The organism is Bacteroides sp. HMSC067B03, from assembly GCF_001811315.1.
Classification (GTDB): domain Bacteria; phylum Bacteroidota; class Bacteroidia; order Bacteroidales; family Bacteroidaceae; genus Bacteroides; species Bacteroides faecis.
In genome coordinates, this window is record NZ_KV804297.1 from 57,672 (window position 1) to 100,928 (window position 43,257).

Here is a 43,257-nt window from a genome sequence, read left to right on the forward strand (position 1 = left end):
GAATCTCCTGAAGAGGCTGTACTGAATTTGCAGGAAACAATGAATGAAATGATTGATGAGATGTATATGGTGGAAGAGTTTATTTAATGAAGAACTAAAAATGAAGAATGAAGAATCAGCTGCGCTATGCTGCTTGAAATTTCTTCATTCTTCATTTTTAGTTCTTCATTTATTCAATGCTCAGTTCATCAATAATGTGAGAAGCTCCTGCATATTTATCGATGATAAATAAGATATAGCGGATATCTACACAGGCTGCGCGCTGCGATGAAGGGCGGAAAGCTATGTCACCGGTCAGACCTTCATAATTGCGGTCGAAAGCAGTTCCTACCAGTTGTCCTTTGCCATTGAATACAGGGCTACCGGAATTTCCTCCTGTGTTATCGGTATTGACGATAAAGCATACGGGCATTTCACCATCTTTACCATAGCGTCCATAATCTTTGGCTTTATAGAGTTCCTTCAACTTCTGGGGGACTACAAATTCCCAATTTCCCGGATCTTCTTTCTCCATCACTCCTTTGAGGGTAGTATGTGCGTCATAAATTACTCCATCAGCAGGTTCGTATGATAGTACCTGCCCGTAAGTGAGCCGTAAGGTTGAATTCGCATCCGGATAGATCGGTGTTCCTTTTTCCTGTCTCATATCCATCATTCCTTTTACCCATACTTTATGAGCTGCGTCATAATTTTGATTGGCTTCTTTCATGGCAATTGCTGTTTTCAAAATTCCGTCCGTTATGGAATATTTGAATAATATCATCCAATCATGTCCGATCTTATACAAGCTTGGCTTTTTGATAAACTTATCAAAGTTTTTGGGATTACCAAAGATTGAATACTCGAAACAAGCATCTACAAAAGCATCAATGTTTCCTTTGAAACGTGAATTTATAATCTCGAAGATATTGATTCGTTGTTCCGCCGGAATATAGTTGGCATACGTTTGTAGCATAGCTTTGGCAACCATTCGTTCTACTTCCGGAAAAGGGACTGATGCGAAGTATTTTTCACCGGCTTGTTTCAGATTTTGAGTAGCAACTTTTATTTGTTCTTTGTCTTTTGACTTGAGAGCAGTGACCATCTCTGTAGTAGAGGGAAGACGCATAAAATCAAGTGCTGTGACAAGTGCTTCATTTAAGGCTTGCTGATGATACAGTGCATCACGGCGATGAGCTACGATAGAACGTATCTCGTCAAAGGCTTTCTGATAAGAATCATCGCCTTTTTCACGGCCACGAGCCAAAAGTTCTTCTTGTTGTTTACGTTTGGTATCCAACACTTTGAGACGTACCAATCCTTCGTTCATGCCAATCGCATTTTTCCAGTAGTTGGCTGAAGATGCATACTTACTTGCGTAATGAATCCGTATGGCGGGATTTTTAAGCATCTGTTCCATTAAGACTTTTTGACGGGCTCCACGTACATGTTGGCGCATGAAGTTAGTGGTCTGCATTCTTTCTTCGACTTCATCGGAAATCATGTATCTCCAGTTACGTCCCGGGAATCCCATGACAAAGGTGAAATCACCTTCTTGTACTCCGGCAATACTGATTTTCAAATGTTTCTTTACCTGCAAAGGAACATTGTCTTTTGAATATGCTGCAGGTTTTCCATTTTTATCTGCGTAGATACGGAAGAGCGAGAAGTCTCCAGTATGCCGGGGCCACATCCAGTTATCGGTGTCAGCTCCAAATTTACCGATAGAAGAGGGAGGAGCACCTACCATGCGAATATCGCTATATACGGTTTTTATAAACATATAATATTTATTTCCTCCGTAAAAGGCTTTGAGTTCCAGTTTTGTAGCAGGGGTGACTTCTATGTTTTCGTCTTTGGCAAATCGTTCTGCTACTTTATTCAGGTAGGTAGGCGACAGATAATTTGTTCCGTTCGGATCTTCATCCTTTTTCAGTTGATCATTTACATAGCTGGTCACGTCGAGGATACGATCTATGAAAGTAACGGTTAGACCCGGTGTGGGAAGTTCCGCGTCACGGTTCATCGCCCAGAATCCTTCTGTCAGATAATCATGCTCTACGTTACTGTGCTGCTGAATGGCTCCATAACCGCAATGATGGTTAGTGAGTACCAGACCTTCGGAAGAAATGACTTCTCCGGTGCATCCACCACCGAAGTGTACGACGGCATCTTTTAGAGAAATGCTATTGGCATTATATACTTCCTCAATAGGAATCTCAAGTCCGAGTTCCCGCATGGCAACTGCATTTTGCGCTTTCAGGTCAGTTAGCACCCACATGCCTTCGTCGGCGTGGATGCTAAGAGTTGCCAGTGAAAAAATAGCAAATATGATTTGTTTTCTCATTTATTCTACGATAGTCATTTCATTAATCAGATGGCCACAGTTTCCTAGTTTTTCAAGGATGAATAGAACATAGCGGATATCAAGATTGATACAGCGTTGTAAGTTATTGTCGAAATTGATGTCGCCACTCAATGATTCCCAGTTTCCGTCGAACGCGCAGCCGATCAGTTCTCCATTCTCGTTCAGTACAGGGCTACCGGAGTTGCCACCGGTAATATCATTGGTTGACAGGAAACAAACAGGCATATCACCATTGGGTAATGCATAACGACCGTAATCTTTCTTTTCGATTAATTCTTTCAATTTGGCCGGTACGACAAATTCACGGTCTTCAGGATTCTCTTTTTCAAGAATACCCTTTGTCGTTGTGTAATAGTTATAGTGTACCCCATCTTTTGGATCGTATGGTTTTACATTACCATAAGTCAGACGAATGGTGAAATTTGCGTCCGGATAAGAAGGGACAGGCAATTTCATTTCCCCTAAACCACGAATGTAGGTTTTGTGCAGCAAAGTAAGTTCTTTGTCGAGCTCTTTTAATTGACCGAGAAGATTGCTGTATTGATCATATTTCGATTGGGCGTATTGTAATGCAAGATCTTCATCAATCGCTTTTACTGTTGGCTTTTTGAGGAATTTCTCAAAGTTAGTCTGATTAGCAAAAATCGATTTATCGTACATGTCGTCTACAAACTTGTCGTAGTCTCCTTTATACTTCTGTTCAATCACTTTGTAGATAGCAGGTCGTTGGTCAGCCGGAATCATTTCGGCATAGAGAGGCAACAATACTTTGGCAACTTTACGGTCTACTTCGTGATCATAGTCTTTATTATGAATGTTTTTATAGCTTTCTTTCAGAGCCTCCAGACGAACTTTGATCAGAGAATCATTCTTTTCTTCCAATGCTTCCCGTGTTTTGGTCAACATTGTGCTTCCATATTCGATTGCACCGAAAAAGACTTCAGTCAGACAAGTCAGTTGATAATTAAGAGGAGCTGTCTGGGCAACCAGATCATCGATCTTTTTCACAACACCAGCATATTCGGCATTGTTTTGTGCTTTCGCAAATTCTGCAAATTTGGCTTCCTGTTCAGCTTTGGTACCTAAGACATTGTTGTCGATGATTGCTTTGTTCATTCCGATGGAATTTTTCCAGTAGTTGCTGGAACCTGCGTATTTGTTTGCATATTGAATACGGATTTTGTCGCTGGCGTTCATTACTTCTTTCAATACAGCCAGACGTGCACCACGAATACGAATACGTGGCTCATTTGTTGATTCCATACGTTCTTTTACTTCAGATACGGTCAGATAACGGCTGGTTCTTCCGGGGAATCCCATAATCATTGCGTAGTCTCCTTCTTTCAAACCTTTGATGGAGATTGCCAGATGCTTTTTAGTTTTCAGAGGAGTGTTGCTTGCATTGTATTCAGCCGGTTCCCCATTGGCATCTGCATAGATACGGAACATAGAGAAGTCCCCTGTATGGCGGGGCCACATCCAGTTATCGGTTTCACCACCAAACTTACCAACAGAAGAAGGAGGGGCGGCAACCATACGTACATCCGGATATATCTTCTTGTAGAACAAGTAGAATTTATTTCCTGCGTAGAAAGGAAGGGCTTGTGGTACAATGCCTTTTTTGTCTTTCAGGTCACTTTTTTCATATAATTCTTTTGCCAGACTTTCGAGAAAACCACCGGTGAATGACTGAGATTCTGTAATCTCTTTTGCAACGATTTTAGCATTCACAATATCTGTTATATCTTCGATACGTTCGATAAATGTGAATTTTAGTCCCGGAGTAGGAAGTTCCTGATCTCTGGAAGTTGCCCAGAACCCGTCTGTCAGATAATCGTGTTCCACGCTACTGTGCTGTTGGATAGAAGCATAGCCGCAATGGTGATTGGTCAGAATCAAGCCTTCCGGTGAGATGATTTCTCCGGTACATCCTCCTCCAAATATACCGACTGCATCTTTTAAAGAGACCCCATTGGGATTATATAAATCCTGAGCTTCCAGTTTCAATCCTTGTTTTTTCATCATATCGATGGAATGTTGCTGTTGCATTAGTTGCAATAACCACATACCTTCATCCGCTTTTGCGGAACATACAAGCAGCGCTGTCAGCGCTAATAAATAAAGTCTTAGTCTGTTCATTACTTTATGATAACAATTATAAATTATGATGTTAATATTATATTTTTAAACTTCCATCTTTCAAGGCTTTCATAATATTGGCAGGAGGCCGCTGGTTCATCAATTCATTTTTCATGAAGTCCATATATGGAGCTACGTGCTGAAAGTATTGATAATATCCTTTGCATAGATAGTTCAGACCGGTTTCTCCATCTGCTGTTCGGCTGAAACGGTTTTTCGGGCATTCTCCATTGCATGCAAATAGAAAATCGCATTCCTTGCATTGAGTCGGGAGCGATTGATATTTCATCGTTCCGAAATTATGCTGTCGTTCGCTGTGCATCATCTCCACCAGAGTCTGGCTGTAGATATTTCCTAATTTATATTCCGGGAATACAAAATGGTCACAAGAGTACACATCCCCGTTGAACTCCATGACTCCGGCATGTCCGCAATGTTTCGCCATCGTACATACACCCGGTTGTTCTCCCATCCAGTTTGCCAGTGTAGAGTCGAATATCTGTATGAAGTAATTGCCCACATCCTCTTTTACCCATTCATCAAAAATGGTACAGAGAAAGTTACCCCATTGCTCCGGGCTTACCGAAAAATCGGCTAATGCTCCTTCTTTATCTTCTGCCAGAGAGGCTAGATGACGTCCGTCCTGGTGTGAAACGATACGTTCGACGATAGGAGCGAATTGAATATAATGGCAATCTATTTCCTTGAAGAAATTATAAAAGTCTAATGGATAGTCGGCGTTAAAGTCGTTCACAACCGCCATTGCATTCCATTCTACTCCATGTTTTTTCAAAAGATTGATGCCTTGCATTACTTTGACGAAAGAAGGCTTTCCCATCTTATTTTTACGATACTCATCATGAAACTCCTGTGGCCCGTCAATGGAAACCCCTACCAACCAGTTGTTTTCATGAAAGAACTCACACCACTCATCTGTGAGCATGGTTCCGTTAGTTTGAATACAGTTGTCAATAGTACGTCCACGGGCATATTTCTTTTGCAGTTCTATTGCCTTTTTATAAAAGGAAAGGGGACGCATCAGTGTTTCTCCACCGTGCCAGGTGAAAAGCACTTGTGGCATGGTTTGTGAGTTGATATACTCGTCGATGAACTTTTCCAGCAGTTCATCGCTCATTACATGTTTTGGATTTTCTTTGTATAGATTCGCCTTTTCCAAATAATAGCAGTATTCGCATGCGAGATTACATACGGCTCCTACGGGCTTTACCATGACATAAAGCGGTTTGGCAAAAGGTGCATAAGTTGTTGCTTTCATGACTGCAAATTTAGATAAACTAAATGAAAAAAATGATCTCCTACCTCTGTTTATAAGGATTATTAAAGAAAAGAGTCTTACAAGTTTTAAATATTGATAAAATGTTTCTTTTAAGTCCGAATCAGTTGTACCTTTGCATCCAGAATTTAATGAAACAATGAACGTGAATAAGATTTTGCCTTTTGTGCTTTTGCTACCCTTCTTGGCTTCGTGTACTAATAAGTATAAGATAGAAGGAACATCTTCTGTGAATGGTCTTGATGGAAAAATGTTATACCTGAAGACTATGAAGGATGGAGAATGGGCGAAACTGGATTCGGCTGAAGTAGTACATGGATCATTTTCAATGAAGGGAAAGATAGACTCTGTACAGATGACAACACTTTATATGGATGACGAGAGTGTTATGCCGATTGTGTTGGAAAGCGGTAAGATTGTTATTACTATTAGCAATACCGATCTTAAAGCAGTCGGAACCCCTTTGAATACAGCGTTGTATGATTTTATTGCAAAGAAGAATGCAATGGAGGAAAGTATCGGTGAACTGGAAAGAAAAGAAACACGTATGGTGATGGATGGTGCTGATTTGGAAGAAGTTCACGAGCAGTTGCTTGCAGAAGGAGATTCGTTGATGAAAGCTATGAATCAGTATGTTAAGACTTTCATTTCAGATAATTATGAAAACGTATTAGGTCCCAATGTGTTTATAATGCTTTGTAGTTCTTTGCCATATCCTATAATGACTCCGCAAATAGACGATATCATAAAGGATGCTCCCTATTCTTTTAAGAGTAATAAGATGGTGAGAGAGTTTCTGACGAAGGCTAAAGAAAACATGCAGTTGATAGAGGAACATCAACGAATGCAACAAAATGTAGGTTCAAAGAAATAATTCTTGAGTTTTTTGCGTATTTTTGCATAAAACTCAAGATAAGATGAAAACGCCCCTTTCTATTCGTATTGCTTTTTTCTTTTTTATATCTATTCTGGCAGTTTCCTGTCATAGAGATTCGGATGTACTTCAAATGACTTTCTCAAAAGTGGAAAAGTGCATGGATCTCTGTCCGGACAGTGCTCTAAACATCTTGAAAGGTATTCCTGATCCTGAAAAACTGCGGGGTGAGTCGCAAGCCACTTATGCTCTTTTGATGACGCAGACAATGGATAAGAATTATATGAAATTCAGTTCGGATTCCTTGATTACTATAGCTTTGAATTATTATGCCATAACTCAGAATAAACCTATAATGTATGCAAAGACTCTATTTTATCATGGAAGAGTCATGCTGGAATTGGATAAGGAGGAGGAAGCTTTAAAGTCTTTTCTTGCTGCAAAAGATATTTATGAGAGAAATCAGAATCTTAAAATGTTGGCTCTCATTGCGGAAGAGATAGGTATGATTAATCGGAAGCAAGACTTGTATGATGATGCTTTGACGAATTTTAGAGAGGCACTTACTACATATAAACAGTTGAAGGATTCTCTTTCGGTTATCAGTGCTAGTCTAAATATTGCTAGAGTTTATTTGTTTAAGTCTGAATGGGATAGCTGTTCCCTATATTATAATAATGCCTTAGAAATAGCAGTACAGAAGAATTATTTATCTGAAATTACAATATTGCATGAATTAGGAATTTTATATCGTTCCATGCAGAACTTGCCCGAAGCGGAGCGCTATTTTTTAGCTGCTTATGAAAAAGAAACAGATGAAGAAAAGAAATATATGGAATGTTTATCTTTAGGATATTTATATATGCAAATGGGGCAGACTGAAAATGCTAGAAAATATTTAAAAATGAGTGCTAATTCTTCCAAGGCATATACACAGATTAGTGCATATGACTGTTTGTATTTCTTGGAGAAAGATATTGATAATTTTGAAGAAGCAATAGTTTATCATGAATTAGCTGATTCCATAACTAATTCTATGGAGGAGCTTAATTCCCGCGAGTTAATAGCAAGTTTACAGAAGAAATATGAGAATGAAAAACTTCAGAATGATAACTTGCAAATGAAAGTACGATATACGAATTTTATTTTATGGGGTACGATTGCCTTTTTATCTGTCGTTGCCTGTATGTGCTATTATTATTATAAAAATAGAAATAATAAGAAGAAAATAGCTGAAATAGAGTTGCAGATTAGAGATAATGAGGAAGAAATAGAACGATATCGACAGGAGATTGAGGATATTCAAATTTCAAAAGATCAGGTGGTAAAGGAGAATCTGATGTTAGAAGAAAATCGTACTAAAGTAGGAGAGCTTAATGGAAAGATTGTTCTCTTGACTATGCAGAATAAAATTTTGTCAGAACACCTTAAAGAACGGGGAGGTGAATTGAATGTTGGTATATCTTCAGGTCCATTTATTCATGCATTTCGGCTTTTATTGGCTATAAAAGAGGGAACGTTAAGAGGAAAACTCTCAAATGAAGAGCGACAGAAATTATTTAGCTTATTTGATCTAATTTACTGGAATTATGTTAGTCGTCTGTTGGATAGAGCCCCAACTCTTACTAAACATGATCTTGAGATTTGTTGTTTTCTTAAATTTGGTTTGACTCATGAAGAGCTGAGTTGTATTTTTCACACGACTTCTGATTCTGTAACTCGAGCAAAAAGTAGGTTGAAAGGTCGATTAGGTATTTCTACACAGGATGATTTAGATGCTTTTTTAAAAGAATTCTAAGAAATAAAAAATGAATTGTCCGGGTAAATGTTAATTCTGAAATTGATAACATGTTGATATATAGTGGAATATCCATTACTTATCCCTCGTAATTTGTCTGGGTCGTTTTTTTTGTTTTTTCGAATACATGCTGTACTTTTGGCGAAACAAAAAAGCAATATAGTTATGAAAGTACGTTTTATTTTATCTTTTCTGGCTGCATTATTTATTGCAGGGAATATGATCGCTATTGAGAGTACAGATCGGGTAGAGAGAAAATTACCTATCGTGTTAAAAGGTGAAGTTCCAACTACAACTAGTCGTTCTCTTCCTGTGATTCCTATTGATGCATCTATTTCTACAGATAATAATCTTGTAGAAATTGTTTTCACTGCTTCTCTTGGTGAAGTGAAAATATTAGTGGATGAACAAGTACAGGAAGTATGTCAGGTAACAACTCCTGGACAGACAACTTCCTTCTCTATAGAAGGATGGGCTCCGGGCATTTATAAACTAGAATTTAAAGTAGCCGGAGGCGGATACGTATACGGAGAACTGGTGATAGAATAACAAGGAACTAAACCTTAGCTATTATATAATCATGAAAAGTCATCATATAGTTGCTATTGGCACTTGGGGAGGTGACAAACAGCAACTTATAGAATATAATTCTTGTATTGCAGTAGGGATAGATTGTCCCCGTGCAAAATTGAGAGTGAGTATTCTATTAGATACGATACAAGAGTATCAGGTGAGATATATCTCTTCTGATGAAGAGATAAGTGAAGCTGTTAATAAAGCTGGTCTTATCATCGGAGCAAGGGGGATGGCCCATGAAGGGATATTGCAACGAAAACCGGTTATTGTAGTGGGGGAATATGGATTTGGAGGCTTGGTTACTCCGGATACATTGCACGAACAATGCAGTAATTATTTTAAAGGCAAAATCAATGGGATAAAAGAAGAGTACTTCTCTTTAGAACGATTAGAAGAGGAAATAAAGAGAGGATTTACTTTGACATTCCAAGAATTGCAGATGATGTCTAACCAGACAATAAGATTTCTACATAATATATAGACTTTTTGATTTAATAGATTAATGCATAAAGACTGGTTAGGTATACGGGGGTACGTGAGTATCCCCGTATTTCGTTCTTATCGATCCTGATCTTCATTTTTGATCATTCCTTTATACTTTTCAGGAAGTGCACTCTCGACAGCAGCATAAGCTTCTGCCATAGTAGCTTTTATATTTTCCATACCTTTCCCTTTAGGAGGAATAGGATCATGAATAGTCAGAATCATACGATGGCGATGTATCCATTTGCCTGTACGTGGAAGGATTTCAAAAGAACCATCAATCGTTACGGGAACAACTGCTAACTGTAGGTCATCTGCCAATTGAAACGCTCCTTTTTTAAAATATCCCATATGTCCAGTGAAGGTACGTGCCCCTTCGGGAAAGACCACCAAAGACACTCCGTCTTTCAGAGAATCTTTTGCTTGCCGAATGGTCTCCAGTACTTTTTTCGGACCAGAACGGTCTACAAAAATATGTCCTGCGCTTTCACATGCCTTACCCACAAATGGTAGCTTACGCAGGCTTTTCTTCATCATCCATTTGAAGTTTCTTCCGATGAATCCGTAAATAAGGAAAATATCGAATGAACCTTGATGATTCGGCACAAAGATATAAGAGGTTTTTCCGTGTAATTTCTCACGACCGTGAATCTTGACAGGAATCAACAGGAACAGACAGATTAGCTGCGACCATATTTTGCCTGGATAATATCCCCAAAAATGAGCTCCTCCAAGTAAAGAGCCTATAATGGTCACAATTGCTGTTAGAATAGTCAATACCAATAGGATAGGTAAAGCAATGCAAATTTGATAAATATAATATAGTATCTTCATTAGGAATTTATTTTTTATATATATGCAAAGATACATGATTATTGGTAAAAAAAGCAGTAAGATACAACATAATCTTTGCGTTTGTGCTATTTTTGTCTGCTGTTATATAGAGATAATGATATGATACGTATACTACATACCGCTGATTGGCATTTAGGACAGACATTTTTTGGTTATGACCGTACCAAAGAACATGAAGCCTTTCTTGATTGGCTATTGAGAGAAATCCGGAAAAATGAGATTGACGCATTGATTATAGCTGGAGATGTGTTCGATGTCTCCAATCCTTCAGCCGCGTCCCAGCGCATGTACTATGAATTTATTTATCGGGTGACTGCAGAAAACCCGGGACTGCAAATTGTGATTGTTGCCGGTAATCATGATTCTGCTGCACGTTTGGAGGCTCCCCTGCCTTTGCTGCAAGCTATGCGGACGGAAGTCAGAGGGGTAGTGCGTAAATTGAACGAGGGAGAGATTGATTATGATCATTTGGCGGTAGAGCTGAAAAACCGGGAAGGGGAAGTAGAAGTACTTTGTATGGCTGTTCCTTTTTTACGTCAGGGAGATTATCCGGTAGTTGAGACAGAAGGCAATCCCTATATGGAAGGGGTTCGCGAACTTTATACGCAACTTCTGCAAAGATTATGGGCACGCCGGAAAACGAATCAGGCTATTCTTGCTATTGGACATTTGCAGGCTACCGGATCAGAAATTGCAGAAAAAGATTATAGTGAGCGGACTGTAATTGGTGGTCTGGAGTGTGTATCACCTGATACTTTTTCAGAGAAGATTGCGTATACGGCTTTGGGGCATATTCATAAAGCGCAACGAGTATCCGGCAGGGAGAACGTAAGATATGCCGGAAGCCCGATTCCTATGTCTTTTGCTGAAAAGCATTATCATCATGGTGTGGTAATGGTGACTTTAGATGAAGGTTGTGCTGTTGATATCAGAAGAATAGAGTGTCCACAACTGATTTCTCTTGTCAGTGTACCGGTCGGAGACCCTGCCTCACCGGAAAAAATAATAGAAATGTTAAGAGATTTACCCGAGGTGGAGGGAGAAGCACCGTATTTGGAAATCAAGGTGTTGCTTGAAGAACCGGAACCGATGCTTCGTCAGGAGATAGAAGATGCATTGGTAGGTAAAAAATATCGTTTGGCACGAATTATTTCTGCCTATCGTCAGGAAGGAAGGGTAGAAAAAGAAGTTGATGACTGGAAAAGGGGATTGCAGGAAATGTCTCCGTTACAGATCGCGCAATCTGCTTTTGAGAAGGTTTACCAGACGGAGATGTCTGCTGAGTTGACAGACTTGTTTCAGGAAGCATATATTTCTGCAACTCGTAAAGAAGAGGAGGAAGGAGAATGAAAATTATCGCTATAAGATTGAAGAATCTGACTTCGATAGAAGGCAGTGTTGAAATTGATTTTACAGTGGAACCGTTATGTTCGGCTGGTATATTCGCAATTTCCGGGGCTACAGGAGCTGGCAAGTCGACTCTGCTGGATGCTCTGTGTCTTGCATTATATGATAAAGCTCCCCGTTTTGCGACCTCGGTAGAGAGTATCAATCTGGCAGATGTGGGAGATAATCAGATAAATCAGGCGGATGTAAGGAATCTGCTTCGCCGTGGAACAAGTGATGGGTATGCGGAAGTAGATTTTCAAGGAGTTGACGGACATAGATATCGTTCCCGGTGGTCGGTCAGAAGGACAAGAAATAAGGCGAGTGGTTCTTTACAACCTCAAGTGTTAGAGGTGAAAGATTTAGATACGGAAAAAGAATTTCAGGGGACGAAGAAAGAACTGTTGGCGCAGTTGGTGGATTTGGTCGGTTTGACATACGAACAATTTACTCGTACCGTATTGTTGGCGCAAAATGATTTTGCTACTTTCTTGAAGTCCAGGGGAGCGGCGAAAGCGGAATTATTGGAAAAGCTGACAGGAACAGGTGTTTATTCTCGTATTTCTCAGGAAATTTTTGCCCGAAATAAGGCTGTACAAGAAGAGGTAGCGATGATACACAATAAAATGAGCGTGATTGAATTGTTGCCGGAGGACGAATTTCTTAGTTTGCAGAAAGAGAAAGAACTGCTGACTGAGAAACGTGCTGCAGGAATTAAGTTACTGGCAGAGCTGAATGCACAATTGAATGTTGTCCGTTCATTAAAGATACAGGAAACTCTCTGGATGAAAAAACAGCAGGAAGAGCAGGGAGAACTGGTTAATCAAAAGAATTTGCAGACTGCTTTGGTTGTTCAGGAAGAGGGATTGCTTCATTTTAGAGCACAATGGGAAGCGATACAGCCGGATTTGAAAAAGGCACGTCAGTTGGACGTGCAAATACAATCGCAACAGGCAGGATATATGCAGTCTCAGCAGATTTTGCAGGCTGCCCGTCAGCAGGTGGCAGATCAGGAGAAGAAATTGACATCTGCTATGGGGCAGTTGCAGATATCCTATCACTCTCTGAACCATTTGCTGAATCGTACAGATGTGGAGGCACTTCAACCGGAACAGATTGAATTAATCCTCAACGAGGAAAAAGAGAGATTGGAAACATGGACAAAGGCGAATGAAGAACGTCTTATCCAGTTGAATTCTTTTAGTTATCCTTCTTTGGTAGATGAGCAAAGTAAAATCCAAAAGGAACTGGTGCGGCTACAAAATATGAAGCAATTGACAGAAGGACAATTGAAGGCGAAGCAGGAGATAGAGAAACTGGAAAAGGAGGTGGTTGTTTGTACGCGGCAATTGGCAGAACAGGATTCTGTCGTTAAAGCTCTCCATCGACTTTATGAGAGTGCTCGTATGGCAGTAGGGAAGGATGTGAAAGCATTGCGTCAGCAGTTGCAGGAAGGTGAGGCTTGTCCGGTTTGTGGGAGTACGATGCATCCTTATCATCGGGAACAAGAAATAGTAGATACTCTTTATCGGAGGATGGAACAGGAATATAATACAGCATTGTCCGCTTATCAGCAGATAAATAATCGCAATATCACCCTGCAACGCGATTTGACTCATCAAAAGGCAACGGAGGCACAGATAAAAGAACAATTGTCTGCTTTGCAGCAAGAGGAAGATTCTGTAGGAAATGAAGAGCAGATACGGAGCCGGTTGAATGAGTTGGCAGAGCGTATTTTAGCCTATCGGAACCTGTATGCGGAATGGCAGCAAAGTGATGAGAAAATAAAAAAGTTACGTGCACATTGTGATGCCTTGCGTGAGAATGTCGCTCAGTGCCGTTTGGCTGCGCAAAAGGTAGCAGCTGTTAAGGAGCAATTAACTATTTTACAGAAAGCGGTTGCTGGTGAACAACAAAGATTTGATGTGATTGCTAAAGCGTTGGATACACTTCGTCAGGAACGTTCTTTATTATTAAAAGGAAAGAGTGCGGATGAAGCTGAGGTTGCTGTAGCCCGAAAAGAAAAAGAGTTGAATGACGCTTTGGAAACGGCCCGCAAACAAGTGGAAGGAGTGAAAAACCGTCTTTCCGGCTTGCAGGGAGAGATGAAGCAGTTGGCTGTTACTATAGAAGAACTACGAGAACAACAGAAAAATATCGAATATCCGGATCTGCTTCCTCAGACCATAGCCAAACAGCAGGAAGATAATTTGAATACGGAACGTGCTCTGTCGACTGTAGAGGCTCGTTTGTTACAGCAGACAAAGAATAAAACCATCGTTGATCAGATAACTAAGGAACTAACCGAAAAACAGGAGGTTGCCGGACGTTGGGCTAAATTGAATAAATTGATAGGGAGTGCCGACGGTACAAAATTTAAAGTAATAGCTCAAAGTTACACTTTGAATCTGCTATTGCTTCATGCCAACAAACATTTGTCTTATTTGTCCAAGCGATATAAATTGCAGCAAGTTCCCGATACGCTGGCGCTTCAGGTGATTGATTGTGACATGTGCGATGAGATACGTACGGTATACTCGCTTTCGGGCGGCGAATCTTTTCTGATTTCACTGGCGCTTGCACTGGGGTTATCATCACTTTCCAGCAATAACCTGAAAGTAGAATCTTTGTTTATTGACGAAGGATTTGGAGCGTTGGATGCTGATAGTCTGCGAACAGCTATGGAAGCTTTGGAACAATTACAGATGCAAGGGCGAAAAATCGGAGTTATCTCTCATGTACAGGAGATGAGTGAACGTATTTCTGTTCAGGTACAGGTACATAAGAAAATCAATGGAAAAAGCGTGCTTACCGTCGTAGGGTAAGCACTGTTATTTCCGGCCATGCACCGAAGCGGAATGGTAATCCGACATAACCGATGCCTACATTTACGTATAATCCACGTGTTCCTTCCAGGTACATCCCGCTCCATTCGGGATAGATATAGGAAGAAGGAGAATAATTCCCTAGCTTTAACTGCATGGCGTGGGTATGCCCTGCCAGCATTAAGTCTATGTCTGATTCCGGAAGTACCTCCCGTCTCCAGTGGGTAGGATTATGACTTAAAAGTATCTGAAACATTCCTTCAGTACCTTGCATCGCTTTGGGCAGGTCAGCATATTGTGAGAAAGGAGGCTCTCCTTCGTTTTCAACCCCGATAAGGGCGATACTGTCGTTACCTTGAATCAGAATGGTATGAGAATTATTCAATAATTTCCAGCCCATAGCGGCTTGTCTTTGTTGAAGGTCGCTCAGGTTATCATCTTGCTCTTGTTTATTTTTCCAGCGGAAATAAGGACCGTAATCATGATTCCCCAAAATGGAGTATACCCCGTCTTTTGCTTTCAGACCAGCCAGTATATGTTGAAAATCATTGAGTTCGATTGCACGATGATTAACCAGATCTCCGGTAAAGGCAATAAGATCAGGGTGTTGTTCGTTGACCAGATTTACTAAATTCTGGATAGCCGAGGCATTTCCCTGCCAGCTTCCGATATGGATGTCTGACAATTGAACGATGCGGTAACCATCGAAAGATGATGGGAGTTTAGACGAGGAGTAGGTTACTTCTTTGACGTCAAACTGCGTACGCCCGATAAAAGACCCGTAGATAATCATTACGATAGAAACTACGGCCAGTGTCAGTCCGGTACATATAAAAGGAGTTCGCGGCCAGCGCAACCATTTATGAAAAGGGATTCCGATGACCGTACAGAGAAAAAGCAGTAATTTGGGAGCTGTGAACAGGAAGAAAAAGATGGAAAACCATCCGATATCCTGTGTATGGCGTTCGGCAAAGGCATTGTTGGAGAAATAAACCAGGTAAAGCAATCCTGTGGATAGCAGGAAAGTAGGCAGCCAATAGAGGATTTTCAACCATCGTCTCGCTGTAAGATGGACGATAAATCTGAGATACAGATAAATGTCCGGTAAAATAAGGAAAATCAGTAAAAATATAAATAAGCGTTGTAACATAACAGCACGGATCAAAAATTCTTAATTAAAGCAGGCGAAGAGCTTTGATGAGTCATTTAATTGTCAATGATTTTAAGTTCGTCCAGATTCTTCTTGATTTCCTGAATACGATTTAGGAATTTCTTGCGATAAATCCATAAGATCAGACCAAGACCAGCTCCCCATAGCAAAATAAAAAACAGTATTATTCCTATTCCATATTGCCATATCTGCCAATAGATAAATGAAAGTACTGCCAATATAAGGAGGAAAGCTGTTGCGATTAAACGTTCCCGGATCATCCATCGGTGAATGCGGTTGACACGGCTGATCACTTCTATCAGCGGCATCTCATCTACTTTCGTTTGTTGTAGAAAACGTGTAGTAATGATGTCCCAGTAGAGTGCGGGAATCCACGACAGAATGATGATAATATAGATTGGGTTCAGTCTGCCATGCAACAGGACTTCCAGCAGGAATAAGACCAAAACCGGTAAAGAAATCAAAATCAGTTTGATATTCAGCCGGGCAATGGCATGGATACTTTTGTCTGCATGTCCTATCAGTTTGCCAAGTTCTTCCTCTTTGATCAGCTCTTTGTCTTTTAAGTGCTCATCCAAGGCATTCCATGATTTTTTCAGTTCTTCCAGTTCCATATATGATTACTCCTTTTTCATTTTTTTTAGTTTGTCTTTGATACGGCTCAGTTTGGTAGCTACATTTGTTACCGTTAGTCCGGTGATTTCTGCAATGTCTTCATAACTTTTGTCTTCAAGATAAAGCAGAATGATTGATTTGTCGAGTTGTCCCAGCTGATTAATCATTTGATAAAGTTGCCTCAGCATTTCGTGGATCGGATCATGTTCTTCTATTACCCAGTCAGTTTCGTAGGTGAGAGTAACGATTTCCGGTACATTCTTTTCTTTGCGGAAAAAGCTGATACACGTATTCAGGGCAATACGGTAAATCCATGTGGATATTTTGCATTCTTTCCTGAACTTGGGGTAGGCTTTCCAGAGGTTAAGTATCACATCCTGGTAAAGATCATTGAGCGGGGCGTTAGGGTTAGTGTATAAGTAGCATACCTTGTAAATCACCCGCTCATATTCGCGGATGACCGATAAGAACTCCTGCTCAATGGGATTAGTTGCCTCTGTTGTTCGTTCTCTCATGAATTAAATGGGTTACTTTTCTGGTTAGTTAGTCGTGTGAAAAGGAGAAAAATCACAAGTAAACGAAATTTATTGCAGATTGGCAGCCAGGAATTTTCGCATTTCCTCCATACTTTTTCCCCGGCGACGGGCATAATCTTCCAGTTGGTCTTCACCTATCTTTCCGACAGAAAAGTATTCGGAAGCCGGATGGGCGAACATAAGCCCGCAAACGGAAGCATGTGGGTACATAGCGCCATTTTCAGTCAGCGTGATTCCTATCTGTTTCATATCCAGCAGTTCATCCAACAAGAAATTGATGGATTGGTCGGGGAGGGATGGGTAGCCTACTGCAGGGCGAATTCCTTGGTATTTTTCAACCAATAAATCGGACATGGACAGGCTTTCATCTTTGGCATATCCCCATGCTTCTTTGCGTACATACTCATGCATTTTCTCCGTAGCGGCTTCTGCCAAACGGTCGGAAAGGGTTTGGACAAGTAAATGCTTGTAAGGGTCCTGCTGATACAGACCTTCCATATCTGCATCAATGGAAGAGGCAAAGGCGCCTATTGTGTCCGGAATACCGGAAGAGAGTGGGCGGATAAAGTCGCTCAGGCAAAGGAACGGACTACCGTCCCGTTTGGGTGTCTGCTGGCGGAGCAAAGGGAAAATAATGGATTGATTGGTCCCTTTCTCAATCACCAGATTATCTCCGTCCGAATTTGCCTTGCAGAGCTTGAAGATCGTTTTTACTTCATAATCCTTGTCAAGCGAATCCAGCATCCGGTTGGCCTCTTTAAACAGTTGCATAGCCTCAGAAGCTTTGCTGCGGTCTTCTTCCGGGAAAGTGGTCAGCCATGAGGCGCGGCAAACGTCACATCCGTGAATATTGGCGATGGCTGCAAAACGAGGTTGGAATCCCCATGCATGGAAAAAGTAAATCCAATTAATATAGGGAGCAACATTATGTATCTTATAAGATAAAATCATATCATAAGTATGTGATGAATAAAAACTAGGCACGGATGACACGGATTTCACGGTTTGAAGAAATTAGGCTATTAAAAAACGCGTTGATCCGTGTCATCCGTGCCTGAAATTACATATATAACGTTGACTTGTTATTTACCGTTTGAAAAACAATTCTTGTCCACGGTAATTCTCGTCAATGGTTCCGTTATCATATAACAGGTGACCGTTCGCAAATGTTTTTTCTACTTTCCAGTTGAATGTATGGCCTTCCAGCGGGCTCCATTTACATTTGCTCAGGATGCAGTCTGTAGTAACAGTCCACTCACTGTCGGGACGGACTAGAACCAAATCTGCCTGATACCCTTTCCGGATAAATCCACGATTTTGTATCTCATACATTTGTGCGGGGGCATGCGACATTTTTTCTACTACCTTTTCGATACTAAAAGCACCCTTATCTACCAATTCGAGCATGCTGACTAAGGAGAATTGTATAGTTGGCATTCCGGACATGGCCTTTAATGCTCCTCCTTCTTTCTCGCTTAGTAAATGTGGGGCATGGTCGGTTGCAATGGCGTCAATCAGACCGCTATTGACTGCTTCCTGCAAAGCCTTCCGGTCTTCTGCTGTTTTGATGGCGGGATTACATTTGATTCGTGCGCCCAAAGTCTGATAGTCCTCTTCGGTAAAGATTAAATGAGAAACACAGGCTTCAGCAGTAATACGCTTTTCTGCCAAAGGAGCCTTAGAAAATAAACTCAGTTCTTTGGCAGTAGAGATGTGCATGATATGCAGACGTGCGTTGGTCTCGCGTGCCAGTTGCACAGCTAGTGCAGAAGAACGATAACATGCCTCTTCCGAACGGATGATCGGATGAAGTGCCAGAGGGACATCATCACCATATTCTTTTTTATATTTATCCGTATTTTCTTTAATGATTCCCTGATCCTCGCAATGCGCTGCAATCAGTAAGTCTGTACCTCCGAAGATATTTCGCAGACTTGCCATCCGGTCTACCAGCATATTTCCTGTGCTGGAACCCATAAATAACTTCACACCACATACCCGGCTTTTATTCAATTGGCTGAATAATGGATAGTTATTGTTGGTCGCTCCGAAGTAGCAGGAGAAATTGACTGATGATTTTTCTGCCAATAAAGCTAGCTTTTCGTCCAGTGCTTCCAGAGTTGTGGTCTGTGGATTTGTGTTCGGCATGTCCATTATCGAAGTAACTCCTCCGGCTGCCGCAGCATGACTTTCCGTAGTGATATCTGCTTTATGGGTCAATCCCGGATCACGGAAATGCACGTGTTCGTCAATAGCTCCCGGCAGAAGATAGCAGCCGGACGCGTCAATCGTTTCGTCACAAGGCATAGCAACTGTTTGTCCGTTAACTAAGATTTCGGCAATCTTTTCACCTTCAATAACAACACTTCCGGGAACTTTTCTTCCTTCGTTGACAATTACGGCGTTTTCTATCAGTATACGTTTCATTTCTTTTGCGGGAATTTATGGAACCAACTATTTATTTTTAACTTGATCACTCCGAATATGGCTTCCCCGAAGATGCTGCTATTCATCTTGGAGGTCCCCAGTTCGCGATTAATAAAGATGACGGGAACTTCTATGATCTTGAATCCGCATTTATATGCTGTGAATTTCATTTCGATCTGAAAAGCATATCCTTTGAAACGGACATGATCCAAATCTATCGTTTCCAGTACTTGACGGCGATAACATACAAATCCGGCAGTCGTATCATGTACCGGAATGCCGGTGATGAAGCGGACGTACTTGGATGCAAAATAGGACATCAACACCCGGCCCATCGGCCAGTTGACCACATTCACACCACTTACATAACGGGAGCCGACGGATACATCCCCTCCTTCTTCTGCGCAAGCTGCATATAAACGGGGCAAATCATTCGGATTGTGGCTGAAATCGGCATCCATCTCGAAGATATATTCGTAGGCGTGTTCCAGTGCCCATTTGAATCCTGCAATGTAGGCAGTACCCAATCCTAATTTTCCTTTACGCTCGATCATAAAGAGACGTTCGGGAAATTCCTGTTGCAACGTTTTCACGATGCTTGCGGTGCCGTCCGGAGATCCATCTTCTATTACCAGAATATGGAATACCTTGTCTAATCCGAAAACGGCACGGATAATATTTTCTATATTCTCCCGTTCATTATAGGTCGGGATAATAACGATGCTATCTGATAATTGCATAGAAGTCCTATTTTTAAGACAAATGTAGCGCTTTTCCTTTAGTTATGAATAAAACTAAGGATTATTTAGTACTTTTGTGGCGGAATTTGCACCATTATTACACTGGTTGACACAAGCAGTTTCTGTTTTGTGTGAATCCGTGCAATTGGTGGTGAATTAATGTGGATATTTATGACGATAACCGAGCTACAACAACGATATGCCGCTCATCCTAATACTGCAGTCATGGAGCGACTGTTGAAGGATGTGTCTGTTCAAACTATTTTTTGCGGGGGGCTGTGTGCTTCTTCCGCTTCCTTATTTTCTTCCGTATTGGTGAAACAGGATGTGTGTCCATTTGTCTTTGTGCTTGGCGACCTGGAGGAAGCGGGATATTTCTATCATGACCTGACGCAGATACTGGGAACCGAGAAAGTGCTTTTCTTTCCTTCTTCATTTCGCCGTTCCATTAAATACGGCCAAAAGGATGCAGCTAACGAAATATTGCGTACAGAGGTGCTGAGCCGTTTGCAGAAAGGAGAAGAAGGCTTGTGTATTGTTACTTATCCGGATGCGTTGGCAGAAAAAGTGGTATCACGCAAAGAGTTGAGTGATAAAACATTGAAACTGAATGTTGGCGAGAAGCTGGATACGACTTTTATCACAGACGTATTGCATAGTTACGGTTTTGAATATGTAGATTATGTGTACGAGCCCGGACAATATGCCGTTCGGGGCAGTATTATTGATGTCTTTTCTTTTGCCTCGGAATATCCTTACCGTATTGACTTTTTCGGAGATGAAGTAGAGAGTATCCGTACATTTGAAGTAGAGTCGCAGTTGTCCCGTGAGAAAAAGGCGGGAGTGGCTATTGTTCCTGACTTGGCAGTGACCGGAGAGGTAACAACCTCTTTTCTTGATTTTATTCCAAAGGAAACTATTTTGGCTATGCGTGATTTCCTTTGGTTGCGCGAGCGCATTCAAGTAGTACATGATGAGGCTTTGACTCCACAGGCTATTGCCGTGCAGGAAGCTGAGGAAAATGGTGGTATCACGTTGGAAGGTAAACTGATAGACGGCAGTGAATTTACAGTGCGCGCCCTTGATTTTCGTCGGATGGAGTTTGGAAATAAGCCAACCGGTACGCCGGATGCCAGCATTACTTTCAGTACCGCCGTACAACCTATTTTTCATAAAAACTTTGATTTGGTAGCCGGTTCTTTCAAAGACTATCTGGAGCAGGGATATTCGCTTTATATCTGTAGTGACAGCGCTAAACAGACCGACCGTATCAAGGCAATCTTTGAAGATAGGGGAGATAAAATTCAGTTTACTCCGGTAGAACGTACGATACATGAAGGTTTTGTGGATCATATGCTGCATCTTTGTGTTTTTACGGACCATCAGCTGTTCGACCGTTTTCATAAGTATAACTTGAAAAGTGATAAGGCTCGTTCGGGCAAAGTAGCTCTGTCTCTCAAAGAGTTGAATCAGTTTACTCCGGGTGACTATGTGGTTCATACAGATCATGGTATCGGTCGGTTTTCCGGTTTGGTACGCATTCCGAATGGAGATACTACGCAAGAAGTGTTGAAGCTTGTCTTTCAGAATGAGGATGTCGTATTCGTTTCCATTCATTCTTTGCACAAAGTTTCGAAATATAAAGGAAAGGACGGGGAAGCTCCGCGATTGAACAAACTGGGTACGGGTGCATGGGAGAAACTGAAAGACCGTACAAAGGCTAAAATTAAGGATATTGCCCGTGACCTTATTAAATTGTATTCGCAGCGCCGTCAGGAAAAAGGCTTTTCTTATAGTCCCGACAGTTTTTTGCAGCGTGAGCTGGAAGCCTCTTTCATTTATGAAGACACTCCCGATCAAAGCAAGGCAACTATGGATGTAAAGGCAGATATGGAAAGTGAACGTCCGATGGATCGTCTGGTATGCGGAGATGTTGGCTTTGGGAAGACGGAAGTAGCTATTCGTGCAGCTTTCAAAGCCGTAGCCGATAATAAGCAGGTAGCTGTTTTAGTGCCGACAACCGTTCTTGCCTATCAGCATTTCCAGACATTCCGCGAACGTTTGAAGAATTTGCCCTGTAGGGTGGAATATTTGAGTCGTGCCCGTACGGCAGCTCAATCCAAAGCCGTATTGAAAGGATTGAGGGAAGGAGAAGTCAATATTCTTATCGGAACTCATCGTATTCTGGGGAAAGATGTTCAGTTTAAGGATTTAGGCTTACTGATTATTGATGAAGAGCAGAAATTCGGCGTTTCCGTTAAGGAGAAACTACGGCAATTAAAGGTGAATGTTGATACATTGACTATGACGGCTACTCCAATTCCCCGTACACTTCAGTTCTCATTGATGGGAGCCCGTGACCTGAGTGTCATTTCTACGCCTCCGCCTAATCGCTATCCGATTCAAACGGAGGTACATACCTTCAATGAGGAAGTGATTACAGATGCGATTAATTTTGAGATGAGCCGTAACGGGCAGGTTTTCTTTGTCAATAACCGGATTGCGAACCTACCGGAACTTAAAGCAATGATCGAACGTCATATTCCCGACTGCCGTGTTGCCATCGGTCATGGACAGATGGAGCCCGCACAGTTGGAACAGATCATCTTTGATTTTGTCAATTATGACTATGACGTGCTTTTGGCGACTACAATTATAGAGAGTGGCATTGATATCCCGAATGCGAATACGATCATTATCAATCAGGCACAGAACTTTGGATTGAGTGACCTTCATCAGATGCGTGGTCGGGTAGGGCGTAGTAATAAAAAGGCTTTCTGTTATCTGCTGGCTCCTCCGTTGAGCAGTCTGACAGCAGAAGGAAAACGGCGTTTGCAGGCGATCGAGAATTTTAGTGATTTGGGCAGTGGCATCCATATCGCTATGCAGGATTTGGATATACGTGGAGCCGGAAACCTGCTCGGAGCGGAGCAAAGTGGCTTTATCGCCGATTTGGGGTATGAAACGTACCAGAAAATACTTGCTGAGGCAGTCCATGAGCTGAGGAACGATGAGTTTGCTGAACTGTATGCGGATGAGATAAAGGGAGAAGGTCAGATTAGTGGAGAAGGATTCGTTGACGAATGTCAGATAGAAAGTGATCTTGAACTTCTGTTGCCGGCAACTTATGTGACGGGTAGCAGCGAGCGTATGTTGCTTTATCGCGAACTGGACGGGCTGACGCTGGATAAAGACGTGGATGATTTCCGTTTCCGGTTGGAAGACCGTTTCGGACCTGTTCCACCGGAAACACAGGAATTGCTTCGCATCGTTCCCCTTCGTCGGTTGGCAACACGTCTGGGAGTGGAAAAAGTCTTTTTGAAGGGCGGGCGTATGACGCTATTCTTTGTTTCCAATGCAGATAGTCCATTCTATCAAAGTCAGGCGTTTGGTAAAATGATAGACTACATGATGAAATATACTCGTCGCTGTGACTTGCGTGAACAGAACGGAAGGCGGAGTATGTTGATTAAGGATGTGACCAATGTGGAAACTGCGGTTAGTGTGTTGCAAGAGATTGTGGCGTTGCCGGTGAAAGAATAAAGTGATTGTATATTGATAAATAATGAGAGTAATGTTTGTTTTTTATATTCAAAAATGCTTATCTTTGATTTGAAGACACAGATAAGAACAAAGAACAAATAAAAGCTATTTAAAATCTAAAAAGAATGAATATGAAAAACATGCTGTCATTAATTGTTGTATTATCGTCTTGGTTAGCGGTATATTCGCAAGGTAGTTATACAGAAATAGAGTTAAAACTGAAATGTGATTCTATCATAGAGGAAAGTAATACTTTATACAGATATGAAACTGCTGCCTGGAACTTTACTGATATGTTTCTTGCCAAACCGGAACTAATGGAAACAATACGAGGTGTCCTGACTTATCAACAGGGAGATACCATTAAATGCCTCGTTATCGACGATCAATCTCAATGCACTTACGAAGTTTCTTTCCTTAATGAATCAGCACCTTGTTCAGAAGTGACGACTTATCGAAGTCTGTCTGAATATGAGATGAATTTAATTAAGGTCAGAGAAAAAATACGGAGTGCATTTACGGATGAAAAAGAATATCCGATATATAGCTATAAAGACTATCCATTAAACTGGATTCTCATACCTTTTAAAGATGGTTACAAGTTTTATGCTATTTCAGGAACATCCAAAGGAGGGGTTATACCTTTCGGTAACGACTATTTATTTATTGCTGATAAAGAAGGAAAAATTCAATCGTGGAAGAAATTTCACTCCGGATTGCTTCCTGTAGAAGTAACAGAACAAATGCCAATGATCGCTTTTCCTATCCATTCACATCTGAAAAAGGAACCATTCATTTCTGCTACTGATATTTGTACATTCAGATTATATTATAACCAGACTGGAAGTACAAAATTTGCAGTATATTCACCGGCTCTTTCTATGTATTTCGTCTATGAAATAGCCACGAATACTATTACTCCGACAAAAGATATAAATTTAGATTCGGCACCTTCATTCTGAAAAAAAGTCTTATGATTTATTCATCATGACTGAAAAGAGAATTAGAAAGTCATTAGTAAAAGTATGTCATATTAATAATTTGTATGAATATATTAGTGTTTGATACCATACCTCTGTAATACAGGATTTTCTATTTCTCTTTCTTGTACAACTCACTTCATAAATCAGGATTGAGTTTATAATAAATAGTGATGACGTTTATAATAAACGGGTCCCAAGTTTATTATAAACTCTATTGGATGATTTTCTTTAAAAGTAGAGGAATAAATTAAACAAAAAGGGGCGAAATCTTTGCAGAATTCACCCCATTCCTATTTCTTCTCATGCACTCATGCGCATGTAAACTATATCTTTATGTCTTTACTTTTGTACGCTCCATACTTTTAATTCCTTATTCATTTCTACAAATATACGAAATTTAAAAGGGAAAGTCAATAGGGAGGCTGTTTTAAAGTTCTCGTTTACTTCTTCTTCCCGTACAACTTATCTATCAGATCCTGCCGTCCGATACGCCTCAACTCGTTCAGAATATTCTTCCGTTCTTCCGGTTTATACCAGAAGAAGAACTGTCGTTGAGCCAGTTTTTCCCGTTGAGTTTTGGCGCTGAATATAGGTTCTAATGTATATGGATGGAATCCGGTATACCATGCTTCGGTGGCTACGGTCATCGGAGTAGGGGTAAAGTCCTGTACTTGCTCCAGATGAAAGTCCAGTCGTTTGGTGATGACAGCCAGTTCCGCCATATCTTCTTCTTTGCAGCCGGGGTGTGAAGAGATAAAGTACGGTATGAGCTGTTGACGTAGATTCTCTTCCCGGTTGATACGGTCGAATATTTTTTTGAAAGTTTCAAACAGATCGAAAGATGGTTTACGCATAATGGATAAAACTCGGTCGCTGGTGTGTTCAGGCGCGACTTTCAATCGGCCACTTACATGATTGACGATCAATTCACGGGTATATTCGTTGGTACTGCGGTTGATGGCAGCATCTTTGCTTTGGTGCAGCAATAAATCGTAACGCACCCCACTACCGATAAATGATTTTTTTATGCCGGGCAAGGCATCTACGGCCTTGTATATATCCAGCAAGGGACGATGGTCCGAGTTTAGGTTCGGACATACTTTAGGATGGATACAGGATGGACGCTTGCACTTTTTACAGATCGATTCGTCTTTTCCCTTCATCTGATACATGTTAGCGGACGGACCGCCCAAATCGCTCAAGTATCCCTTAAAATCGGGTAGCTGTATTACTTCTTTCACCTCATTCAGAATCGATTTCTTGCTGCGGCTGACGATAAACTTTCCCTGATGCGCAGAGATTGTACAGAATGCACATCCTCCGAAACATCCCCGATGAAGATTGATGGAAAACTTAATCATATCATATGCGGGAATCCGTTTGCCTTTGTATTTGGGATGAGGCAGACGGGTGTAAGGCAAATCAAATGCATGGTCGAGTTCTTCCTGACTCATCGGAGGATAAGGCGGGTTTACCACTACGATTTTATTATCTACTGCCTGAGTGATACGGGAAGCAGCATATTTATTCGATTCTTCTTCAATGTGACGAAAATTGCTGGCTTGCTTTTTTTTATCTGCCAGACACTCTTCATGTGAATAGAGCTGGATGTCATCCTCAGCGGGTGTCCACTCGGATGCACGACTGAGATATGCTATTTGTGGTATGCCTGCAGCTATTTTTTTAAGCTCATTACCGGTCAATGGTGATTCTTTTGTGGAAAGTTGATTTTTCATTTGCTGAACCAATTCCACAATCGGTTTTTCTCCCATACCGTATATCAGCATATCGGCACCGCTATCACACAATATGCTCTTTTGTACTTTGTCTTGCCAATAATCATAATGACTCAGGCGTCTCATGCTGGCTTCTATACTTCCCAGCACAACGGGTACATCCGGATAAAGCTTCTTCAGTATCTGACTATATACGATAGAAGGATATTCGGGGCGCATATCCGGGCGACCGTCCGGTGTATATGCATCCTCGCTGCGCAGACGTTTATTGGCTGTGTATTTGTTTACCATCGAATCCATGCATCCGGCAGAGATTCCGAAGAATAACCGGGGACGTCCGAGTTTCTTGAAGTCGCGTAGGTCATCACGCCAGTTGGGTTGGGGGATGATAGCAACTTTCAAGCCTTCCGCCTCGAGGATTCTCCCGATAACGGCAGGTCCGAAGGAGGGGTGGTCCACGTATGCATCTCCACTGAAGAGAATGACATCCAGCTCATTCCATCCGCGGAGTTCCACTTCTTTCTTGGTGGTAGGTAACCAGTCGGTCAATCGATATTCTTTCATGCCGCAAAGATACGGATAATAAAAAACATCCCAATGATTTTTTTATTCATTGGGATGTTTAACCGTAATCATTTAGATGTTTTTTCAAAAGACGCTACATCTTTTTTCAAAACTTCTCATTGATTGTAAATTGCAATGTCATTTGCTCTCCGTCATAAATCTCACGAAAACCGATGCTTTGCTCAGAAAGATATTCCTTTAAATCTTGGAAAGCATCTGCATGATTCATGATAATTTCGAGCGTTTCACCGAAAGGAGCCTCACATATAGCTTTGATTGCAGGAATCAAAGGATTATAAGCGGTTGTTCCACAGGTATCTACCGTAATCATTATTCTTCCTCCTCTTCCGCATCCTGAGTAGAAAGCCAGGTGAGATAGAGTTTGATGAGCTGCTGCAGACCGAATGCCTTCATGTTATTGTGATAAATAACATCGATGCAAAGATCCAGCAGTTCTTTGCTGTCTTCCTCCTGACTGGCAATCAGGGAACGGATATTTAGTTTCAGTTTATCCAATACGGGTTCGTCTACAATTCCGGTACTATCGATAAGATGACGGAACAAGGCATATTTTTCGATTGTTTTCAGATTTTCGCTGGACACCTCTATGCTGCGTGTACCGCTAGGGTTTGCTTGTATAGTATACATTGTTTTTTAGTTTTAAGGGTTATTACTAGGAGCAAAGATAGAATTTAAAATGAAAAACGAATTAAAAAAGCCCGGATATTTTCATCCGGGCTTTGAATCTTTATTTAATATCAATGGACAATGTCTTTAAAGAACCGTCCCAATTATATTTACGTTGATTAGTCCATTTCTCAATCCTCCGTTTGTCATTTTAACTCCGTTGAATACCAAATAATATTTTCCCGGTAGCAAATTTATTTCTCCATTAAACATGCTGTGAAACAGAACTCTCTTCACCTGAATTATCACTTACCATTAATAAAACATCGGATTTCTCTTCTGTCCATTGAAGTCTAACTGTAAATGAATTAGTTTTCGCAGGGCATGTCTTATTAATCATGTTACTTCAACTTCCATCAGTAAGTTTTAAAAAAAGCAGCTGACGGTAATGTAGTCAGATGAAAAGACTTTGACTTGGTTGTAGTAACATCAAATTTTATCTGATAATCATATTCATATCTGGATTTTGGTTTTAATTCTCCGGTTATACTAGCTATTTTCATAATTTAATAGATATATGGTTTAACAATGTATTATTTCTTAAGTAGTTCAGACAAATCTAATTTTATAATAGTTTCTTGTCCTCTTTGTACTTTGACAGGATAAACGCCTAAGTCTGTAGATTTACCATTATCATCGATCCATCTGACCATATAATTAGAAGTGAAAGAATAGTCGTCAGGCATTTCTCTATTACCATTTCCCCAAAACCTTAGTGAATAAATAAAGTTTGTATTCATTTTATTAGGTGTAAGAGTATAAATCAAGGGTTCATTATAATCTGTTTCTGATCGGCTGATTGGAATTTCGAAATCAGTTAGAAACTGAAACTCTAGTTGCCCATGGAGCAAATTCTTAGCTTCCAATTTTATATTCCCAAACATACTCTTCATGTCAATGTCAACGGTATTGTCTGTTTCTGCTAAATAGTCAGATAAGTAACCTGTATATATTTTGTAATAATACGATATTATAGGATTGTTGAATTTCCAGAAATGAACCTCTTTGTGATAATAGAATTCATTGTTTAAAGGACAAGCTTCACCAGCACTAATTCCTAAATTTTCAACTAATCGGCGGAATATATCTATATAATCTCCATACAAATGGTCATAGCATAATTCTTTTCCATTAGGTACTACCATTACTCGAAAGAGATATTTCTTACCTTTTTGTAATTTGACTTTAGCCAGACTTAAGTCATCAAATAGTCCATAAGCATATGGTGTTTCATCCATATCTGCATAAAGAACATCTATGCCATATAAATCTCGTTTTTCGTTATTTGGTGCTGATGAAGATAAAAGAATATCGGGTAGTTCTCCCTTTAATTGGAAAGTGGTTTCCACATATATTTCTTCTATTGAAGAAGTATTGTCTTCTTTGCAGCTGGATTGCAAAAAAATGAACAGGAATATCAAATAAGGAATAGCGTGTTTCATAGCTTAATTGTGCGTTAAATATTGTTCATGCACAATGATGTTAATTTAATAAGAACTGTATCTTATTTTATAATAATACAGTTTAAGAGCAATATCTACTAAGCAGAAACAATGTTTTTTAGAAACTATTTTTATTTTTAATAAAAGACTGAAGAGGAACTGCTTGTTTGTAAACCAAATCTCATATTTAATATTTTATACAATAAACCCTAGCTCCAATAGCTGTTTCAACCGTTGAAACCATTTGTTTCATGCCTTGAAACTAGAAGTTTCATTGCTTGAAACCATTTGTTCCAAAGTATGAAACTAAAAGTTTCAAGCGGTTGAAACTCCTTGAGGATACGGTAGGTTTGATTGACTTGACTATACGATTTGATTGGCTTGACCGTATCAGTTGTTTCAATCAACCTGTCCTTTGAAAAGCATTGAATCATTTATGAATCAATAATGCATGAATTATTAGGCATTACTACCTGATTTTTCAATTATTAATAGCTGAAGTGTCAGCCCTTAATAATTGTCGCATCAGATGTTAACATCCTGTAAATCAGATAATGATATTCTAAAATAATCGATTGTTCTATGTGATAAAGTGAGAGCAACCGCTTGCTCTCATACTTGCCATCACACTTGCTACCACACCTTAAACAGCGATGAATAAAGAGATGCAGAAGAATAGTTAGAGCATGAGAGCAAAACAGCTATCCAATTACTATGGAGCCAATTCTATTTCCTTTCGGAAATGAACAAAAATCAACTACTGATTCGCTTTAATTATAATTTCATATATTCAGTCTTGCGAAATGGATATTATTTCTGAGTAAAGAAACCTAGTATGCCTGCCATAATGCTGGCACGGTCTGTTTCCGATTGGATGCTTTCGAAAGGAAAGCCAAGTACGAAAGTACGATAGTCCGCTCCTTTGTATGCAATACCTGCCGGCTGATTACCGCGTGCATAAGTGAATACAGGAAATGCGGGAGCTACCGGAACAATACAATCCGGTGCTGTTACAGCATAACTGTTCTCATTGGGCAGGCGGGGAATCGTAATACTGCGGCCTAATCCGTTGATCTGACCGGAAGTCTTGTCTGTCAGGCTATTCTGATAACCGTATTTCAGAACTTTCTCTGTAAACTCCCGGTTCCCTTGTGTTCCGCTCATGTCACTTCCCACATATGCACCGCTGACAAACAGATTACCGCCTGATTGGCAGTAACTTGTAATCAGTCTTTGCATCGGTGAAGAGAAGGTTTTGTAATAAGCTTTGGTTGCAGGATCTTCCTTCTCAAGTCCCAGTATATAGTCTACAATCGGGTAGTCTTCCAAAGTGACGATTCCATTCTCCACCGCTTCGTCACTGCACGAAACAAAACTGTATTTTCCTGCAGCCTGAATCGCTTTTCCATGAATGAAAGAATAGTCAAACGTATTCCCTGCTATCTCCATTCCTTCCAGTTCATTGCCACTGTGTCCCAGACTGCCTTCTCCTTCTTTGCCGGCTTGTGTACGGTTGAATCCGCTTTGTACCCCACAAAAAGAGATATTTGATAAATACGGTACTCCCGGATCTTGTTCCAGATCAAATCCGGCTCTGTCCGGGGTATTAATGACAGCCGGGCCACTGATTCTGTCGAATCCATTGACAATCAATATTCTTTCACGCTCACGTTTTGCCTTATAAGCCGAAAGAATTTCAGAAGGGAAGCTTTCTCCTCCCCGGTTTACGGCTGTTACTTTGAATGAATAGACTAATCCTGGTTCTACTTTTACACTATAATAGGGCTTACTGACCAGAGTCCCGTTGTCAAAGCCTCCGTAACCGATACGTGTATATACAATATATTCCCGTGGACGGGCTGTCGGTTCCAAAGGATCATCTTCTCCTTTCCAGGTAAGCTCCAGTGTATTTTTCTTTTTCCCGAAATGGATAGCGAAGTTGCTGACCGGCAGGGGCTGTACTATATAATCTTTACCATGCTGGCTATTCATAAACTGTAGGATACCTTTGTAGATGGCACGTCCTACGGTAAATTTGAAATTCGGATCATGTCCGAGCTGCATATCCGCAAAGTTCTGATGAGAGAGCAATTCGATAATAGTGGAAGGGATAGCGGGAAGTCGTGTTTCACTGTAGTTCCGGTTCCACATACTACGGCGTGTCCATGGTGATTGGTAGTTTAAACGAATGTCTTTCTGAATTTGGGTCAGCAGGATATCTGCAAGGTCGCGTGAAGCATATCTGTCTATTCCCGAATTTAGTTTGCCATTATTAAAATCGGTAGTATAAATGCCGAGCGAACCGATGATTTCATCATTCTTACTGCATCCTGCGTCACTGTGAAGTGCCATAGTCATTTCCAAAGGTACACCCAGCCCCGGTTGATTGGGGTTATAGACAGAGCTTCCGGACAAATAGTTGATTGTATTGGAGCGTGTATTGATATCGTCTGTATAGTCATTTTCTCCTTTACGTCCGGCATATACATCATAAGGCATTCCGTTCCATTGGGATGAATACCGTGCTCCTTCCAGATAACGAGGTAGTCCGCTTATTTTTCCTCCGCGTGAAATATTGCCCATTCCGCCTCCGAAACGTACAGCGTCTGCACATACTACGCCATGTTCGCTACTTTCATTGCTGAGTACGACCATGCCGTAGTCATTATTTCCTTTGTCAAACTCAAAAGTTCCGAGATATACCCAAGTGCCTCCGCCTATTTGCTGGTTGACTTTAAACTCAGTGACGCCTCCATTATGAAAAACAAGGTATTTGGCATCACTCACACTATTGGGTAATGTCTGGTAAGATACATAAACCGCATATTTTCCGGTTGCCGGCAGGGTAGGTACCCATTCGGCAAATGCCTGATCTTTGTTTTTCTTTTTTTTCTTTTCTGTCTGAATATATCGGCTGGTACCGTCTATGAAAGGATTTTCCCCATCCTTGTAAATTGCTTTTTTCTGAGCGAATCCCTTCACGGAAGTAGTTGCCCAACGTGCCTTTTTACTGTTTACTTCCAGATAGAGGGAGGCATTCGGAGTATCGTTGTCAACGATGATTTCATTTTTTTGTGTATCCCGTTCGCGAGGAGTATAAACAATGGCGCCTGCATTTTCCAACATTGGAATGACGTATGGAAGAATAAAAGATTGAGTGAACATGTCTTCTGTTGTACAGAACAATCGGGGGCGTTGCCATCCCCATTCGCCTTTATCATTCTTGTAATAAATCCCATGACTTTGCCAAAGAGCGATGTGTCGGTCTTGCAATCCACGGGATATTTCGTTAGGACGGGAAATCTTTTTCACCCATGGAGCACCTTTGTATTCTATGTTCAAAGACATACGTTCCTTATCTTTTTTCTTGCTCCTGTACAAGTTGGGAACTAAGTCTTCGATAGGCTTTCCATCTGCATAAATGGTGATCTGAAAATAATTCACCGGACCGGGGAGGAGTTCCTTCATCTGATTGTAGATCGTTTCTACTGTTTCTGGCAGAAATGGCTGGTAAGCGAAACTTTCTGAAGCGTAAATCTGAATTGTCCTGCGGTCATAATCAATATCGAAACTGTTCAGTTTAGGTGTACTGATTTTGGCTGTTGCTGTATATTTGGCAAAGTAATCCGTTAAACGCTCTTTTATATTTCTCTCAATATCCTGAGCGAAGAGAAGGTTGATGCCCATTGTCAGGCACAGAAGAAAGACTATTATTTTTTTCATCGTTCCACTCTTTAGGTTTTTATCCTATGAATAAGGTGCTTTTTATTTATCTGCCACTTTCCCCCTTTGATAATACTTCTAAGTTCATGATATATTGTGGCAAAATCTCCTGCAAAAATAAACAAAAAAAGAGTGGGAAGTATCGAACTGCCCACTCTTCTTTGATTGTTTTATATTCTATTAATTAAGAATCTTCTTTCTTATAGAGGTATGTATTCTACAAAGGCCTCCATTGCTTCATACGAAGCCAGTCCTAACTGGTCGTACAGCGTTGCAGTGCCACGGTTGCGGTCTTCACTACGTTGCCAGAACAAACGTTCGTCATTGCCCAGGAACGGAGCACTTTCCATCTGTGACTGGTGTTTCAGGATAGAGTTACGTTTTGCGCGAAGCTCTTCCGGGCTGATAGGAACGGCCATTTCGATGTTTTCAATTTCCCATTCTGCCCATGCACCACGGTACATCCAGATACGACAGTCTTTCAACCATTTAGCACCTTCTTCTTTTTCAAGATCGACAGCGGCAAATACAGCATCCGTACATACACGGTGTGTACCGTGTGGGTCAGCTAAGTCTCCGGCTACGAAAATCTGATGAGGTTTCACCTCACGGAGTAAGTTGCGCACGATTTCTACATCTGCCTCGCTGATTGGGTTTTTCTGAATCTTACCGGTTTCGTAGAATGGCAAGTCAAGGAAGTGTACCCGATCTAATGGAATATTGTTGTAAGAAGAAGCTGTACGAGCCTCACCACGACGAATCAGCCCTTTGATGGTCAGGATGTCGCGGCTGTCCATGTCACCGTCCTTCTTTTCTTTCAGGAATTTGCGTATTTCTGCATACTTTTCGCTGATTACCAAATCTTCACTGTTATTGAAAATTTGGTTGAATCCGTTGATAAAGTGCATGAAACGAACTACTTCTTCGTCACCCACGGCGATATTTCCGGAAGTTTCGTAAGCTACGTGTACCTCATGTTTCTGCTCTACCAGACGGCGGAGAGTTCCACCCATAGAGATTACGTCATCATCCGGGTGTGGGGAGAAGATTACGACACGTTTCGGATATGGTTTGGCACGCTCCGGACGATAAGTGTCGTCAGCGTTTGGCTTGCCACCCGGCCATCCGGTGATCGTATGCTGCAAATCATTGAAAATCTTAATATTTACATTATATGCAGAACCGAATAATGCCAAAAGTTCGCTCAAACCGTTTTCGTTATAATCCTTGTTAGTCAACTTCAGAATTGGTTTGCCTGTCAACTGACACAGCCATACGATAGCGCTACGGATCAGTTTGTCATTCCATTCGCAGGAAGTTACCAACCATGGACGCTGGATACGTGTTAAGTTCATCGAAGCCGAAAGGTCGATTGTTACATGAGCATTGTTGTGAGTCTGCAGGTAAGATGCGGGAATCGTGTCAGTTATCGGACCTTCCACACATTCTTTAATCATTGCCGCCTTGTTTTCACCCCATGCCAACAGATATACTTTCTTAGCGCTAAGAATAGTAGATACTCCCATTGTAATAGAACTGATCGGAGTATTTTCTATCGTTCCGAAAATCTTGGATGCTTCGTTACGTGATGCATTATCCAGCAAAATCAGACGAGTGGTAGAGTTCAGACGAGAACCCGGTTCGTTGAATGCGATATTACCTACACGACCAATCCCCAGCAACGCAATATCAATGCCCCCGAAACTTTCGATACGTTGCTCATACAGACGGCAGTACTCAAAGATTGTATCTTTGGCGATGGAACCGTCCGGTGTGAAGATATTCTGTTTGTCAATATCGACATGATCCAGCAACATTTCCTTCAAAGCGTTGAAGTTGCTGTTGATAGCATCAGAAGACAACGGATAGTATTCATACATATTAAATACGATCACGTTGCGGAAACTGAGTCCTTCTTCCTTGTGCATACGGATCAGCTCCGAATATACATGACTGGGTGAGTTTCCTCCGGGTAGTGCCAATACGCAGAAACGTCCTGCTTTTTGTTTTTCGCGGATGGTTTGTGCTATTTCGCAAGCAATGTAGTTAGCCCCTTCTTCTACAGACTCATAGATGTCCGTAGGAATTTTTTCGAGTCTTGTCAAGACCGACTTTTCAAATGCATTCTCCGGTCTGTAGTATCTGGGGGAGACCCTGTGGAGAGTGATTTGAGAACTAAGATTTGTTTTCATAAAGTTGTTAATTAAGTTATGTAAGATTAGAGTCCTTACGACTGTATTTTCACGACAAAGATACAAAAGAAGTCTATATAATTAACTACTAACTTCTAGGTATTGTTGCAGCTTCAAATCGTTTTTAACATTTGTTTGATAGCAAATACTATAGATGAAATTCGTCTGCATCTTTCCATACCGGGAACTTTTCTCTGAATTGCCGAAGGCTGCTCAGAGTAAGTGTAGCAGTCGTTATTCCTGCTGTATCATCGGGTAAGGAGGCCTTTTCTTCTCCGAAAGCCGAATAGATGACACTGCCTCCATTGTATTTTTGCTGATATCCGTCAATACCTACTCTGTTGACACCACATACATAGCACTGATTCTCTAACGCGCGTGCACGAAGCAGAGTGTCCCAAGCCAGACGGCGGGGGATAGGCCAGTTTGCTACATATATTAATAGGTCATATTCGTTGTTTACATTACGGCTCCATACCGGAAAACGAAGGTCATAGCAGACTAGTAAGCAGATATTCCATCCATGATAGGAGACAACGAGGCGTTTGTCACCGGCAGAAAAATGTTCGGCTTCGCGTCCCATGCGAAATAGATGGCGTTTATCATAATAAAATTCCGTCCCTTCCGGTGCGAGAAAGAAGGCACGATTGTAAAACTGTCCGTTATCTATTGCAATATAGCTTCCGCAGATGGCTATTCCGTATCGAGAAGCCCATTGTTTCAAAATGGTTATGGTTTCACCGGAATTTGGTTCTGCCAGTAGTTGGCTTTGCATGCTGAACCCTGTAGAAAACATCTCCGGTAAAACAACAATCTCCGTTGTTCTACGGAGGTTTTGCAACTTTTCGTGGAGCAGACGGAGATTTTCTTGTTTATTTTCCCAAACGATATCGGTTTGTATGATAGAAATCCGAATCGAATCCATAAAAAAAGAGGTATTAAGTATTAGGTCTTAAGTGTTAGATATTAAATATTATACCATGCGAAGTACTATATCGGTAACTACGGTTAATACTTAATACTTAACACTTAATTCCTATTGTTAAAGTTCTCCAAGAGCAAAATTCTCAGGATGTTTTCCCTTGAAATCTTTAAAATACAGTTTGATCTCGCGCATATCTTCTTTTATATCTCCCGACGGCATAACTGCTTTTGTTGACGTTATGGTCTTCTTGCTGTAATCGATGCCGATCAGAACAATAGGGACCTGAGCTTTAAGGGCGATATAATAAAATCCTTTTTTCCAGTTCGGATTCGCTTTACGGGTTCCTTCGGGTGTAATTGCCAGATGAAACTTTTTGCATTTAGCGAAATGCTGGACCATCTGGTCGACTAATGAAGTTTTCCGACTGCGGTCTACCGGAATTCCGCCTACTGCTTTAAAGAGAATGCCAAGTGGAAAAAAGAACCAGTCTTTTTTCATCATGAAACTTGTTTTACGACCTAATGCTCCATAAAACAGTTTTCCAATAAATAAGTCAAAGTTCGTTGTGTGTGGCGCGGCACATATCACGCATTTATCATAATTGGGTACCGTAACGTTTGTCTTCCACCCTAACAGGCGGTAATAGATAAAGCCATAAATTGCTTTCTTCATTCTGTCTTTTAGTTCAATTTTCCGATACCGTCAATTATCTCGTTAATCTTTGCATTAAAATCAGCTCGGAATTTCTTATAAAAACCTTTCACATTTCCCGGTTCTGTATGGCTGATGCGGCTTAGAAATTCATCCTGCATCTTCAGTACTTCTGCCATCAGCTCGTCGGCTTTGGCTTTGTCAGTGCCGGGGATAAACATACTGTTGATTAAACACTCGGTGAACAATTCTCCTGCGATATAGTTTACATTCTTCTTGAGTTCTCTTCTACTTGCCATAATATTTACATTTGATGGTGAATAATAAAAAATACTTGGGTAAAGATAGATACTTTCTTTGATTCTAGCGAATAATACGGGAAAAAAATAAAGGGAGACTTTGACATCTCCCTTTGCAAATACAACAAACATTTGAACTTGTTATCACGAAAAGTTATTTGTTCTCAATGAGTTTTATGTTGTTCTTTCTGTAAATTTGTATATGCAGATTCTCTATATCAAAGTCCTGCCATTACTTTTGCAAGCAATGGCAGGACTTATCATTAATAATCCTTGCTCCGTGTTGACTGACGCTTTCCTTTGTTGCCGAAGGTGTTGAACCGATAGGCAATATATGCCATAAAGTATACGTTAGAAGTACTGGATTCTCTATCGGTGATTGAATTTTCGGAAATGGAACGTTCCGAACTTTCGTTCTCACGGAGGATATCATATAGGTGAAATCGGATGGTTGCTTTTTTCTTTTTGAGGAAGCTTTTTGAAATTTGGGCATTCCATGGGGTACGGTTAGTGTCATTTTTACCTCCATATCCTCTTTTTAACCTGCAATCAATATTAGATGAAATTTTGATATCCCAGGGTAAGTTCAAATTAGCTTCCACTCCGAATGTATAATCAAATGTTTCCCGTTGGTTATCCTTTTTGATAGAATGTTCAGATTTTTGATATCTGATTCCTGCCGATAACTCGCAGTCAATAAGATCACTACGGTAATTCCCTTTTAAGCGTTCTGATAGAAACAGGTTGGTGGTATTGCTCTTGACTGCATCTGATTCTTTGTTTAGTACGGTGAATCCGACAGAGTTGCCGTAATTAGCATTTGTATATGTGTTTACTGTGAATTTTTTGTTAGATAATGGGGTGCTGAAAGTGAATGAGCCGTTTATTCTCCAGTTTCCATTCACATTTGTCGGTTGGGTAGTCCGGCCTCCGGTATTTTCGTCATATGTCACAATGCGGGTTGTGCTATTTATAGTATTACTATATGAGAAGTTAGCATTGAAACTACGCAATGTTTCTGTGAAATAAGTGTTGAATGTCGCTGATATATTGTTATTAAATGATGGCTTAAGATTGGGATTGGTTAATCGTATGTTTAGGGGATCTGAAATGTCGTTTTTCGAATATAAGTCGGTCATGCTGGGTTGTGTCGTTCTCCCACGATAGTTTATTCGTAAGGTCGTTTGTTTTGAAAAGGTATATTTAAAGTTCATAGTGGGGGCGTAGTTTATTGCATTTCTGGACGAATATTCGAGGGTCGTATCCCGCATATAGCTTTGGTTCGTTGTTTGTTGCGGTTCTATTTCTATACCTATATTATAGAAATAATTGGTACGAATGGTACGGAAGAAGGCGCCGACTTGGTGAATGGAATATTTGTTTTTATAACAGTCACTTTGTGCTGTATCAGGATATTGACTATATGAATCTTCCAGATCATTCCAGTCATAAGCATACTTCTCGGAGAGAGAAGAACGGTGCTGATAACTATAATTAATTTCGATGAAGTGATTGGTAAATACAGGTTCCATGTATGTCAGCTGGACTCGATATTCATGATTCCGGTTAAGATTATCAATCCATTGATTTTGGACTTTTATGCTATCACCATACTTCAGGTAATAGGTATTCGCAAGACTATATCTGTCGGAATTGCCGTTGTCCAGATTATAATAAAGGCGTAAAGCGATGTTTCTCCCTTTGCTGTTCAGTTTGCGATTGAACTGCAAAGAGCCGTTAGTGGAGAATCTGTCATTTGTTTGACGGTTCGTGGCCTCCTTCTGGTTAATAGGAATTAATTCGTTATTAAGTGTTTCTGAGAAACTTCCTGAATTGGAATTTCCTTTAGAGAAATTAACTGATGGTCTGTACATAATAGTAGTAAGACTATCTATTTTCCATTCAAAACGGAAATTACCGGAAATAGCATCCGTTTTTCCATTGGACTGATTATTTTGCTGGGAAAGCTGCGAGGTATTATCCGACAAAAAGGATTCTGTATGACGTTTGCTCCATGAATCTCGTTGATTCTCTCTGATTTCGATGCTACCTCCATATTTAAGCTTCTGGGTATTCTGAGAATAATTGACACCTATTCTCTGGTTAGAATTAATGCCATTATCGTTGGCAGTGCCATTGATTGACAGGTTCATTTTGTCTTTAAAACGATTTGCCATTCCCTTCGCTCTATAACGGTCGCCGTTTCCATATCCTGCTTCAAAGTTACCGTTCCATCCTTTTTTCATGCTTGGTTTTACGCGTAAGTCGAGTACCATTTCTTCTTTTCCATCATCGACTCCGGTGACGCGCGCCATATCTGACTTCTTTTTGTAGGTTTTTAGCTGATCGATCATATCGGCAGGGAGATCTTTTAGGACTGCATTGGGATCGTTAAGGAAAAACTCTTCCCCGTCCATCACAATTTTTTTTATTTCTTCTCCGTTGATGGTTAGCTTGCTGTCTTCGTTAATTTCTGCTCCGGGTAATTTCTTGACTAATTCTTCCAGTGCTGCTCCTTCATTGACACGGTATGCAGAGGCATTATAGGCGGTTGTGTCACCTGCAACCACTACCGGGGGAGCTTGTGCTACGATAACAGTTTCTTTTAGAAGTATAGCATCGGGTTTCAGTTCAATTTTGCCAAGTTGGATGATTGGCTTAGTTGTATTGTTTATTTGCAGGGTTTTAAATTCAGTAGTGAATCCGATAAACGACAACTTAATCAGAAAATGTCCGGGAGGAGCTGTAAGTGTAAAATTACCTTGTTCCAGGCTGGAAACTCCTTTTACATAATTACTGTCGGGCAGAGATAATAACTGTATGGTAGCTTGTCCGATAGGGAGCTGAGTATCTTCTTCCAGAATAGTCCCCTGAATAGTGACATGTTTAGTTTGCGCTTGAACAAAAGCAACATCTATACATGATATAAATAGTATGAATAGTAGTATGTAAGTCTTTTCGTTCATAAGGTTACCCATTATGAGGCGTTTTAGTGTTTATGGTATCGGTCACAAAGGTCTTAATTTTTTTTGTAAAGTAAGTTTTTTAAGAGATAAATAAAGTTTGAATTTTGACCACAATGGTTTAAAAATAGTTCAAAATGCCGGATTCTTGCAAATTGAATGATAATTGTTCTGTTTTGACTGATTTGAGGACCTTTGTATAATAATAATGTCTCATCTTTGCAACGGATGAAGTTTTCAATAGGTAATAGTTTTGATTTTAGGGTAACAACCAGGATTAGTTTTTAAATTCTCTGTCGGTCTTAATGGAAACATTGACCGGCAGAGAATTTCTTGAGAATTTTAATGTATCATGAAAACAATAGATTGAAAATGAAAAAGCCTTTATTGTATTTACTTGTTTTATTGGTTGCTGTTTTTAGCACTTCCTGTACCCAATCTTCCAAAGGGACTTTTGAGGTAGGAGATAAGACTTTCCTGCTCAATGGAGAGCCGTTTGTAGTGAAAGCTGCGGAAATTCATTATCCTCGTATTCCTAAAGAATATTGGGAGCATCGTATCAAAATGTCTAAAGCTTTAGGCATGAATACCATTTGTCTTTATGTGTTCTGGAACTTTCATGAACCGGAAGAAGGAAAATACGACTTTACCGGTCAGAAGGATATCGCTGCATTTTGCCGCATGGCACAAGAAAACGGAATGTACGTCATTGTACGTCCCGGACCTTACGTTTGCGCAGAATGGGAAATGGGCGGACTACCTTGGTGGTTGCTGAAAAAAGAAGATATCAAACTTCGTGAACAGGACCCTTATTATATGGAACGTGTAAAATTGTTTATGAACGAAGTAGGCAAACAACTGGCTGACCTCCAGATTAGTAAAGGTGGTAATATTATTATGGTACAAGTGGAGAATGAATATGGTTCGTTTGGTATAGACAAACCATATATTGCTGCCATAAGGGATATGGTGAAACAGGCCGGTTTCACGGGAGTTCCTTTATTCCAATGTGACTGGAATTCTAATTTTGAAAATAATGCATTGGATGATTTACTTTGGACAGTTAATTTCGGTACAGGGGCTAATATCGATCAGCAGTTTGAACGTTTGAAGGAACTTCGCCCCAATACTCCGTTAATGTGCAGTGAGTTCTGGTCCGGATGGTTCGACCATTGGGGAGCCAAGCACGAGACACGCAGTGCGGAAGAATTGGTGAAGGGGATGAAAGAGATGCTCGACCGTAATATTTCGTTCAGTTTATATATGACCCACGGAGGTACTAGCTTCGGACATTGGGGCGGAGCGAATTTTCCAAATTTCTCACCGACTTGTACTTCTTATGATTATGATGCACCGATTAATGAATCGGGGAAAGTTACTCCTAAATTCTTAGAAGTCCGTGATTTGCTGAAACAGTATTTGCCGGAAGGTGAAGAACTGGCGCCTATACCGGATTCTATTCCGACAATAGCTGTTCCTGAATTTAAGTTGGATGAAGTAGCCGTCTTATTTGATAATTTGCCGGAACCGAAGATTAGCAAAGATATCAAGTCGATGGAAGCGTTTGACCAGGGATGGGGTAGTATTTTATATCGTACCACTCTTCCGGCCTCTAAAGAAGAACAAACTTTAATTATAACTGAAGCCCATGACTGGGCACAGGTTTTCCTGAATGGAAAGAAGCTGGCTACGTTAAGTCGCTTGAAGGGTGAAGGTACAGTGATACTTCCTCCGATGAAAGAAGAGGCCCGACTGGATATTCTGGTAGAAGCAATGGGACGTATGAACTTCGGTAAAGGAATTTATGACTGGAAAGGTATTACCGAAAAGGTAGAATTGCAATCGAATGATGGGAATATTACATCTTTGAAAGACTGGCAGGTATATAACATCCCGGTTGATTATTCATTTGCACAAAATAAAAAATATGAGAAACGGGATAATACAGAAAAATATCCTGCATATTATCGCGGAACATTTACTTTGGATAAAGTGGGCGATACCTTCCTGAATATGATGAACTGGAGTAAGGGGATGGTCTGGATCAATGGCCATGCAGTGGGCCGTTATTGGGAAATCGGACCTCAGCAGACATTGTATGTTCCGGGATGTTGGTTGAAAGAAGGTGATAATGAGGTTGTTATATTGGATATGGCTGGTCCTGTAAAAGCTGAAACGGAAGGATTGGAACAACCGATACTGGATAATTTACGAGTACATGGTGCTGCATATGCTCATCGTAAAGTTGGGGAAAATCTGGATTTGACAGAAGAAACTCCTGTTTATGAAGGAACCTTCAAGCCGGGAAATGGTTGGCAACATGTGAAGTTTGATAAGGAGGTGCCTACCCGTTATTTCTGTATGGAGGCTTTGAATGCTTATGATGGCAAAGATTATGCGGCTATTGCCGAACTGGAACTATTGGGAACGGACGGTAAGCCATTGTCACGTCAGCATTGGAAAGTGGTTTATGCCGATAGTGAAGAAACGGAAGAAGCTAACAATATAGCAACTAATGTATTTGATTTGCAGGAATCTACTTTCTGGCATACAAATTATTCGACTGCCAAACAGAAGTTCCCCCATCAGATTGTGATTAATCTGGGTGAAGATAAGGTGGTGACCGGATTCTCCTATCTCCCACGTGCCGAGGCGGGTAAGACCGGAATGATCAAAGATTATCGGGTATATATAAAGAAGAATCCCTTTAAGCTTTAAAAGGAAATGAATGTAGAATAACAGATATAGTGTGTATTTATAATTTATAGGGTAAAAGGTTAATTATATTGTTCATTAAATTATGAAATAGAGAGTGGCTTTCACGTGAGTGAAGGTCACTCTTTTAGTTTTGTTCGCAATTAAATTATTTTATAGTAACTAAAACCCTGATAGTGGTTATATTTGTTCTCTCATCTGAGAAGGTGATTTATATAATTAACTAGTGTGCAAATGATGAAAAAAAATGGGTTTAGCCGGTGTGCTGAAATGTACATCGGTCGTTTACGAAAAGAGGGGCGCTATTCAACAGCGCATGTGTATGAAAATGCACTTTTTTCTTTCAGAGGGTTTTGTGGTACCTCTACTGTGTCATTCGGACAAATAACTCGCGAACACTTACGGTGTTATGGGCAGTATCTTTATGAACGTGGTTTAAAGCCTAATACGGTGTCTACGTATATGCGTATGCTACGTAGTATTTATAATCGGGGAGTGGAGTCGGGAAGGGCACCTTATGTTCACCGATTGTTCCATGAGGTGTATACGGGAGTGGATGTCCGCCAAAAGAAAGCTTTGCCGGTAACAGAGTTGCACAGGCTTCTATACGAAGATCCGAAATCGGATCATTTGCGGCGTACGCAGGCTATTGCTGCTTTGATGTTTCAATTCTGCGGTATGTCGTTCGCTGATTTGGCACATTTGGAGAAGTCATCCTTAGACCGGAATGTTATTTACTAAAGTTTCCCACCCAAATAAATAGATAGA

At 40.7% G+C, this 43,257-nt stretch carries 30 protein-coding genes and 1 pseudogene (1 of these 31 cut by a window edge); 11 read left to right on the forward strand and 20 right to left on the reverse strand.

Going from position 1 to position 43,257, the window contains the following annotated elements:
- A protein-coding gene (locus HMPREF2794_RS05455; RefSeq protein WP_008760535.1) for a type II toxin-antitoxin system HicB family antitoxin crosses the window boundary here: on the forward strand, positions 1-87 show its final stretch. 96 nt of this gene lie to the left of the window's left edge; only the last 87 of its 183 coding nucleotides appear in the window; its start codon lies beyond the left edge, outside the window; its stop codon occupies positions 85-87.
- A gap of 82 nt (positions 88-169) precedes the next feature.
- Here the strand turns inward: HMPREF2794_RS05455 and HMPREF2794_RS05460 are convergent, their stop codons facing one another.
- From HMPREF2794_RS05460 to HMPREF2794_RS05470, 3 genes are read right to left on the reverse strand one after another with little or no spacing between them, the layout of a single operon-like run.
- Entirely contained in the window at positions 170-2,326 is a 2,157-nt protein-coding gene (locus tag HMPREF2794_RS05460) for a S46 family peptidase (RefSeq protein ID WP_070751087.1), read from the reverse strand.
- Entirely contained in the window at positions 2,327-4,486 is a 2,160-nt protein-coding gene (locus HMPREF2794_RS05465) for a S46 family peptidase (RefSeq protein ID WP_022301749.1), read from the reverse strand.
- A gap of 37 nt (positions 4,487-4,523) precedes the next feature.
- On the reverse strand, positions 4,524-5,762 hold the full coding sequence (locus HMPREF2794_RS05470; RefSeq protein WP_022301748.1) for an anaerobic sulfatase-maturation protein: 1,239 nt from the start codon (positions 5,760-5,762) through the stop codon (positions 4,524-4,526).
- 157 nt (positions 5,763-5,919) lie between these two features.
- Here HMPREF2794_RS05470 and HMPREF2794_RS05475 point away from each other — a divergent pair, with 157 nt between their 5' ends.
- From HMPREF2794_RS05475 to HMPREF2794_RS05490, 4 genes are all read left to right on the forward strand, one after another.
- The gene (locus tag HMPREF2794_RS05475; RefSeq protein ID WP_010537512.1) at positions 5,920-6,654 is read left to right on the forward strand and encodes a DUF4369 domain-containing protein; all 735 of its coding nucleotides are present in this window, start codon (positions 5,920-5,922) and stop codon (positions 6,652-6,654) included.
- A 43-nt stretch (positions 6,655-6,697) separates the two neighbouring features.
- Positions 6,698-8,452 carry a tetratricopeptide repeat protein gene (locus HMPREF2794_RS05480; protein WP_010537513.1) on the forward strand — a complete coding sequence of 585 codons (1,755 nt, stop codon included), beginning with the start codon at positions 6,698-6,700 and terminating at the stop codon, positions 8,450-8,452.
- 165 nt (positions 8,453-8,617) lie between these two features.
- The gene (locus HMPREF2794_RS05485; protein WP_010537514.1) at positions 8,618-9,001 is read left to right on the forward strand and encodes a DUF3244 domain-containing protein; all 384 of its coding nucleotides are present in this window, start codon (positions 8,618-8,620) and stop codon (positions 8,999-9,001) included.
- Between the two features lie 31 nt (positions 9,002-9,032).
- On the forward strand, positions 9,033-9,509 hold the full coding sequence (locus HMPREF2794_RS05490) for a hypothetical protein (RefSeq protein WP_010537515.1): 477 nt from the start codon (positions 9,033-9,035) through the stop codon (positions 9,507-9,509).
- A gap of 77 nt (positions 9,510-9,586) precedes the next feature.
- Here the strand turns inward: HMPREF2794_RS05490 and HMPREF2794_RS05495 are convergent, their stop codons facing one another.
- Complete coding sequence (locus tag HMPREF2794_RS05495; RefSeq protein WP_022301746.1) at positions 9,587-10,345, reverse strand: lysophospholipid acyltransferase family protein; 759 nt, start codon at positions 10,343-10,345, stop codon at positions 9,587-9,589.
- Positions 10,346-10,465: 120 nt separating this feature from the next.
- Here HMPREF2794_RS05495 and HMPREF2794_RS05500 point away from each other — a divergent pair, with 120 nt between their 5' ends.
- Together HMPREF2794_RS05500 and HMPREF2794_RS05505 are read left to right on the forward strand one after the other, a co-directional pair.
- Positions 10,466-11,716 (forward strand): exonuclease SbcCD subunit D, encoded by a 1,251-nt coding sequence (locus HMPREF2794_RS05500; protein ID WP_010537517.1) that lies wholly within the window; start codon positions 10,466-10,468, stop codon positions 11,714-11,716.
- Positions 11,713-14,577: an AAA family ATPase gene (locus tag HMPREF2794_RS05505; protein ID WP_070751089.1), complete on the forward strand. Its 2,865-nt coding sequence runs from the start codon at positions 11,713-11,715 to the stop codon at positions 14,575-14,577. Before HMPREF2794_RS05500 ends, HMPREF2794_RS05505 begins: the two co-directional genes overlap by 4 nt.
- On the opposite strand, the gene HMPREF2794_RS05510 is transcribed toward HMPREF2794_RS05505, so the two are convergent.
- The 6 genes from HMPREF2794_RS05510 to HMPREF2794_RS05535 all read right to left on the reverse strand — a co-directional run bounded on the left by HMPREF2794_RS05510 (position 14,561) and on the right by HMPREF2794_RS05535 (position 20,066).
- Positions 14,561-15,727: a metallophosphoesterase gene (locus HMPREF2794_RS05510; protein WP_070751091.1), complete on the reverse strand. Its 1,167-nt coding sequence runs from the start codon at positions 15,725-15,727 to the stop codon at positions 14,561-14,563. The two genes, HMPREF2794_RS05505 and HMPREF2794_RS05510, sit on opposite strands and share 17 nt — an antisense overlap.
- Positions 15,728-15,783: 56 nt before the next feature.
- Entirely contained in the window at positions 15,784-16,362 is a 579-nt protein-coding gene (locus HMPREF2794_RS05515) for a membrane protein (RefSeq protein ID WP_010537520.1), read from the reverse strand.
- A gap of 6 nt (positions 16,363-16,368) precedes the next feature.
- A complete protein-coding gene (locus tag HMPREF2794_RS05520; RefSeq protein ID WP_010537521.1) occupies positions 16,369-16,878 on the reverse strand; it encodes an RNA polymerase sigma factor in 510 nt (169 codons plus the stop codon).
- A 69-nt stretch (positions 16,879-16,947) separates the two neighbouring features.
- On the reverse strand, positions 16,948-17,850 hold the full coding sequence (locus HMPREF2794_RS05525; protein ID WP_010537522.1) for a vitamin B12 dependent-methionine synthase activation domain-containing protein: 903 nt from the start codon (positions 17,848-17,850) through the stop codon (positions 16,948-16,950).
- A 135-nt stretch (positions 17,851-17,985) separates the two neighbouring features.
- Positions 17,986-19,326, reverse strand: coding sequence for a dihydroorotase (locus HMPREF2794_RS05530; protein ID WP_010537523.1), 1,341 nt, complete (start codon positions 19,324-19,326; stop codon positions 17,986-17,988).
- Complete coding sequence (locus tag HMPREF2794_RS05535) at positions 19,323-20,066, reverse strand: polyprenol monophosphomannose synthase (RefSeq protein ID WP_010537524.1); 744 nt, start codon at positions 20,064-20,066, stop codon at positions 19,323-19,325. Before HMPREF2794_RS05535 ends, HMPREF2794_RS05530 begins: the two co-directional genes overlap by 4 nt.
- Before the next feature lie 171 nt (positions 20,067-20,237).
- Here HMPREF2794_RS05535 and mfd point away from each other — a divergent pair, with 171 nt between their 5' ends.
- Both mfd and HMPREF2794_RS05545 read left to right on the forward strand, forming a co-directional pair.
- Complete coding sequence (gene mfd / locus HMPREF2794_RS05540) at positions 20,238-23,609, forward strand: transcription-repair coupling factor (RefSeq protein ID WP_070751103.1); 3,372 nt, start codon at positions 20,238-20,240, stop codon at positions 23,607-23,609.
- A gap of 125 nt (positions 23,610-23,734) precedes the next feature.
- A complete protein-coding gene (locus HMPREF2794_RS05545) occupies positions 23,735-24,571 on the forward strand; it encodes a hypothetical protein (RefSeq protein ID WP_240052956.1) in 837 nt (278 codons plus the stop codon).
- A gap of 461 nt (positions 24,572-25,032) precedes the next feature.
- Here the strand turns inward: HMPREF2794_RS05545 and HMPREF2794_RS05550 are convergent, their stop codons facing one another.
- The 10 genes from HMPREF2794_RS05550 to HMPREF2794_RS05600 all read right to left on the reverse strand — a co-directional run bounded on the left by HMPREF2794_RS05550 (position 25,033) and on the right by HMPREF2794_RS05600 (position 39,777).
- Complete coding sequence (locus HMPREF2794_RS05550) at positions 25,033-26,892, reverse strand: YgiQ family radical SAM protein (RefSeq protein ID WP_022301740.1); 1,860 nt, start codon at positions 26,890-26,892, stop codon at positions 25,033-25,035.
- A 106-nt stretch (positions 26,893-26,998) separates the two neighbouring features.
- A complete protein-coding gene (locus HMPREF2794_RS05555) occupies positions 26,999-27,223 on the reverse strand; it encodes a sulfurtransferase TusA family protein (protein WP_010537528.1) in 225 nt (74 codons plus the stop codon).
- On the reverse strand, positions 27,223-27,540 hold the full coding sequence (locus HMPREF2794_RS05560) for a hypothetical protein (protein ID WP_008760554.1): 318 nt from the start codon (positions 27,538-27,540) through the stop codon (positions 27,223-27,225). The genes HMPREF2794_RS05555 and HMPREF2794_RS05560 overlap by 1 nt, the downstream gene beginning before the upstream one ends.
- Positions 27,541-28,112: 572 nt before the next feature.
- Positions 28,113-29,021, reverse strand: a complete 909-nt coding sequence (locus HMPREF2794_RS05565) for a hypothetical protein (protein WP_022301738.1) — start codon at positions 29,019-29,021, stop codon at positions 28,113-28,115.
- 810 nt (positions 29,022-29,831) lie between these two features.
- Positions 29,832-32,744: a golvesin C-terminal-like domain-containing protein gene (locus HMPREF2794_RS05575; protein ID WP_070751093.1), complete on the reverse strand. Its 2,913-nt coding sequence runs from the start codon at positions 32,742-32,744 to the stop codon at positions 29,832-29,834.
- Between the two features lie 200 nt (positions 32,745-32,944).
- The gene (locus tag HMPREF2794_RS05580) at positions 32,945-34,936 is read right to left on the reverse strand and encodes a glucosamine-6-phosphate deaminase (protein WP_070751095.1); all 1,992 of its coding nucleotides are present in this window, start codon (positions 34,934-34,936) and stop codon (positions 32,945-32,947) included.
- A 148-nt stretch (positions 34,937-35,084) separates the two neighbouring features.
- Complete coding sequence (locus tag HMPREF2794_RS05585) at positions 35,085-35,861, reverse strand: amidohydrolase (protein WP_070751097.1); 777 nt, start codon at positions 35,859-35,861, stop codon at positions 35,085-35,087.
- A gap of 117 nt (positions 35,862-35,978) precedes the next feature.
- Positions 35,979-36,533 (reverse strand): 1-acyl-sn-glycerol-3-phosphate acyltransferase, encoded by a 555-nt coding sequence (locus HMPREF2794_RS05590; RefSeq protein ID WP_010537534.1) that lies wholly within the window; start codon positions 36,531-36,533, stop codon positions 35,979-35,981.
- An 8-nt stretch (positions 36,534-36,541) separates the two neighbouring features.
- A complete protein-coding gene (locus tag HMPREF2794_RS05595; protein WP_029425478.1) occupies positions 36,542-36,811 on the reverse strand; it encodes a hypothetical protein in 270 nt (89 codons plus the stop codon).
- A 263-nt stretch (positions 36,812-37,074) separates the two neighbouring features.
- On the reverse strand, positions 37,075-39,777 hold the full coding sequence (locus HMPREF2794_RS05600; protein WP_070751107.1) for an outer membrane beta-barrel protein: 2,703 nt from the start codon (positions 39,775-39,777) through the stop codon (positions 37,075-37,077).
- A 369-nt stretch (positions 39,778-40,146) separates the two neighbouring features.
- On the opposite strand from HMPREF2794_RS05600, the gene HMPREF2794_RS05605 reads away from it, so the two are divergent.
- Positions 40,147-42,492, forward strand: coding sequence for a beta-galactosidase (locus tag HMPREF2794_RS05605; RefSeq protein WP_070751109.1), 2,346 nt, complete (start codon positions 40,147-40,149; stop codon positions 42,490-42,492).
- A gap of 231 nt (positions 42,493-42,723) precedes the next feature.
- A pseudogene (locus HMPREF2794_RS05610) lies at positions 42,724-43,227 on the forward strand (tyrosine-type DNA invertase cluster 3b); the annotation flags it as partial.
- Between the last annotated feature and the right edge of the window lie 30 nt (positions 43,228-43,257).

Coding starts and splice junctions, on each gene's coding strand:
- HMPREF2794_RS05460 (WP_070751087.1), bottom strand. CDS start 2,326: ATGAGAAAACAAATCATATTTGCTATTTTTTCACTGGCAACTCTTAGC.
- HMPREF2794_RS05465 (WP_022301749.1), bottom strand. CDS start 4,486: ATGAACAGACTAAGACTTTATTTATTAGCGCTGACAGCGCTGCTTGTA.
- HMPREF2794_RS05470 (WP_022301748.1), bottom strand. CDS start 5,762: ATGAAAGCAACAACTTATGCACCTTTTGCCAAACCGCTTTATGTCATG.
- HMPREF2794_RS05475 (WP_010537512.1), top strand. CDS start 5,920: ATGAACGTGAATAAGATTTTGCCTTTTGTGCTTTTGCTACCCTTCTTG.
- HMPREF2794_RS05480 (WP_010537513.1), top strand. CDS start 6,698: ATGAAAACGCCCCTTTCTATTCGTATTGCTTTTTTCTTTTTTATATCT.
- HMPREF2794_RS05485 (WP_010537514.1), top strand. CDS start 8,618: ATGAAAGTACGTTTTATTTTATCTTTTCTGGCTGCATTATTTATTGCA.
- HMPREF2794_RS05490 (WP_010537515.1), top strand. CDS start 9,033: ATGAAAAGTCATCATATAGTTGCTATTGGCACTTGGGGAGGTGACAAA.
- HMPREF2794_RS05495 (WP_022301746.1), bottom strand. CDS start 10,345: ATGAAGATACTATATTATATTTATCAAATTTGCATTGCTTTACCTATC.
- HMPREF2794_RS05500 (WP_010537517.1), top strand. CDS start 10,466: ATGATACGTATACTACATACCGCTGATTGGCATTTAGGACAGACATTT.
- HMPREF2794_RS05505 (WP_070751089.1), top strand. CDS start 11,713: ATGAAAATTATCGCTATAAGATTGAAGAATCTGACTTCGATAGAAGGC.
- HMPREF2794_RS05510 (WP_070751091.1), bottom strand. CDS start 15,727: ATGTTACAACGCTTATTTATATTTTTACTGATTTTCCTTATTTTACCG.
- HMPREF2794_RS05515 (WP_010537520.1), bottom strand. CDS start 16,362: ATGGAACTGGAAGAACTGAAAAAATCATGGAATGCCTTGGATGAGCAC.
- HMPREF2794_RS05520 (WP_010537521.1), bottom strand. CDS start 16,878: ATGAGAGAACGAACAACAGAGGCAACTAATCCCATTGAGCAGGAGTTC.
- HMPREF2794_RS05525 (WP_010537522.1), bottom strand. CDS start 17,850: ATGATTTTATCTTATAAGATACATAATGTTGCTCCCTATATTAATTGG.
- HMPREF2794_RS05530 (WP_010537523.1), bottom strand. CDS start 19,326: ATGAAACGTATACTGATAGAAAACGCCGTAATTGTCAACGAAGGAAGA.
- HMPREF2794_RS05535 (WP_010537524.1), bottom strand. CDS start 20,066: ATGCAATTATCAGATAGCATCGTTATTATCCCGACCTATAATGAACGG.
- mfd (WP_070751103.1), top strand. CDS start 20,238: ATGACGATAACCGAGCTACAACAACGATATGCCGCTCATCCTAATACT.
- HMPREF2794_RS05545 (WP_240052956.1), top strand. CDS start 23,735: ATGAATATGAAAAACATGCTGTCATTAATTGTTGTATTATCGTCTTGG.
- HMPREF2794_RS05550 (WP_022301740.1), bottom strand. CDS start 26,892: ATGAAAGAATATCGATTGACCGACTGGTTACCTACCACCAAGAAAGAA.
- HMPREF2794_RS05555 (WP_010537528.1), bottom strand. CDS start 27,223: ATGATTACGGTAGATACCTGTGGAACAACCGCTTATAATCCTTTGATT.
- HMPREF2794_RS05560 (WP_008760554.1), bottom strand. CDS start 27,540: ATGTATACTATACAAGCAAACCCTAGCGGTACACGCAGCATAGAGGTG.
- HMPREF2794_RS05565 (WP_022301738.1), bottom strand. CDS start 29,021: ATGAAACACGCTATTCCTTATTTGATATTCCTGTTCATTTTTTTGCAA.
- HMPREF2794_RS05575 (WP_070751093.1), bottom strand. CDS start 32,744: ATGAAAAAAATAATAGTCTTTCTTCTGTGCCTGACAATGGGCATCAAC.
- HMPREF2794_RS05580 (WP_070751095.1), bottom strand. CDS start 34,936: ATGAAAACAAATCTTAGTTCTCAAATCACTCTCCACAGGGTCTCCCCC.
- HMPREF2794_RS05585 (WP_070751097.1), bottom strand. CDS start 35,861: ATGGATTCGATTCGGATTTCTATCATACAAACCGATATCGTTTGGGAA.
- HMPREF2794_RS05590 (WP_010537534.1), bottom strand. CDS start 36,533: ATGAAGAAAGCAATTTATGGCTTTATCTATTACCGCCTGTTAGGGTGG.
- HMPREF2794_RS05595 (WP_029425478.1), bottom strand. CDS start 36,811: ATGGCAAGTAGAAGAGAACTCAAGAAGAATGTAAACTATATCGCAGGA.
- HMPREF2794_RS05600 (WP_070751107.1), bottom strand. CDS start 39,777: ATGAACGAAAAGACTTACATACTACTATTCATACTATTTATATCATGT.
- HMPREF2794_RS05605 (WP_070751109.1), top strand. CDS start 40,147: ATGAAAAAGCCTTTATTGTATTTACTTGTTTTATTGGTTGCTGTTTTT.